This window comes from Streptococcus sp. FSL R7-0212 (assembly GCF_038007985.1).
In the GTDB taxonomy this organism is placed as follows: domain Bacteria; phylum Bacillota; class Bacilli; order Lactobacillales; family Streptococcaceae; genus Streptococcus; species Streptococcus parauberis.
On the sequence record NZ_JBBOYF010000001.1, the window covers coordinates 320,686 to 378,356 of the forward strand.

The following is a 57,671-nucleotide window of genomic DNA, read 5'->3' on the forward strand; positions in this document are numbered from 1 at the left end:
AAGATGCTTTGAATATTGTTTTACCAGCTACTTATGAAGCTGCTGTAACTGAATTAGGACTTGAAGTTGTAGCTCAACCAAAAATTGACGTTGTTTCTATGGAAAAAGGTCAAGATTGGAAAATTAACGCTGAAGTAGTTACAAAACCAGAAGTTAAACTTGGTGATTATAAAAATCTTGCAGTAGAAGTTGAAGCTTCAAAAGAAGTTAGTGACGAAGAAATCGACGAAAAAATCGAACGCGAACGTAAAAACCTTGCTGAACTTGTTGTTAAAGAAGACGCAGCAGCAGAAGGCGATACAGTTGTAATTGACTTCTTAGGTTCAGTTGATGGCGTTGAATTTGACGGTGGTAAAGGTGATAACTTCTCACTTGAACTTGGTTCAGGTCAATTCATCCCAGGCTTTGAAGAACAATTAGTTGGTGTTAAAGCTGGTGAAACTGTTGACGTTAATGTTACTTTCCCTGAAGAATATCAAGCAGAAGATTTAGCTGGTAAAGATGCTAAATTCGTAACAACTGTTCATGAAGTAAAAACTAAAGAAGTTCCAGAATTAGATGATGAATTAGCTAAAGACATCGATGAAGAAGTTGAAACACTAGATGAATTAAAAGCTAAATATCGTAAAGAACTTGAAGCAGCTAAAGAAATTGCTTATGATGATGCCGTTGAAGGGGCTGCAATTGAATTAGCAGTTGAAAATGCTGAAATCGTTGAATTACCAGAAGAAATGGTTCATGATGAAGTACATCGTGCTATGAATGAATTTATGGGTAACATGCAACGTCAAGGTATTTCTCCAGAAATGTACTACCAATTAACTGGAACTTCTGAAGATGACCTTCATAAACAATATGAGTCTGAAGCTGACAAACGTGTTAAAACTAACCTTGTTATTGAAGCAATTGCTAAAGCAGAAGGATTTGAAGCAAGCGACGAAGAAATTGAAAAAGAAATCAATGATCTTGCAACTGAGTACAATATGCCAGTTGAGCAAGTTCGCACTCTTCTTTCAGCTGATATGCTTAAACATGATATTGCAATGAAAAAAGCAGTTGAAGTTATCACAGAATCAGCAAAAGTAAAATAATAAGTATTGGATTGTAAAACAATCAAATTGACAATTGGACTGAAATTTATTTCAGTCCTTTTTTATAGGAGGAAAGTTATATGATATCTGCAATTGTGTTTGATATGGATGGTGTCATCGTTGATACTGAGTATCTTGATTACCAACTGCAAAGTGAATATATTTTATCAATTTCTAAAAACTCCACACCTTTGACTAAGGAAGACTTTTCGTCACTCGTTGGTCGTTCAGGATTTGACTTGCAAAAGAGGATAAATCAGCTTGCCTGCACAAATCTTAGTAGTGAAGATTTTGAAGTGGCCTTCCAACAAATTGAACGGCATAAATATCATCCAGAGACTGTGGTGCCAATCTTTAGAAAAGATATGGTCGCCATTCTGGAATGGGCTAAAAGTCAAGATATCAAATTAGCAGTAGCTTCTTCCAGTCCACTTGATGCCATTCTAACAGTTCTTGATGTCTGCCAGATTCGTCACTATTTCGACCGTGTCACCTCAGGTGAGTCCTTTAAGGAGAGCAAGCCTAATCCTGAGATCTATTTACATACCCTGCAAAGCCTTTCCGTAGAGGCAAATGAGGCAATAGCTATCGAAGACTCCCCTTCGGGAATTGCTGCCGCTAAAGCAGCCGGTATGAGGGTCTTAGCTTATAAAGAAGAGCGGATGCTGATTGACCAGTCTGGTGCTGACCACATTTTGGATGGAATGTCAGAAATTTATAGTTGGTTAAAAAAAGAGGTCAATAAAGCTGGGATTAACTGATAAAAGCTTTGACGAATGGGGAAATTTAGCGTAAAATAGTAAGGAATGATAAAATAAGGAGAATTGCCTTGAAATTAGACGTATTTGCGGGACAAGAAAAAAGCGAACTCTCAATGATTGAGGTTGCACGCGCCATTTTAGAAGAACGTGGCCGCGATAATGGAATGTATTTTAGTGATCTTGTAAATGATATCCAAATATACTTAGGAAAATCAGATGCCGATATCCGTGAAGCTTTACCATTTTTCTATACAGATTTAAACATCGATGGATCTTTTATTCCATTAGGTGAAAACAAATGGGGACTTCGCTCATGGTATGGTATCGACGAAATTGATGAAGAAATCATCACTCTTGAAGATGAGGAAGACGGCGCTCCAAAACGTAAGAAAAAACGTGTTAACGCCTTTATGGATGGTGATGAAGACGCTATTGATTATAGTGATGATGATCCAGAAGATGAAGACTTCGAAGAAGAAACTGAAGATGCTGAATACGATGAAGAAGACCCAGAAGACGAAAAATCGGAAGTGGAATCTTATGATTCAGAATTGAACGAAATCATCCCAGAAGATGAGATTGAAGAAGTTGAAATCAATGAAGAAGATGAAGACGAAGAAGACGAAGAGTAATCTTTTGAAATTTCTCCTTTGAAAATTTTCAAGAAAATCTATTTGACAAATGAGATGATATAGTTTATATTATTATTCGGGCACCTCTTTATGAGGTCGATAAAAGCTCCCTATTTATTAGGGGGCTATTTTTATTTTTTAAAAATGGTGTATTTAGTTGTTAATGAGGTAATAACTACTCTCGAACCCCAAGATTATAGATAGCAAAGCTGTCGCGAAAAGGAGTTTTTAAAATTATGACAAAGTATATTTTTGTTACAGGTGGAGTTGTTTCTTCAATTGGTAAAGGTATCGTTGCAGCTAGCCTAGGCCGTTTGTTAAAAAACCGTGGCTTGAAAGTAACGATTCAAAAATTTGATCCTTATATTAATATTGACCCAGGAACAATGAGTCCTTATCAACATGGTGAAGTTTATGTTACAGATGATGGTGCCGAAACTGACTTAGACCTTGGGCACTATGAACGTTTCATTGATATCAATCTTAATAAATTTTCGAACGTAACAACGGGTAAAATTTATAGTGAAGTTCTGCGTAAAGAACGTAAAGGTGAATACCTTGGAGCAACTGTACAGGTCATTCCTCATATTACTGATGCGCTTAAGGATAAAATTAAGCGTGCTGCTGTGACCACTGACTCAGATGTGATTATTACAGAAGTTGGCGGAACTGTTGGGGATATTGAAAGTCTGCCATTCTTAGAAGCCCTTCGACAAATGAAGGCTGATGTTGGTTCAGATAATGTTATGTATATCCATACAACATTATTACCATATTTAAAAGCAGCTGGTGAGATGAAAACAAAACCAACCCAGCATTCTGTAAAAGAATTACGTGGTTTAGGGATTCAACCGAATATGCTTGTTATCCGTACGGAAGAACCAGTTGAACAAGGGATAAAAAATAAATTGGCTCAATTCTGTGATGTCGAACCGGAAGCTGTTATTGAATCTATGGATGTTGATCATCTTTACCAAATTCCATTAAATCTTCAAGCTCAAAATATGGACCAGATTGTTTGTGATCATTTGAAATTAGATGCACCGCAAGCTGATATGGCAGAATGGTCTGAGATGGTTGATAAGGTAATGAACCTTAAGAAAATAACTAAAATTGCCCTAGTTGGTAAATATGTTGAATTACCTGATGCTTACCTATCAGTTGTTGAAGCATTAAAACACTCAGGATTTGTTAATGATACAGCTATTGATTTAAATTGGGTTAATGCTAATGATTTAACTGCCGAAAATGCTCAAGAATTATTAGGTCGTGCTGACGGAATCATCGTTCCTGGAGGCTTTGGTCAACGTGGTACTGAAGGTAAAATTGAAGCTATTCGTTTTGCTCGTGAAAATGATGTTCCAATGCTTGGTATTTGTCTTGGTATGCAATTAACCTGTGTTGAGTTTGCCAGAAATGTTCTTAATATGGAAGGTGCAAATTCAGCTGAATTAAATCCAGATACAGAGTTCCCAATCATTGATATTATGCGTGATCAAATTGATGTGGAAGATATGGGGGGAACACTACGTCTTGGACTTTACCCATGTAAATTAAAAACCGGTTCACGCGCAGCTGCGGCTTATAACAACCAAGAAGTTGTTCAACGTCGTCATCGTCACCGGTATGAATTCAATACCAAATTCCGTAAGGATTTTGAAAATGCTGGATTTGTTTTCTCGGGTGTGTCGCCTGATAACCGTTTGATGGAAATTGTTGAACTGCCAGACAAAAAATTCTTTGTAGCAGCCCAATATCATCCAGAATACCAAAGTCGTCCAAATAAAGCAGAAGAACTCTATACTGCCTTTATTACTGCTGCAGTAGAAAACAGTCTCTAAGGCTTGTGCCCGATTGTCCAAAAGGCAGATGCTTTTCCAAGTAATTTAGTACGTGATATAATAAACCAATGAGGTTACCATATGCTATCACTATTTTTACCACTCCTAGAGCGAGTTGGTCTAATTATATTGTTGGCTAATCTATTAATGATTAGCCCTTTTTATAAGAAAATGATGTATGAAAGAGATAAACCGCAGGTTCGCTGGGTTTTGATTATCACTTTCAGCATCTTCGCTATTATTAGTAATTTTACGGGTGTCTTAGTCTCATCTTCTGCTAACAGTGGAATTGGTGGCTTAGTGGCTTTGCCTGCCCATAATTCAATTGCTAATACCAGAACCTTAACAATTGGGATGTCCGGTCTGATTGGAGGTCCTTTTGTTGGGATTTTTGTCGGACTTATCTCAGGTACTGTTCGACTCCTACAAGGAGGTACAGCTCCGTATACCTATTTCATTTCCTCACTTCTTATTGGTCTGTTTTCCGGCTTAGTTGGTCAGGTTTCTCTCAAGAAAAAGACCTATCCAGAAATTTGGCAAGGTAGTTTATGTGGTGCCCTGATGGAAGTAATTCAGATGCTTTGTATCTTTATCTTCCATCCTGATAAAGCACAAGCATTGGCCTTGATTCATACAATCACTTTGCCTATGTTAGTGGTTAATGCCTTAGGAACGGGGATATTCCTCTCGATTATCCTGGGAACACTCAAACAAGAAGAAAGCATGAAAGCCATCCAAACTCATGATGTTTTGGAACTTGCCAACACCACTCTACCTTTTTTTCGTCAAGGTTTGACTTTAGAATCGGCCGAGCAGGCAGCTAAAGTGATTATGAAATACATGCGCGTGTCAGCTGTCAGTATTACCAATCGGCAGTCGATTTTAGCCCATGTTGGATTAGCTAGTGATCATCATATTCCCACAAAAAAAATTATCACTGACCTCTCTAAAGAAGTGATAGAAACTGGGAAAATCCATATTGTCCGCAGTAAGAATGAAATTGGTTGTCATTACCCAGACTGCCCCTTAGCGGCAGCCATTGTTGTACCCTTATATGTAAAAGGTAAAGTGGCAGGGACTTTTAAATTATACTTTTCAGACCCTGATGACTTAACTTACGTTGAAGAACAACTAGCAAATGGTTTAGGAGATATCTTCTCTTCTCAACTGGAACTTGGCCAAATGGCCTTGGAACAAGGTTTACTCAAGGATGCTGAAATCAAGTCCTTACAAGCTCAAGTTAACCCCCATTTCCTCTTTAATGCTATTAATACTATTTCGGCCTTGATGCGGATTGATAGTGAAAAGGCTCGTTATCTGTTGCTTCAATTAGGTCAGTATTTCAGGTCTAATATTACCTCTACACGTAAGAATGTTATTACGGTTGAAGAAGAACTGAATCACTTGAATGCTTATTTAACGATTGAACAAGCCCGCTTTCCAAATCGTTATCAAGTTGATATAAATATGCCAGATTCACTCAAGAAAGCTAGCATTCCTCCATTTATTATTCAAATCTTAGTCGAAAATGCTTTGAAACACGCTTTTCCAGGCCGCAAAGCCAATAATAAAGTTTGGGTAAAATTGACCCAAATGACTGCTAATATCTTGGAACTAGAAGTTAAAGATAATGGTGAAGGGATTGCAAAAGAATTATTAAGTAGGCTTGGTCGTGAGATTGTTCCTTCAAATCGCGGAACAGGTTCAGCACTTGAAAATCTGAATCGACGATTAATCAGTCTTTATGGGACTAGTGCCCACTTACAAATTGACTCAAGTAAAGAGGGAGCATCTTTTAAAGTTCTCATCCCACTAAAACTAATAGAAGAGGAGCAATAATGAAAGTAGCAATAATTGATGATGAGCCTTTGGCGCGGATGGAACTTACTTATCTTTTGGAACAAACCAATGAAGTAGCTAGTATCGTTCAAGGTGAATCGATTGAAGAAGCTTTTCAAATTCTTTTAACTGATCAACCTGACCTTTTGTTTTTAGATATTCATTTGACAGATGAAAGCGGGATTGATTTAGCCAGAAAGTTAACAATGGTGGCCAATCCGCCACTAATTATCTTTGCGACAGCTTATGATAATCATGCTTTAGAGGCTTTCGAAGTTAATGCCTTAGACTATATTTTAAAGCCCTTCGAAGAAGAGCGTGTCCGCAAAGCGATTGCCAAAGCAAAAGATGCCTTAATGGCTAAGGAAATTAAGGTTAATGGAATTAGTCATGAAAAGAACGTGTCTCGTTTGACTATTGAGACGGATGAACGGATTTACCTGGTTGACTTTGAGGATGTCTACTACTGTGAGGTTCAGGGTAAGGAAACGACTATTTACACACGTAAGGGGACTTATACCAGTCATACAACACTTGCTGCTATTGAACGGACTTTGTCGCCTGAGCAATTTATTAAAGTTCATCGGAGTTATATTATCAATCTTGAGGCAATCAAGGAAATACAACCTTGGTTTAATCAAACTTACCAGATAACAATGGCTAATGGTGGGAAAGTCCCGGTTAGTCGTTCTTACATCAAGAGCTTCAAGCAACAAGTTGGACTATAATTTAGCATTTCATAACTGATAAAATGCATTTCATACCAAGAAGAAAGCGTTTTATTCCAAAAAGAACCCAAGGGTTCTTTTTTTATTTATAATAAAACCATAAAACAAGTCGAAAAAATCAATAACATAACTAAAAAGGAGTGACTATCATGAAAAAAACATATACTACTATTTATCAAAGCGTACTTATTGGAACAATAGTATTGATTTCAAAATTAATTGAACATGCTCTTCCTTTTGGTATGCCTGCCTCAGTTATTGGATTGGTCTTAATGTTTTTAGCTTTAAGCTTAAATGTTATCAAGTTAGAACAAGTTGAAAAAGTCGGCGACGGATTAGTCAATAATATTGGTTTATTCTTCGTTCCAGCCGGTGTCTCAGTAATTAATTCTCTCGGCTTATTACAAAAACACTTTCTTTCAGATATTTTCTTAATTTTTGCTTCAACATTAATTTTACTTGTATCAACTGGTTGGATGACACAACTTGTCATGCAACTTGAACCAAGTCATTTCTTTAAATCATCAAAAAAGACTACAGATGCCACTTCAATGGCTAGTCAAAAATCCTACGCTAAATAAGAAGGAGTTCAATCATGTTAGAAATCATTAATTTATTTAAAACTAGCCCGATCTTCGGTGTCTTATTATCAGTTGGAACTTTCTTTTTAGGTCAAATTTTATTTAAAAAATCAAAAGGATTCTTCTTATTTGCACCTTTGTTCGTGGCAATGATTCTAGGAATTGCAACTTTAAAAGCCACTGGCATTACCTTTGAGGAATATAACAAAGGTGGACAAATTATCAGTTTCTTCCTTGAACCAGCAACAATCTGCTTTGCGATTCCACTTTACAAGAAACGCGATGTTTTGAAAAAATACTGGTTACAAATTCTTGGTGGTTTATCTCTAGGTAGTATCGTGGCAGTTTACGGCATTTACTTTATTTCTAGTCTCCTACAATTAGGTAAAGTCGTAACCGCATCAATGCTTCCACAAGCTGCAACAACAGCTATTGCTATGCCAACATCTGTGGCACTTGGTGGTTCAGCAGAGTTAACTTCACTTGCTTGCATTCTAAATGGTGTCATTATCTATGCCCTAGCCAAACCACTTATCAATTTATTTAAGATTGATGACCCAATTGCTCGTGGTTTAGCCCTAGGTACAGCGGGACATGCACTTGGTGTTTCAGCTTCAAAAGACTTTGGTCAAGTTGAAGAATCAATGGGGTCAATTGCATTGGTAGTTGTCGGTGTGATTGTTTCAGTAGTTGTTCCTCTATTAAGTACAGTACTTCTCTAAAAACAAAAAAGAAAGAAAATAGTCTTTCTTTTTTTGTTGTTTTAGTGTAAACTGTTTGATATGAGAATGATTCGACTATCAAAGTATTTTGCAGTATTATTAGTACTTGCAACGCTCATTTCAGTAGGAGCAAGTTTTTATTTTTTCCATGTTGCACAAGTTAGAGAAGATAAGTCATTCATCAATGACGGACCTCGGCCAAAGTTAAATCCCCTTCATCAATCAGAAATAGCTTTTGATAAATTAAAAGTTGAAAAACGTTGGATGACTAATCGTGGGAAGAGACAAGTTGCTTTTTATTTACCGGCTAATCAGAAAACAAATAAGACAGTTATTGTTGTTCATGGGTTTACAACCAATAAAGAAAACATGAAGCCTTATGCCATGCTTTTTCATGATTTAGGCTATAATGTCTTGGTACCAGACAACGAGTCTCATGGTGAAAGTCAAGGCAAATTAATTGGTTTTGGTTGGAATGATCGTAAAAATGTGATTGCTTGGTCCAATATGCTAATTAAAGATAATCAGGAAAGTCAAATTACTCTTTTTGGTCTCTCGATGGGAGCAGCAACAGTCATGATGGCAAGTGGTGAGCAATTACCAACTCAAATTCACCAAATTATTGAAGACTGCGGCTACTCTAGTGTTTGGGATGAGTTGAAATTTCAAGCTAAAGATATGTATGGATTACCCGCTTTTCCAATTCTCTATGAGGTCTCAGCCATATCAAAAGTGAGGGCTGGCTTTACTTATGGAGAAGCAAGTGCTGTGAAACAGTTAGAGAAGAATAAGTTACCTGTTCTCTTTATTCACGGGTCTAAAGATGATTTCGTACCTACTAATATGGTCTATGATTTATACAAGGCAACAAGGGGACCTAAAGAACTCTTAATCATCAATGGGGCTAAACATGCTCAAGCCTATGAAACGGATATGAAAAAATATAAGGAAAGCGTCAGCAATTTTTTGAAAGAAAATCAGTAAAGACAGTTGACACAGAAACTCATAGTTGATATAATAATTAATGTTGCTAATGAGTAGCGGAAATGGCGGAATTGGCAGACGCGCAGGACTAAGGATCCTGTGACCGCTTTAGGTCGTGAGGGTTCAAGTCCCTCTTTCCGCATTATGTAAAGAGCTTTTGTGGCTCTTTTTTTGTGTTTCAAAAGATTTTCAAGAAATGTGAAAAGTATAACATAAAGAAAACGCTTTACATTAGCCAACTAGTGGAAATTTGTTCATAATTATGCTAAAATGTACTTTGTAAACGGGTCAAAAGACTCGAAAAATAAGAGGAGGCCTAACAAATGGCAATCGTTTCAGCAGAAAAATTTGTACAAGCAGCTCGTGAAAACGGCTACGCTGTTGGTGGATTTAACACTAACAACTTAGAATGGACTCAAGCTATCTTGCGTGCAGCAGAAGCTAAAAAAGCTCCAGTTCTTATCCAAACATCAATGGGTGCTGCGAAATACATGGGTGGTTACAAAGTATGTCAATCACTTATTTCTAACCTTGTAGAATCAATGGGGATCACTGTTCCTGTAGCTATTCACCTTGACCACGGTCATTATGAAGACGCTTTGGAATGTATCGAAGTTGGCTACTCTTCAATCATGTTTGACGGTTCACACCTTCCAGTTGAAGAAAACCTTGCTAAAACTAAAGAAGTTGTTGCTTTAGCTCATGCTAAAGGTATTTCTGTAGAAGCTGAAGTTGGTACTATCGGTGGTGAAGAAGATGGTATCATCGGTAAAGGTGAACTTGCTCCAATCGAAGACGCTAAAGCTATGGTTGAAACTGGAATTGATTTCCTTGCTGCTGGTATTGGTAACATCCATGGTCCATACCCTGCAAACTGGGAAGGTCTTGCTCTTGACCACTTAGAAAAATTAGCAGCAGCAGTACCAGGATTCCCAATCGTATTACACGGTGGATCAGGTATTCCTGACGATCAAATTCGTGCAGCTATCAAACTTGGCGTTGCTAAAATCAACGTTAACACTGAAAGCCAAATCGCATTTACTGAAGCTACTCGTGAATTTGCTCGTAACTACGAAGCAAACGAAGCTGAGTACACTGCTAAAAAATTATTTGACCCACGTAAATTCTTGGCTCCAGGTATGAAAGCAGTTCAAGCAGCAGTTGAAGAACGTATCGATGTATTCGGTTCAGCTAATAAAGCATAATAAATTAAAAATTGCATAACAATAAGGTCTATCCGAAAGGATTGATCTTTTTTTAATTTTTGGGTTTCGATTAATATTTCCTAGGCTTCGTGTAAGACGAAGCCTAGGAAATATTAAGGAACAAAAAGTTATCTACCGTCAAAAAAGTTATTTTTAGTGGAAAAGGGCCAGGTGGTGGGGTTTCAACTTGTGCTGATTTAATGATTTTCATTAAGGTATTCTTCGAAGAAGAGTTCATCAATAGTCATCATTGGTCTGAAATAAAAGATAATTACTTTCTACGATGTAATTATACCTCTGTTATGTATGGCGGGGACACATGATGGTTTTAATTGGTAATGATGATAAAGTTAATCGTCCAAAATTTTATGGTAATTCTGGAACATCTGGTACTTTTGCCTTCTATTGTCCTCACCAATTGATGGCGCGTAAAAAGAGCCTCTAACGATTTTATTCACACATAATCCTGCTTTAATAATGGGCGTTTAAAATCCTTCTGGATTGACTTATACCTTTGAGTTTATTAATGAAATTGAAGATAATATTACGGAAGTTACTTATGATGGAACTCAAAAAAACTTATTTAACCTTATTTATGAGCATCTTAATCAACAATGAAATGTTCAGAAAAAAGCCTTGCCAAACCTATGTCCTTATGATAAAATAGTTAAGTATGTGGTGCTAGCACATCCGTAAACATATTCTACGTAGGAGGAAACAAACAAAATGGCTAAAGTATGTTATTTTACAGGTCGTAAAACTGTATCTGGTAACAACCGTTCACACGCTATGAACCAAACTAAACGTACTGTAAAACCAAATCTTCAAAAAGTTACTGTTCTTATTGATGGTAAACCAAAGAAAGTTTGGGTTTCAGCTCGTGCGCTTAAATCTGGCAAAGTAGAACGCGTTTAATAGAGGCTCTTTGTCAACTGTAGTGGGTAGATGAAAAGCTAACACCTAGAGAGGACGAACTTCGTCCTCTCTTTCTTTATGTTCAATGCAATCAAAATCCGTTTTTTAAAGTTTTCAAAGTTCCTGAAACCAAAGGCATTTCTCTTAATGACTTTGATGAGATTATTGGTAGCTTCCAGTTTGGCGTTGGAATAAGGCAATTCCATGGCGTTTACAACCTTGTCTTTATCCTTTAAAAATGTCTTCAATACCGTCTGGAAAATAGGATTAACGATGGCTATTTCCTGTTCGATGAGGTCAAAGAAATGGTCTGAGTTCTTCTCTTGGAAATGAAATAAGAGAAGCTGATAGAGTACATAGTGTTGTCGTAGTTCCTCGGAGAAAGACAGGAGTTTTTCTAGGATTTCCTTGTTAGTCAAATGCATTCGAAACATAGGACGATAAAATCGTTTATCGCTGAGTTTACGGCTATCTTGTTGTATCAATTTCCAGTAACGTTTCAAGGCTCGGTATTCCTGCGATTTTCTGTCGAATTGATTCATAATTTGAATACGGACACGGTTCATAGCACGACTAAGGTGTTGCACGATATGAAAGCGATCGAGTACAATTTTTGCATTCGGAAAAAGTTGTTTAGCAAGTTGATAATAGGGACTAAACATATCCATGGTAATCACTTTGACCCGATTTCTAACCTTTCTAGGATAGCGAAGAAAGTGGTTTCGGATGGTTGCTTGAGTTCTTCCGTCGAGAATGGCGATGACATTTAGGGAGTCGAAATCTTGAGCGATGAAGCTCATTTTCCCCTTCTTGAAGGCATACTCGTCCCAACTCATCACCTCAGGTAGGGTATTCCAATCCGTTTCAAACTTGAACTCATTGAGCTTTCTCATAACTGACGATGTTGAAATTGATAGCCTGTGTGCAATATGTTTCATTGCTTGATTTTCGATGAGTAATTGTGCGATTTTCTGGTTAACAGCGACAGAGATTTGGTGGTTCTTCTTGACAAGAGGAGTTTCAGCGACCGCCATTTTTCCGCAATCTTTACACTTGAAACGACGCTTTCTAAGGCGGATAAGTAAAGGGTAGCCAGCAGTTTCTAAGTAGGGGATTTTAGAAGTTTTCTGGTAGTCGTACTTAGCCATTTGTCCCTTGCATTTTGGGCATTTAGGGGCTGTGTAGTCCAAGTGACCGTGGAGTTCTAAGTGAGTTCCCATATCATATTCATCAGTGATAGTGATATTTTTGTCTTTAATTCTGAGAAAATTTGTGATAAGATTTAGTTGTTCCATATGAGTCTTTCTAAAATGATAGTTTGAGCACTTTTCATTATAGGTCATATGGGACTTTTTGTATATACTCAAAAAGTCTCCATAATCTCTACAGTGGATTTACCCACTACAGAAATTATAGAGCCTTAATAGAAATGAGCCTTAGGGCTTTTTTTCTTGTTCATTTTAGGGGATAAAGGGTCTTTGAAATCCCTTATCACCTACATCTTTTACATTGCTTCCATTTTATGGTAAAATAAACTGGTTTTTTATTTGCAATCAATACATGTAAATGCTATCATTAAGAAAAATATAGGAGAACATTAACATGTCAGAAAAAAATTTCGAAGCAAAATTAGATCAAGTTAAAGGTAGCGTTAAAGAAAGCGCTGGAAAATTAACTGGCGATAAAGAATTAGAGGCTGAAGGTAAAGCTGATAAAGTTATCGGAAAAGGTAAAGAGTTAGTTGATGCTGCTAAAGATGCAGTAAAAGGCGCTATCAATTCTCTAAAAAATAAGTAAGCGAAAACAATTCCCTTAATTGAGAGTTGTTTTTTAATAGTTATAATTTGAAAATTATGATACAGTTATTAAAAAAGTGATTGATTTTCTCTTGTTCCCTCTCTCTCCTAAGAATTGTGGGTCACTTTCCAGCTTTTCTCCCCGATTGCTGGTTTTTTTATGTCCAATATAACGGAAATAGAAAAAGTTGCCGAAAAAGTCCCAAAAACAATGCAAAACTACGTAATTTCACGTAAATTATATATTTTTACTACTAGATAAAAAGCGTATTTCGTGCGCATTCGGTGGATTACGTGACAAAACGGATAATGTTTAGTATAATAAACTGATAAAAACTTTTTGAGGTAGTAAATATGACTGTAAAAATTAATACAAATGATGGTCTCATTGAACTATCCGATGACGTTATTGCAACTGTCGTTGGTGGTTCAGCAACAGAAATCTTTGGCGTTGTTGGTATGGCTAGTAAAAGTGCTCTAAAAGACAATTTTCAATCACTACTTCGCAAAGAAAACTACGCAAAAGGTGTCGTAGTTAAATCAACAGATGCAGGTATTACTGTTGATGTTTATACTGTAATGAGTTACGGTGTAAAAATTAGTGAAGTATCAAAGAATATCCAAGAGCGTGTGAAATTTAACTTAGAAAGTCAATTGGGTCTTTCTGCTGATAAGGTAAATGTCTACGTTACAAATATTAAGGTTGTGGGAGAAAATTAGTGTCTAAAATAACAACAAGCTTATTCCAAGAAATGGTCCAAGCAGCAGCAACTCGTTTAGGAAATCAAGCAGAATATGTCAATTCTTTAAATGTCTTTCCTGTACCAGATGGTGATACAGGTACTAATATGGGCATGACTATGGATAATGGCGCAAAAGAAGTAGCTGATAAACCTGCTTCAACAGTAGGTGAAGTAGGTCAAATTTTGTCTAAGGGTCTACTTATGGGTGCACGTGGTAACTCAGGAGTTATTACATCGCAATTATTCCGTGGTTTTGGTCAAAGTATCAAAGGTAAAGTAGAACTAGATGGTAAAGATTTAGCACTCGCTTTTCAATCTGGTGTTGAAGTTGCCTATAAAGCTGTAATGAAACCCGTAGAAGGAACGATTCTTACTGTTTCTCGTGGTGCAGCCTCTGCCGCATTGAAAAAATCAGAATCAACTGATGATGTTGTTGAAGTCATGGCTTCAGCTTTAAAAGGAGCTAAACGTGCTTTAGCTAAAACACCGGACATGCTTCCTGTTCTTAAAGAAGTTGGTGTTGTTGATTCAGGTGGTCAAGGTTTGGTCTATATTTATGAAGGCTTTATGTCAGCCCTAAATGGTGACTATGTTGCTTCTGAGGACTATGTTGCAACTCCAGCAAACATGTCTGAAATGATTAATACAGAGCATCATAAAGCAGTAATCGGTCATGTTGCCACTGAAGATATCACTTATGGCTACTGTACTGAAATTATGGTTGCTCTTAAACAAGGCCCAACTTATGTAAAAGAATTTAACTATGAAGAATTCCAAGGTTATTTAAGCCAATTGGGTGATTCGTTATTAGTTGTTAACGATGATGAGATTGTTAAAGTCCATGTTCATACAGAAGATCCTGGTTTAGTAATGCAAGAAGGATTGAAGTATGGTGCCCTTGTGAAAATTAAAGTTGATAACATGCGTAGTCAACATGATGCACAGGTTGTCAAAACGGATCAAGAAAGCAAAAAAGCTGAAGCTAAAGAGTTAGCAATTATCTCAGTAGTAGCAGGTGATGGTTTAGCTGACATTTTTAAAGCGCAAGGCGTAGACTATATTATCTCAGGTGGTCAAACTATGAACCCGTCTACTGAGGATATAGTTAAAGCAATTGAAGCTGTAAATGCTAAGCAAGTTATTATCTTACCAAATAACAAAAATATCTTTATGGCTGCTCAATCTGCTGCAGAAGTTGTTGATATACCAGCTGCTGTCGTTGAAACAAAAACTGTTCCTCAAGGCTTTACAAGTCTATTAGCTTTTGACCCTAGTCAATCCTTAGACGAGAATGTAGCAGCTATGACAGCAAGTCTTTCAGAAGTTGTTTCAGGCAGTCTAACTTTAGCAGTTCGTGACACAAGTATTGATGGCTTAGAAATTCATGAAAATGACTTCCTGGGTATGGTTGACGGTAAAATTGTAGTTTCTGTTAATGATATGGAAGAAGCAATGAAAGCTACTTTTGAACATATGATTGATGAAGATAGCGAAATTGTAACTATTTTTGTTGGTGAAGATGGAAAACAAGAGTTAGCTGAGGAACTTGCCAGTTACCTAGAAGATAAGCATGAAGATGTAGAAGTTGAAATCCATCGAGGGGATCAACCAGTATACCCGTACCTGATGAGTGCCGAATAAAAGAAGCAAAAGAGTAAAATATTTATTTTACTCTTTTTTTAAAATATTAAAATAATATGTTGACTTTACTAAAGAAATGATTATAATATGTATCATAACAATAAGTCAATATACTTCTTGTTATGAAATTGTCCAGATATAATCTGGCAGAGGAGGAGATTTTATGTTGTTCACTTTGATATTTACTATTATTTTAGTAATCATTATATTGTCAGTTATTGTTAGTACTCTTTATGTGGTCAAGCAACAAACAGTTGCTATTGTTGAACGGTTTGGGAAGTATCAAAAAACATCAACAAGTGGTATTCATATTCGCTTACCTTTTGGGATTGATAAAATTGCTGCGCGTGTCCAATTACGTCTCCTACAAACAGAAATTATTGTTGAAACTAAGACTAAGGATAACGTGTTCGTTACCTTGAATATTGCAACACAATACCGTGTTAATGAACATAATGTAACTGATGCCTACTATAAATTGATGAAACCTGAAGCACAGATTAAGTCTTATATAGAAGATGCCCTTCGTTCATCAGTTCCCAAATTAACTTTGGATGAATTGTTCGAGAAAAAAGATGAAATTGCCTTAGAAGTTCAACACCAAGTGGCAGAAGAAATGTCAACTTACGGTTATATTATTGTTAAAACGTTGATTACTAAAGTTGAACCAGATGCTGAAGTTAAACAATCAATGAATGAAATCAATGCTGCTCAACGTAAACGTGTTGCAGCACAAGAATTAGCTGAAGCAGATAAAATTAAAATTGTTACAGCAGCCTCTGCAGAGGCTGAAAAAGATCGCTTGCACGGTGTTGGTATTGCCCAACAACGTAAAGCGATTGTTGATGGGCTAGCTGAGTCTATCCAAGAATTAAAAGAAGCAAATATTAGTCTAAATGAAGAACAAATCATGTCAATTCTGTTGACTAACCAATATTTAGACACATTAAATACCTTTGCTGCAAAAGGTAACCAAACCTTGTTCTTACCAAATACTCCAAATGGTGTAGATGATATTCGTACACAAATTTTATCAGCACTTAAAACAAAATAAAAAAAAACAAGTAAGACGGAGGGATTTGTCTTACTTGTTTTTTTGTCTGACTAAATGATCTGCTTATTTTTTACCAGATCGTTTGTGCTCATGAATGATTTTAAGAGCACGTTTTTTAGTTTTAATATTTGGACTTTTTAGCCTACGATATGCAGACGCCAAGTCAGTTTTTTCTGCCATTGAAACCTCCTATAATATAGTTTATTAACGTTAATAGTAATAGTTTAACACAATATACTTAACCAGTAAAGTATATTGTGAAGAAAAAGAGAATCGTAATGATTCTCTTATTTTAAGAAGCGTTGTAAAAACTCTTTTGTTCGGCCTTGTTGAGGATTTTCAAAGATCTGTTCTGGTGTCCCTTCTTCAGCAATGACACCTTTATCCATGAAGATAACACGGTCAGAAACATCTCTGGCAAAATCCATTTCATGTGTTACAATTATCATTGTTAAACCAGATTTTGCTAACTCTTGCATGGTTACTAAAACTTCACCAACCATTTCAGGGTCGAGTGCTGAAGTTGGTTCATCAAATAGCATAGCTTCAGGATCAACAGATAGTGCACGAGCAATCGCAACACGCTGCTTTTGACCACCAGATAACTGCTTTGGTTTTGCTTTCCAGTATTGTTCAGTTAAACCAACAGTGATTAAATTTTCTTTAGCAATTTTTTCAGCTTCACTACGGCTACGTTTTAATACAGTAGTTTGAGCGATAATAGCATTCTCAAGGACATTAAGATTTTCAAAAAGGTTAAATGATTGAAAAACCATTCCCAATTTTTCACGGTAATGCGTAAGATTATAATTATCAGATAGAACATTTTTTCCATGATAGAGTACTTCTCCGTCAGTTGGTTCTTCTAATAGATTGATTGAACGTAATAAAGTAGATTTACCCGAACCAGATGAACCGATGATAGAAATTACTTCACCTTTGTTAACAGTTAGGGAGATATCTTTGAGGACTTCATTGTTACCATAAGATTTCTTTAAATGTTTAATTTCAATAATTGGATCTGACATCTTAGGCCTCCTCTACGTGGATTTGATTAGCAGCTGTCGTATAAGTATCTTCATCAAATCGACGTTCAATATAACGTAAAATACGTGTTACAGTGAATGTTAAGATAAAGTAAATGACTGCGATAACTGAGAATGTTTGGAAGTATTGATAATTTTGTGTAGCAACTGTGTTACCAGAGAAGTAAAGTTCAACTACTGAGATAACATTCAATACAGAAGTATCCTTGATGTTGATGACAAACTCATTCCCTGTGGCTGGTAAGATATTACGCATGACTTGCGGAATGACAATTTTACGCATTGTTTGACCATGTGTGAATCCAAGAGCTGTCGCGGCTTCGAATTGTCCATTATCAACAGATAAGATACCACCACGAACGATTTCGGTCATATAAGCACCAGTATTGATAGAAACGATAAAAATAGCGGCTAGGGTCCGGTCAAGTGATATACCAAATGCTTGAGCCGTACCATAATAGATAACCATTGCTTGTACAATCATTGGCGTACCACGGAAAATTTCAATGTAGATATTCAAGAGGACTGAGAAAATCTTTTGGAGAATAGCTAGTGCTTTATTTTTCGCAATAGGAGCCGTCCGATAGATACCAATTAAAAGTCCAATGATTAGACCAACAACAGTACCAATAGTTGAAATGAGTATAGTTAAACCAGTCCCACGGAGAAATTGTTTCCAATTTTTCTGAGTAATAGCCCACATTTGTTCGAAGAAATTAGGTTTAGCATTGTCAGTTGATTTCTTTTCTTTTGGTTGAAGTGTAACCATTCTATCCATCAAGCCAATACGTTCTTTTTCGTTCATTCCTGCTAAAACAGTATTTACTTCATTAATGCGTGCATCATCTTTACGCATACCAACAGCGATAGCAGCATCTGATTCTGACACGGTAAAGCCATTTCCTTTTTTAAGTGTAATCATTTTAAAGGAAGCGTTAGCGTTTTCGGCGGTCATTGCTTCAGGACGCTCGGAAATGTAGCCATCAATTACGCCTGATGATAAGGCCTGCCTCATTTGTGAAAAGTCTCCCATGGGCGTTTGAGCTTTAACCCCTTTAATTTGAGGGATCAAGTTTACGTGCCAAACCCCTTGTTGGGCAGTGATTTTTGCTCCAGAGAAATCTGATAATGATTTTGCTTTTGCGAATTTACTGTTTGACTTAACCACTAGAACGGGCTCACTTGTATAGTAGCTGTTTGAGAATGAAATTTCTTTTTTACGTTCTTCAGTTGGGCTCATCCCCGCTGCAATCATGTCAATTTTACCAGATGTCAATGCAGGAATTAAACCTGTCCATGATGTCTTAACAACTAGTAATTTTTTATTCATTTGCTTGGCAACTTTTTGTGCAACTTGCACATCATAGCCATTTGCATACTGATTTGTTCCTTCAATTGGAGCAGCACCTTTTGCATTTGTATCTTGTGTCCAGTTGAATGGCGCATAGGCGGCTTCCATTCCGACCCGTAGATATTGGTCTGCCTGTGCACTATTAACTCCTCCTAATAGAAGAAATAAGGTAAACAAGCAACTATATAGTAGCTTTTTCATAAAAAAGACTCCTGTCTTATAAATTGTAATACCCATTATTTTACAGCAAATACCTTTGCTTTTCAATCTAAAAATGTCACATTTTTGGAAAATTATACGTATAATTTAACTTTTTTTGAGTAAAAATAAGGGAGCACCCCTTAGGGTTAAAGCTTATCTTTTATGAGAATATGTGGTAAAATAATTTCAGAAAGCAGGATATAAAGTGAAAAAATTAATTTTTGTTTTTTGTTTCATTGTCTCATTTCTTTCCATTCAAGTTAGTGCAAACGATATTCGCTATCGAATTCCATCATATAAAGGTGAATTAACAATAAATGAGGATAATTCTGCCCAATTTAAAGAAGAAGTAGACTTTATCTTTAGTTCGGAATTTGGAGGACAATATGTCAGTTTAGGAAGTTCAGGAAGAGTTCCTAATGGTTTCATAATTGATAATAACCCCAAAGTAAATGTCTATAAAAATGGTAAACCAGTTCAAGTAAATACACAAATGTTTGAATTGGGTGATGGACTAAAGCTTAAAGTTTATAATCCTGGTCAAGAGACAGATCGGGTAAAAATAATAATCGTTTGGCATTTAAATCAGATTCTATATAAATATGATGACGTTGCTGTTTTAAATTGGATACCAATCTCGGATTGGGACCAACCAATAAAAAAAGCAACTTTCACAGTAAAAACACAAAAAGATAGTAAATTTCATCAATTAAATGTTCATCGCGGATATTTTGATTCAAATACTGTTGAACAAGAAGGAGATGTTTTTAAAACTGTTTCTTATGATGTCAAAAATCAGTTAGAGTTGCATGGTGCATGGGATTCTTCAATTGTTAATGCGCCTGTCATTCATCAAAATTATAAGGATAACTTTCTCAAAATAGAAGATAATATCAGTGCTTACACCAGAAAAGTACAAAATTTCTTCCGCTATCAGTTATTCTTGATTATTTCAGGATTATTAGCACTATCTCTTCTCATCAGATCATTGATTAATCGTTCCTTGTTTCGTTACAAAACGGATAGTGATGCACAATTCTATGGTTTACCTGGAGATATGACTCCTTTAATGGTTGCTGACAGTATTTACAATTTGAATTTAAATAAGTTGAGTCCTCTCAACAGAGAGCGTTTTACAGATGATGTTAGTTTTGAGAATTTACTTCAAGCTACTTTACTAGACTTAGTAGATCGAAAAGTACTTAAGATTAAAGAGGAAGGTGCAAATCCGACAATTAGTATCTCATCAAGAAATAACGTGTCTGATTATGAAGAAAAATTTTTACAGATGGCTTTTGGTACTGAAACTAAATTAAAGATTCAGGATTTGTTTAGCCGTTACCTCTTTGATACAAATATCTCTGAAAAGCTCAAAGGAACATATTCAGGGAAAGAGTTAGAAAATCAGGTAAGAAATAGAGGAAACAGACAGGTTCAATTACTAAAAAATGCCCTAAATGACATAACTGAATCAGTCAAAAAAAGTTCTGGACCCTTAGCTAAAGAGCATTATAGAGATATGTCGACTACAGAATCTTTCTGGTTAGTGATTAGTAAAACAATCTTATTTGTTAGTATTTTTATTTTACTGCTCAGTATTTATTATTTAATGAATTTAACCCAGTACAATTTAGCAATGTTTTATTTGATTGCAATTCTTGTCTTGGTTGTAGTAGCTTACTTTTTCCACAAAAAGGATCGCCATTTTAAACTTCAGGGAATTTTAACTGAAAAAGGAAAGATGGACCGTGAGGTTTGGGATGATTTCAGAAGAATGTTAAAAGATATCAATCGTTTTGATCAAGCTGAAGTTGAAAGTCTAATTGTATGGAATCGGATTTTAGTTTATGCTACTTTGTTTGGCTATGCTGATCAAGTCGAAAAATACATGAACTTACATGATATTAATATTCAAAATACTGAATTAGGTCAACATTATTATACTTTTGCTCCATACAGTTTTGGCGCCATAAATAATATTGGTAGTTCTGGTTTAGCTGCAACGCAAGCAAGCAATTTCAGCGTTTCAAATGGCACAAGTAATGGTGGTGGATTTTCAAGTGGTGGCTTCTCTGGCGGCGGAGGCGGCGGAGGCGGCGGAGCTTTCTAATAAGTGAAACTATTTTAAGCTAATCTTAAGAAAATTTGTTACAATGGATAATAGCAAAAAGGCAAGGAGAAAGCATGTTGTTTGTTGAATTATTAAAAGCCATTTTCTATGGTATTGTAGAAGGTATCACAGAATGGTTACCAATTTCTAGTACAGGTCATTTAATTTTAGTTGAAGAGTTTGTCAAACTAAATCAAAGTGCTGCCTTTATGGAAATGTTTAATGTTGTTATCCAATTGGGAGCAATTTTAGCCGTTATTGTTATATACTTTAATCGCCTTAATCCTTTCCAACCAGGAAAAAGTAAACAAGAAGTTCAGTTAACTTGGCAATTGTGGGCAAAAGTAATAGTTGCTATTTTGCCAGTTGTGATTATTGGTTTGCCTTTTGATAATTGGTTTAATGCTCATTTTTATAATTTTATTACTGTAGCTTTAATGTTAATTGTTTATGGGGTAGCCTTTATTTGGGTTGAAAAACAACATAAAAATGTTGAACCTGAAGTAACAAGTTTGGCTAAAATGTCATATAAAACAGCACTCTTCATTGGCCTCTTTCAAGTCTTGAGTATAATCCCAGGAACAAGTCGATCAGGGGCAACTATTCTTGGTGGTATAATAATGGGGACGAGTCGTACTGTTGCCACAGAATTTACCTTTTTCTTAGGAATCCCGGTAATGTTTGGTGCTAGTTTATTAAAAGTCTTGAAGTTTTTCTTAAAAGGGAATGTCCTTGGATTCGGTTCAATTTTAATCCTTTTAGTTGCTAGTCTAACAGCTTTTCTAGTCAGTCTCCTTGCTATTAAATTTTTGACTGACTATGTTAAGAAACATGACTTTACAGCCTTTGGAAAATACCGAATTGGTTTAGGTATCATACTAGTTATTTATTTTATTTTTACATTAATTTTTTAATTAAGACCAGTTAAGCTGGTCTTTTCTTTTATTTGGGATGAAAAATTGCTTAATAGTACCATTTCTAGTATAATAGAATGACTACGCGTGCGAGGTATATACTATGGAAATGAAACAAATCAGCGAAACAACGCTAAAAATAACGATCAGCATGGATGATTTAGAAGAAAGAGGTATGGAATTAAAAGATTTCTTGATTCCACAAGAAAAGACCGAAGAATTTTTCTATTCAGTTATGGATGAACTTGATTTACCAGAAAACTTTAAAGATAGTGGTATGCTTAGTTTCAGAGTGACACCTCGAAAAGACCGATTAGATGTCTTTGTTACAAAATCAGAATTAAGTAAAGACATCAATTTTGAAGATTTAGCTGAACTAGGTGATATTTCACAAATGACGCCTGAAGATTTTTTCAAAACGATTGAAAAAAACATGATGGAAAAAGGTGATGTCGATGCTCACCAAAAATTAGAGAAAATTGAAGAAATGCTTGAGGATGCCTCTGCTCAGGCGCAGGAGCAAGCAAAAGTTGCTGAACAAGAAGAGTATGAAGCAGAAGTTCTTGATTATGTTCACTTCGTATTGAGTTTTGCTTCTATTGAAGATGCAATTAATTTTTCAAAAACAATTGATTTCCCAATTGAAGCATCTGAGTTATATAAGGAAAGCAAAAGTTATCACATGACTATTTTATTAGATGTTCAAAATCAACCTTCATATTATGCAAATGTTAGCTATGCACGTTTAATTGAACATGCTAATCCTGGGATTAGGACCAGAGCTTATTTACAAGAGCATGGCATTCAATTAATTGAAGATAATGCTGTTGAAGAATTGAAAAAAATTGAGATGGTGTAATGTTGTATGTTTCCTTTTACTTTTAATCATATACTTGTCCTGATTGGTGCCCTATTAATATCTTTACTTATTACTCCAATTTTCCGCTTAGTAGCTTTCAAAATTGGGACAGTCGACAATCCTAATGCTAGGCGAATCAATAAAATTCCAATGCCTAGTGGGGGTGGAATTGCAATCTTTATTTCATTTATGATTGTAACTTTGGTGTTTATGCCTAAGGTTACACCGGATTTATCCAAAGAGCAAATAAGTTATTTTAGTTATATTTTTCCAGTCGTCATGGGGTCCTTGATGGTTACAGTGACTGGCTTTATTGATGATTTATTTGAAATTGCACCCCGAGTAAAAATGCTTGGTATAATTTTTGGTGCATCAATTATTTGGGCTTTTACAACCTTTCGATTCGATTCTTTTAAGATTCCATTTGGTGGCCCACTTTTAGAATTTGGTCCCATTGTAACTTATATCCTTACTGTTCTATGGATTGCATCAATTACTAATGCTATCAATTTAATTGATGGTTTGGATGGTTTGGTTTCTGGTGTGTCGATAATTAGTTTGTTGACAATGGCTGTTGTGTCATTTTTCTTCTTACCACAAGCAGATTTTTATTTGACCTTAACCATTCTTATATTAGTTGCTGCAATTGTGGGCTTTTTCCCTTACAATTACTATCCCGCAATTATTTATTTAGGGGACACAGGAGCCTTATTCATCGGCTTTATGATTGGTGTTCTATCTTTGCAAGGATTAAAGAATGCTACAGCTGTCGTAGTGGTGACACCAGTTATAATCCTTGGTGTACCAATTATGGATACTGCGGTAGCGATTATCCGAAGAAGTCTATCGGGCAAGAAATTCTACGAGCCGGATAAAATGCATTTGCACCACCGTCTTTTGTCGATGGGTTTCACCCATCGCGGAGCAGTCTTGGTTGTTTATGCTATAGCCATGTTGTTTTCACTGGTTTCTTTGCTACTCAATGTCTCTAGTAGAATTGGTGGGGTTCTGTTAATGTTTGGTCTTTTGTTTGGACTGGAAGTTTTAATTGAAGGACTAGAAATTTGGGGTGAGAAAAGGACACCACTTTTTGATCTCTTAAAATTCATTGGGAACAGTGACTATCGACAAAAGGTATTGGAAAAACGAAAAGAAAAACACTGATTTTATAATCTATTGAAAAGCCTTTCAAGGCTTTTTTTGCTATAATAAAAGTATTGGTTTAAAAATGATTAGAATCCTTAAATTTTTAGAAAAAAGGATTACTATAGAATATATGAGGTAAATAATGTCTACTCTAGAAATTAAAAACTTGCACGTCTCAATTGAAGACAAAGAGATTCTTAAAGGTGTGAATTTGACATTAAAAACAGGTGAAATTGCGGCAATTATGGGTCCAAATGGTACTGGTAAATCAACTTTATCGGCAGCCATTATGGGTAATCCGAATTATGAGGTTACTGAAGGACAAATTCTCTTAGATGGTCAAGATATCTTAGAACTTGAAGTAGATGAAAGAGCCCGTCTAGGACTATTTCTAGCTATGCAATACCCATCTGAAATTCCAGGTATTACTAATGCTGAATTTATTCGTGCAGCAATGAATGCTGGTAAAGCAGATGAGGATAAAATTTCAGTCAGAAACTTTATTACTAAGTTAGACCAAAAAATGGAATTACTTGGAATGAAAGAAGAAATGGCTGAACGTTACCTCAACGAAGGTTTCTCAGGTGGTGAAAAAAAACGTAATGAGATTTTACAATTGTTGATGTTAGAACCTAGGTTTGCCTTATTAGATGAAATTGACTCTGGTCTTGATATTGATGCATTGAAAGTTGTTTCCAAAGGGGTTAATGAAATGCGAGGAAACAACTTTGGCGCAATGATTATTACTCATTACCAACGCCTTTTGAATTACATTACTCCTGATCGTGTTCACGTGATGATGGAAGGTCGCATTGTCCTATCAGGCGGAGCAGAATTAGCAGAGCGTCTTGAAAAAGAAGGTTATATGACAATCGCTCAAGAACTTGGAATTGAATATAAAGAAGAAATTTAATGATGTTTTTTGATTTGTGAGTGATTAGTGACATACTAAAACGAACAAGATTTAAGACAAGAAAAACAAAAGAAAAGGAAACATCATTATGACAATAGAAACAATTAAAGCATTTTCACAGTCAAAAGCTGAGCCTAATTGGTTACAAGAGCTACGTCTAGCAGCTTTTGATAAAATTGAAGAATTACCTTTGCCTTCTATTGAAAGGGTAAAATTTCACAGATGGAATTTTGGGGATGGTACTATTTCTGAAAGTACAGAAATAGCTGCAGTACCAGATTTTATGGCAATTGGAGACAATCCTAAATTGGTTCAAGTTGGGACACAAACGGTTGTTGAACAAGTACCCTATGAATTAGTTGAAAAAGGCCTTATTTTTACTGATTTTTATTCGGCTTTGGAAGAAATTCCAGAGGTAATAGAAAAACATTTTGGATCAGCTGTTCAGTTTGACCAAGATAAATTATCTGCCTACCACACAGCATACTTTAATAGTGCGGCTGTCCTTTATGTTCCAGATTTTATGGAAATTGCGGAGCCAATCGAAGGTGTATTCTTACAGGATAGCGATAGCGATGTGCCACTTAACAAGCATATCTTGATTATTGCAGGGAAAGAAAGTAAGTTTTCTTACCTGGAACAATTGGAAAGCATTGGTGGACAGACTGCTAAAGCGACAGCTAATATTACCGTCGAAGTCATCGCCCAAGCAGGCAGCCAAGTTAAGTTCTCAGCAATCGACAAACTAGGTGCAAATGTCACAACTTACATTAGTCGACGAGGAAAATTAGAGTCCAACGCTACAATCAATTGGTCACTAAGTATCATGAATGACGGGAATGTTATTGCGGATTTTGATAGTGATTTGTTAGGTGAAGGCAGTCACGCTGACTTGAAAGTAGTTGCTGTCTCTGCAGGTCGTCAAGTTCAAGGGATTGATACCCGTGTGACTAACTATGGTCGAAATTCTGTGGGGCACATTTTACAACATGGAGTTATTTTAGACCGTGGGACATTAACTTTTAATGGGATTGGCCATATTATTAAGGGTGCAAAAGGGGCTGATGCCCAACAAGAAAGTCGTGTCCTTATGCTTTCAGATAAGGCAAGAAGTGACGCTAATCCAATTTTGCTAATTGATGAGAATGAAGTTACTGCAGGACATGCAGCGTCTATTGGGCAAGTGGATCCAGAGGATATGTATTACCTAATGAGTCGCGGACTTGATAAGGATACGGCTGAGAAATTGGTTATCCGTGGCTTCTTGGGGACTGTTATCACAGAAATCCCGGTCAAAGAAGTACGAGACCGTATTATCAAAGTATTAGATGAAAAATTACAAACTAACTAACCATGTCAGAGAAAAGGAGTTTTAATGTTTGACCCAGTTGAAATAAAAAAAGATTTTCCAATCTTAAATCAGGTCGTTAATGATGAAGCCCTTGTATATCTTGACAATGCTGCAACAACCCAAAAGCCACAACAAGTTTTAGACAAATTGCAGGCTTACTATCTTGAAGATAATGCTAATGTCCATCGTGGTGTGCATACCCTTGCCGAACGAGCAACACGTTCATATGAAGCTAGTCGTGAAAAAGTGACTTGCTTTATTAATGCCAACTCAAGCAAAGAAGTTCTCTTTACGAGAGGCACAACAACTAGTCTAAACTGGGTTGCACAGTTTGCAAAATCGATTTTACAGCCTGAGGATCAGGTGCTTATTTCTGTCATGGAGCACCATTCAAACATCATTCCTTGGCAGCAAGCCTGTCAGGCAACTGGTGCAGAACTAGTTTATGTCTATTTAAAAGATGGTCAACTAGATATGGATGACCTAAAAAGTAATTTGACTGAGAGGACTAAATTTGTCTCTTTAGCACATGCGTCAAATATTCTTGGAACGGTTAATCCTATAAAAGAAATTGCCCAATTAGTCCACCAGGTCGATGCATTTTTAGTAGTCGATGGCGCACAATCTGTGCCACACATGGCAATTGATGTCCAAGATTTGGATTGTGATTTCTTTGCCTTTTCAGGACATAAGATGCTTGGACCAACGGGGATAGGTGTTCTTTACGGAAAAGAAGTTCTTTTAAACCAAATGGAACCAGTTGAGTTTGGGGGAGAGATGATTGATTTTGTCTTAGAGCAAGATGCTTCCTGGAAAGAATTACCCTGGAAATTTGAAGCCGGCACACCAAATATAGCAGGTGCTATTGGCCTTAGTGCAGCAATTGATTACCTGGAACATTTAGGCATGGACCAGATTGAAAAACATGAAGCAGAGCTTGTTGCCTATATCATGCCAAAACTTTCTGCTATTGAGGGTTTAACCATTTACGGTCCAGCCAATCCAGCAGACCACACGGGAGTAATTGCCTTTAATATTGATGGCTTACACCCTCATGATGTCGCAACAGCTTTGGATTATGAAGGCATTGCAGTTAGGGCTGGACATCATTGTGCACAGCCACTTTTGAGACACCTCCAAGTGTCTTCAACAGCTCGGGCAAGTTTTTATATCTATAATACAAAAGAGGATTGTGACAAGTTAGTTGAAGCAATCATTAAAACAAAGGAGTTCTTTAATGGCACTCTCTAAACTAAATAGTTTATATATGGCAGTCGTTGCTGATCACTCAAAAAGTCCACATCACCGAGGAATATTGGAAGGTGTTGAAGCTGTTTTACTAAATAACCCAACCTGTGGTGATGTGATTAGTTTAACTGTCGATTTCGATGGTGAAATAATTAAGAATATTGCCTTCGCAGGGGATGGCTGTACTATTTCAACAGCGTCATCAAGTATGATGACGGATGCCGTGATTGGCAAGACTAAGGACCAAGCCTTGGAGTTAGCTCAGCTATTCTCCGAAATGGTCCAAGGAAAAGAAAATCCTAAGCAAGAATTGCTGGGAGAGGCTGAATTGTTAGCAGGTGTTGCAAAATTTCCGCAACGCATTAAATGCTCAACTTTGGCATGGCATGCACTTGAAAAAGCGATTGAGCGTAGTCGCCAAAATTAGAAGCCGCAATTAGAAAAAGGAAAGTATATATGTCTGAAATCAATGAAAAAATAGAACCCAAACCTATTGATTTGGGAGACTATCAATTTGGCTTTCACGATGACTTCGAGCCGATTTATTCTACCGGAAAAGGTTTGAGTGAGGCAGTAGTTAGAGAATTATCGAAAGCTAAAGATGAACCTGAGTGGATGTTAGATTTTCGTCTCAAATCTTTAGAGACTTTTAATAAAATGCCCATGCAAACTTGGGGAGCTGATTTATCTGATATTAACTTTGATGATATTATTTATTACCAAAAAGCATCAGACAAACCGGCTAGATCTTGGGATGATGTTCCAGAAAAAATCAAAGATACCTTTGAAAAAATTGGGATCCCGCAGGCTGAACGCGCTTATTTAGCAGGAGCATCAGCCCAGTATGAATCTGAAGTTGTTTATCATAATATGAAAGATGAGTATGACAAACTAGGTATTGTCTTTACAGATACTGACACAGCCTTAAAAGAATACCCAGATCTTTTTAAACAATACTTTGCAAAATTAGTACCACCAACTGATAATAAATTAGCTGCTCTAAATTCAGCAGTGTGGTCAGGAGGGACATTCATCTATGTACCAAAAGGTGTAAAAGTTGATATTCCACTCCAAACTTATTTCCGAATTAATAATGAAAATACAGGTCAGTTTGAACGAACTTTAATTATTGTTGATGAAGGAGCAAGTGTTCATTACGTTGAAGGCTGTACAGCACCAACCTATTCAAGTAATAGCTTGCATGCTGCCATTGTTGAGATTTACGCTCTTGATGGCGCCTATATGCGTTACACAACCATTCAAAACTGGTCTGATAATGTTTACAACTTAGTTACAAAACGAGCTAAAGCGCAAAAAGATGCGACAGTAGAATGGATCGATGGAAACCTTGGTGCAAAAACAACCATGAAATATCCATCAGTTTATCTCGATGGACCTGGTGCGCGTGGAACCATGTTGTCAATAGCTTTTGCTAACGCAGGACAACACCAAGACACCGGTGCAAAAATGATACATAATGCACCACACACTTCGTCTTCAATTGTTTCTAAGTCAATCGCCAAAGGCGGAGGCAAAGTTGACTACAGAGGACAAGTTACCTTTAATAAAAATTCTAAGAAATCAGTTTCCCATATTGAATGTGATACGATTTTAATGGATGATTTATCAAAATCAGATACCATCCCATTTAATGAAATTCATAATTCGCAAGTAGCTCTAGAACATGAAGCCAAAGTCTCAAAAATCTCAGAAGAACAACTTTATTACCTAATGAGCCGAGGCTTATCTGAAAACGAAGCAACCGAAATGATTGTCATGGGCTTCGTCGAACCATTCACTAAAGAACTACCAATGGAATACGCAGTCGAACTGAATAGATTGATATCGTATGAAATGGAGGGTTCAGTTGGTTAAAACGACTAGAGTAAAATAGCCGATAGCTATTTTACACAATCGTTTATCAACTGAAGTTGTGGATAAGGAAAATGCAGTTTTGTACATTCTTAAGGCAGATAAATCTAAAATGGAGTAGCTTTTTGGCTACTCCATTTTAGATTTTAATCGTTGCTTGTAGAAATTGATGTTTGTCTCGTTTTTGCTACTAGCTTCACTATGTTTAAACCTGACTATAATTTTTTAGCCAAGAGTATACATTATGACTTTGTCACTTTTACCTGTTTTTATACAGTCTAATTTTGTTTTTTCGCAATGGTTTTTTTTTGTCTTATTTATAAATTGCTATGAGACTGGTGATTAAAACAGATATAATAAAAAGACTTAAACAAAGAAAAACAAAATGATGGTGTCGGTCTACAAATTTTTCGAATTTATCATAAAATGTTTTTGGTTCATTCTTGTTTTTATAATGCCGGCTATGATTCTCATTAGTTTTATGGGTATCTGCAAGGATAATATTTGGATGATTATTTTGATGCAATGCATCATCGGTAAACCCATATTCAGTAATAGCATTAATAAATGGGTGTCTATGAAACTCTCCTTCTTGATCTGACCAATCACCGACACCCATGACAATCGAAATGAGTCGCGTATCATCTCTTTTTGCAGTAATAACAGCATTAAAAGCAGCGCTAGGGCTAGATCCTGTTTTTAAGCCATCCACACCTTTTATTCCGAATTTATCTCCAGGAAGGGAGTAGTTGTAGGAATGGAATTCTTCTTCGTAAGGTGTCCGATCCATAGTTTTGACTGAAGACTTACACGTAAATTCCAGAATTTCGGGGTAATTTTTTAAAAAATGATAACACAGAATGGCTAGATCACGAGCAGACGTTTTATTAGGTTGGTTGCTATCATAACCTTCCGGGGAATAGTGACCTTCAAAGGCGCTGGCTACAGCTCCGCTAGCGTTTGTAAAAAAGGTGTTTTTCATGCCTAGTTTCTGAGCTGTCGCGTTAATCCGATTGATAAATGCACCGGCATCATTATCAGACATATAATTAGCTAACATTAGAGTAGCAGCATTAGAAGAAGGAACGGCAGTCATGGTTATCAGGTCCCTAATCGGATAGTCGACCCCGGCAACAATTTTATTATTGCTAATGGCATAAATCTGACTAATATCCTGATCGGTCTGGCTACCTCTTATATGATCAGAAAGAGAAAGTTTACCAGCTTTAATATCTTCAAATAGAAGATAAAGGGTGAAAAGTTTACTCATGCTTGCTGGATCACGACTAGCATCAATATTATCTTGCCAAATAATGTCCCCATTCTTTGCATTAACAACAATAGAAGAAACAGGTTTGTCGGCTGGTTTAACTGAATAACCATAACGTCGCGTCAGAGATAAGATATCATCTTGTTCTTCTCCCTTAACAGAAAATAATGGAATGAGAGCAACGAAAAAACACAATAACAACATTATTTTTTTAATCAAACGACAACTCCTTATCATAAATGATAGGATAATTATATCATTAGACTAATACAATTACAAAGTGTTTTTTTAGATTTAATAATAAAGAATAATATTAGAAATTTTTAAATAATCGGTAGATTTTATCAAAAACTGTTAATTTATCAACAGTGGTGCTTGCGTAGACTTTTGTTTTAGTCTTACCAAAGAGGTATCCCTCCCCAATTGTATCCTGATCATTAAATTCATAAGTTCCAATAAATTGATTTTTCTTAATAGGTGCAACTAGTTTATTTTTTGACTTGAAAGATAATTTAGGAGCAGTATTTATTTTATGAATAGCATAGATATTGGTTTTAGTTTTGATACTAATTTTGTCTTTTTTTCCGTTTTCTACAGCAATTCGGTTAGGCAAAGGTTGATCCTTTTTTACCATCAATTTCTTCTGATAGTTCTGAAAGCAATAATCTAAGAGTTGATTGGTTTGAGTGAAACGAGCATAGTGATCTTCTTTTGTATGATTAGCATGAAGCAGAACCGTTATCAAACGCATATTGTTTTCAGTGGCTGTAGCAATATAAGTTTGTCCTGCTAAATTGGTCGTACCAGTTTTTAAACCATCTACGCCAGCTCGGCCCATTTCTTGACCAGGAAGAAGGTAATTTGAGCTATAAAGTGTTTCATAACCCCATATCATCTGCGGCTGTGATGTGATTTGAAGAACTTCCGGAAAATCATGAATCAGATGATAAGCTATTATAGCTAATGATTTGGCGCTGAGCATGTTTTCGTCTTTTGGGGATGAACCGGGATAGGTATGACCTTTAAGGAGACTGTTTGGAAGACCAGAGGAATCGACTAGTAAATAATCTGTGATCCCCCATTGTTCGACTTGCTTTTTCATCATGTCGACAAATTTTGGCTCACTTCCAGCAATATATTCAGCCAATGCGATAGCTGAGCTATTAGCCGAGACAATTAAACTTGAGTCAACCAATTCTTTAACAGAATAGGTATCACTGGTAAGCGGAGGGTTACTTATTTCAGGATCAGTCGCAAGGCTTTGTGCATATTCTGAAAGCTTAACTTGATCATTCCAAGAAATCTTTCCAGCTTTTATTTCCTTTAAAGTGATATAGATTGTTAAAAGCTTGGTGAGAGAAGCAATCGGTGCTTTTTTATTACCACTTTTTTCATAAAGAATTTTACCAGTGTCAGATTCAACAGCAATAGCATGGCGACTATCCGCTGAAAAGTCAGCCGCGAAAACTGTTTGAGCAGAAAACGTAACTAATAATGACATGGTTAATATGAGTATTACAATAAACTTTTTCATACTTTAATTTTATCAGGCTTTCCACTCTAGGTCAAAGAAGTTAAATAGAGAGTTGCACATATATCACTGCGTATCGATTATAAGACTAAAAAAGCTGAAAATTTTCTTCCCAGCTTTTTGGTTTTATAAATTAGTATTAACATAATCAACGAAGTGATTCCACCAAACTTTTAAGAAGAAACTGCGCTTAACTTCTTGATTGGCTTGAATAGTGACAACTGGTGATTTACCAATGTACCCCATTCCAATGATGTTTGGATCCTTATATTTTGCAGTCGCCAGTGTGTCACCATTGGCTAGTGGAGCATAGAAAGGATTTTCGTTCTTGTTATAAATGATTTCATTTTGATGTGTTGTACCAATTTTTTTGATAATCGTCATGTCTTCTTTTGGAGAAATTGAAACAGACTGATCCGGACTATCTTTAATAGCGAAGGATTTATCTTTGATGACTTGATTTTTCTTAAGTAAAGTGACGCGTTCAAAATTTTGGTAGAGGTAATCTAACAAGAGAGAAGTTGTCTTAAATGGCTCAGTCACATCGTTATCTTCTTGATGCGCTCCAATAACAATAGAGATGACTTTCATTTTATTAATTTTGCTACTGGCGATGAAAGTCGGACCACTTTTTTCCGGGCTTCCTAAGAAGAGTCCATTGATGCCAACTCTTTCATAAGGGTAGCCTTCTAACATATAATTATAAGAGTAGATATCTTGACCATCAAAAGTTGCCTTTGGCAGACTAGTATACTTAAGGACCTCGGGATATTCCGTCAATAAGTGATGGGTAATGATGGCTAAATCTTTAGCACTCAGTTTATTTTCTGCGGATTGCTTAGACTTGGGATAGATGTTATCACCAAGAATAGAGTTGGGTAAACCAGTTGCATTATAGAGCTTTGCATCATTGATGCCCCATACCTCCAGTTGCTTTTTCATCTTATCGACAAAAATGGGTTCTGTTCCGCCAATTTTTTCAGCTAAAGCAATGGCTGCGCTGTTAGCATTAGTCACTAACATGGCCTTCATCAATTGCTTTACAGTATATTTCCTTGCATCAAGTGGCACGTTACTAATTGTGTAGTTTGTAGTTAATTGAAAAGGATAGTCAGAAATAGTGACCGGTGAAGACCATTCTAGTTTACCTTGTTCGATTTCTTTATAGACCATATAAGTTGTCAAAACTTTGGTGGCAGATGCGACTGGTAAAATCTTTTTTGCATTTTTTTCATAGAGGACTTTCCCTGATTCTATATCAAAGGCAATTGCACTGTCTGTTTTTAACTCTATATCTTCAGCGGAGGTAGTCGTAATAGTTATCGTTGATACTAGCAATGATAGTATCATTATTATTTTTTTCATTATTTAGTCCCGTTCTTGTCGTATGTTACCATTATATCATAGTATGACATCTCATTTTGGTCAAGATTTGTGTTTTATTCTAAGTTAGTAAAGCGTTAACATGAGAATAAAACTAAAATCATTAAAAGTACACAAAATCGCACTAAATAGGAGAAAAAAACGTTTCCAATATGATAAACAGTCACTAATGTTATTTGTAGATATAAAATATTCAGATAACTTTGTCTTCAATATTCTTTTTAAATAAAAATTATGATATAATATTTTTAATTAACACATAACTTTTGTGTTTTGTGTATAGAAATGAAGAAAAATTTTAGGAGTGTCTCTTATGAAAAATGGGAAATGGTTAGCGGCAGCGGGGATTGCTGTTTTGTCAGTTTCAGCTTTGACTGCCTGTGGTAATGGTTCAAGTAAAGATAGCAAAAGTAAAACCTATAGCTATGTTTATACAACTGATCCTGATACCTTGGATTACTTAGTTTCAGGGCGTTCAACAACCAGTGAAATCACCCAAAATGGTGTTGATGGCTTGATGGAATATGACAACGAAGGGAATTTGGTTCCTTCTGTAGCTAAAAGCTGGACAGTATCAAAAGACGGTTTAACTTATACCTATAAAATACGTAAAGATTCAAAATGGTATACAGCTGATGGTGAAGAATACGCTAAGGTAACAGCGGAAGACTTTGTGACTGGCATGAAACATGCTGCAGATAGCAATTCTGATGCCCTTTACCTAGTTCAAGATTCAATTAAAGGTTTAAGTGATTATATCGATGGGAAAACAAAAGATTTCTCAACTGTTGGTGTTAAAGCCATTGACAAAAACACAGTTCAATATACATTGAAACAACCAGAAAGTTTCTGGAATTCTAAATTAACTTATGGTATCTTATCTCCAGTTAATGCAGATTTTCTAAAATCACAAGGTAAAGATTTTGGTAAAGCATCTGATGCTTCATCGATTCTTTATAACGGACCATTCCTTATCTCCGCATTAACAAGTAAATCATCAATTGAATTTACAAAAAATGAAAACTATTGGGATAAAGAAGATGTTCACTTAGATGCTGTTCAATTAACTTACTATGATGGACAAGATCAAGAGTCTCTATTTAGAAACTTTGATAAAGGTGCTTATTCGGCTGCACGTTTATTCCCAACAACTCCATCTTACAAGACAGCTAAGAAAAAATATGGCGAAAACATCACTTATGCACCTCAAAAATCAAATATTTATTATGCAACATTTAATTTAAACCGTACGGCTTATGACCATACTAAAAAGACAGACGATAAACAAAAAGAGGATACTCGTAAAGCAGTTCTAAATAAAGATTTCCGTCAAGCTTTAACATTTGGTTTTAACCGTAAATCCTATACAGCTCAATCAGCTGGTGAAGAAGCAGCAAGCAAATCACTTCGTAATATGCTAATTCCACCAGCATTTGTTCAAATTAAGGGTGAAGACTTTGGCAAGACTGTTGAAAAAGATTTAGCGACATACGGAGATCAATGGAAAGATGTTAGCCTAGCTGATGCCCAAGATGGTCTTTACAATAAAGACAAAGCTAAGGCTCAAATGGATAAAGCTAAAGAAGCCTTGGAAGCTGAAGGTGTTCAATTCCCAATTCACATTGATATGCCTCAAGATCAGACTGCTACCGTAAATATGCAACAAGCCCAATCCATGAAGCAATCAATGGAAGACTCACTTGGTAAAGAAAATGTTGTAATTGACATTATTGAGCTCAATGCTGATACCTATAACAATGTTACTTATATGGCAGAAACACCAACTCAACAAGATTGGGATATTTCTACAGCTTCTGGATGGAGTCCTGACTACTTAGACCCAAGCTCATATCTTGATATCTTTAATCCAAGCTTGGCTAATGCACAAACTAAATTTATTGGACTTGAACCAATTAAAGATAATACTATAGCATCTGAAGCTGGTTTAGATGAATTTACTAAATTAGCAAATGAAGCAAGTAAGATTACTGATGACAAGGATGCTCGTTATGAAAAATATGCAAAAGCACAAGCTGCTCTTGCGGATTCAGCAGTCTACATTCCAACATACTCACTTGGAGGAACGCCTGCAGTAACAAAAGTTGTTCCATTCTCAGCTGCATTTGGTTGGGCAGGTAACAAATCAGATAATACATATTTCAAATATGTACAATTACAAGATAAACCTGTAACGGCTAAACAATTCAACAAAGCAATGAAGGATTGGAAAAAGTCAAAAGAAAAATCAAATAAAAAATATGAAGAGTCATTAGAAAAGCATATTGAAAAATAAGGCTAGTTCAATTAAGAACTTTCTCTAAATCTGAGAAAGTTCTTTTGAACTTATTATGAGGATTGGAATGAAAAAGTATATATTCGAGCGCATTTTGAGGTCTTTGATTTCAATTTTGTTGGTAACGACATTAACTTATGTCATTGTTTTTACATTGGTACCAACAAACTTGATTTTTAAACAGGACCCCAACTATAATAAGATGGTGACTACACCAGATAAGAAAGATAACTACCGTAATACCATTTTTGAACGCATGGGTTATGTTAATTACTATAATAGTAAAGAACTTCAAAGCAAAGCTGAAAAAATGGATAAGACCGTGACGATTGAACCAACTGCTAAAAATAAAGCGGTCTACAAAAAATTCATCAAGCAACAAGGTAAAGGTTGGACGCTGAAAGAATTCGAAGAAAGCAAAGAATTTTATGCGGTTAGAAATATTCCAATCTATGAACGTGTTTGGAACTTCTTTAGTCATATCCTTGTTATTGATCATCCTTGGACGATACAAGATCCAAAGAATCCTAATTTGGAACGCTATATTAGACCCGAAATGGATCCAGCAGTCGGACCTGCCTTAGTTGGTTCTGGAACTAAGCATAAATACTTGCTCTTCTTTGATGGGAATTTCCCATTCATTCACCAAAACTTTGTTTCCTTTGACTTAGGAACTTCTTATCCAACCTATGCTAATATTCCTGTAATTCAGGTTATCACACAAGGACAAGGTAGAAGTCTATCAGAACAAACTAAATTCCCGTCTGGAGTTACTAAGTTTTCACCAATTGATATCACAAGTAGAACTTATAAATCACCTAAAGCTGCAGATGCTCGTGACCGAGCTAATTTCGGCCCGAAAGATCCTTATACAGCAACTAAGAATAAACATGCTGAGCCATCAATGATTGCAAATTCATTTAAAATTGGAATCATTGGTGTTGCCTTGTCATATATTATTGGGCTACCTATTGGTATGCTTATGGCCTATTATAAAGATGGAATTTTTGATCGATTTTCTACAGCAGCTACAACATTTATGTTGGCTTTGCCAAGTATTGCCTTGATTTATATTGTTCGCTTCTTGGGTTCGAAAATTGGTTTACCAGATACTTTTCCATTGTTAGGAGCCAGTGATCCAAGATCTTATGTATTGCCTGCATTAATTTTAGGTATTTTAGGAACGCCAGGAACCGTTGTATGGTTCCGTCGTTATATCGTTGACTTACAAGGAAGCGATTTTGTTCGATTTGCGCGTGCAAAAGGATTAACAGAAGCTGAAATTTCAAAAAATCACCTATTTAAGCAAGCGATGGTACCAATTGTTAATGGTATTCCCCAAGCAATTGTTGCAACTATCGCAGGTGCGACACTGACTGAAACAGTCTTTGCCTTCCCAGGTATGGGTAAAATGTTAATTGATGCTATTAAAGCAGCAAATAACTCAATGGTCGTTGGACTAGTCTTTATCTTTGCAGTCTTATCAATTCTTGCTTTATTAGCAGGGGACATTTTAATGACTATCTTAGATCCACGGATTAAATTATCAAGTAAAGGAGGGAAATAATGGCATCTATAGATAAAAGCAAGTTCGAATTTGTCGAACTAGATAGTTATGCATCAGAAGTCATTGATGCCCCTTCCTATTCATACTGGAAATCAGTATTTAGACAATTCTTTTCACGTAAATCTACTATTGTAATGTTAGTTATTTTAATTGCAATCATCCTAATGAGTTTTGTATATCCGATGTTTGCTAACTATGACTTTGGTGATGTGTCAAACATTAATGATTTCTCTAAACGCTATATCTCTCCAAATGGGGAATATTGGTTTGGTACAGACAAAAATGGTCAGTCACTCTTTGATGGTGTTTGGTATGGTGCTAGAAACTCGATCCTAATTTCCGTTATTGCTACAGCAATCAATATGATTGTTGGGGTAGTTGTTGGTGGCCTTTGGGGAGTTTCAAAAGCAGTTGATAAGGTAATGATTGAAGTCTACAATGTTATTTCTAACTTACCTCAAATGCTTATCATTATTGTCTTAACTTATTCAATTGGTGCTGGTTTCTGGAACCTTATCTTTGCCTTCTGTGTAACTGGATGGATAGGGATTGCTTATGCTGTCCGTGTCCAAGTACTCCGTTACCGTGATTTAGAGTATAACTTAGCCAGTCAAACACTAGGAACACCAACTTACAAAATTGTATCCAAAAATTTATTACCACAGTTAGTTTCTGTTATTGTATCAATGGTTTCTCTTTTGTTACCAGCCTACATTTCATCAGAAGCCTTCTTATCATTTTTTGGTTTAGGATTACCATTGTCAGAACCAAGTTTAGGCCGTTTGATTTCAAATTATTCATCATATTTGACAACAAACGCTTACCTATTCTGGATTCCATTAACTACTCTTATTCTAGTATCTCTTCCACTTTATATAGTTGGACAAAACTTAGCAGATGCTAGTGACCCAAGAACACATAGATAGGAGTAGTCATGACTGAAAATAAAGAAGTAATTTTAAGTGCAAAGAATGTTGTTGTTGAATTTGACGTACGTGACCGTGTTTTGACTGCCATCCGTGATATCTCTATCGATTTACATGAAGGAGAAGTCCTTGCGGTTGTTGGCGAGTCAGGTAGTGGTAAGTCAGTACTAACAAAAACATTTACCGGAATGTTAGAATCTAATGGTCGCGTTGCCTCAGGGTCGATTGATTACCGCGGACAAGAACTAACAAAACTAAAAAATCATAAAGATTGGGAAGGAATACGTGGTGCAAAAATTGCGACCATCTTCCAAGACCCGATGACCAGTTTAGACCCAATTCAAACCATTGGGAAACAAATTACGGAAGTAATAGTTAAACATCAGAAAAAACCTAGATCAGAAGCTAAAAAACTTGCGATTGATTATATGAATAAAGTTGGTATTCCAGAAGCTGAAAAACGTTTTGATGAATATCCTTTCCAATACTCTGGTGGGATGAGACAACGTATCGTTATTGCCATTGCTCTTGCATGTCGTCCAGATATCCTTATCTGTGATGAGCCAACAACAGCTTTAGACGTTACTATCCAAGCTCAAATTATTGACTTATTAAAAACACTTCAAAAAGAATACGAATTTACAATCATCTTCATCACTCATGATTTGGGCGTTGTTGCAAGTATTGCAACCAACGTTGCAGTAATGTATGCTGGCGAAGTTGTTGAGTATGGAACGGTTGAGGATGTTTTCTATGATCCTCGTCATCCATATACATGGAGTTTATTATCAAGTCTACCTCAATTAGCAGATGACAAGGGGATTCTCTTTTCAATTCCCGGAACGCCTCCATCTTTATACAAACCAATTATTGGCGACGCCTTTGCTCCAAGATCTCAGTATGCTATGAAGATTGATTTTGAAGAAGCTGTTCCAAAATTTGATATTAGCGACAGCCATTGGGCTAAAACATGGTTACTCCATCCGGAGGCACCAAAAGTTCAAAAACCAGTAGTTATACAAAATTTACATGAGAAAATCTCAAGTAAGCAAATTTATCGGGAGGAAGGAAATGTCTGAGAAGCTAGTTGAAGTCAAAGACTTAGAAATTTCCTTCGGTGAAGGAAAGAAAAAATTTGTTGCTGTTAAAAATGCCAATTTCTTTATTAATCGAGGGGAAACTTTTTCTTTGGTTGGTGAGTCAGGAAGTGGGAAAACAACAATTGGGCGTGCTATCATTGGTTTAAATGATACGAGTTCAGGTGAAATCATTTATGATGGTAAACAAATCAATAAGAAAAAAAGTAATTCAGAACGTGAAGAATTAATTAAAAAGATTCAAATGATCTTTCAAGATCCAGCAGCAAGTTTGAATGAACGTGCAACTGTTGACTATATTATTTCTGAAGGACTATACAATCATAAACTGTTCAAAAGTGAAGAAGACCGTAAAGATAAAATCAAAAACATGATGACAGAAGTTGGACTTTTGTCTGAACATTTAACACGTTATCCTCATGAATTTTCAGGTGGACAACGTCAGCGTATCGGGATTGCGCGTGCTTTAGTTATGGATCCAGAATTTATTATTGCTGATGAGCCTATCTCGGCTCTAGACGTTTCGGTTCGAGCTCAAGTGCTAAATCTTCTAAAACGGATGCAAAGAGAAAAAGGTTTAACTTATCTCTTTATTGCCCATGATTTATCAGTAGTTCGGTTCATATCTGATCGAATCGCAGTTATTCATAAAGGTGTTATTGTAGAAGTAGCTGAAACTGAAGAATTATTTATCAATCCAGTTCATCCATATACTAAATCTCTATTATCCGCTGTACCGATTCCGGATCCAATTTTGGAAAGACAGAAAAAACTTCTTGTCTATAACGTTGATCAGCATGACTATACAGTTGACAAACCAGAAATGGTAGAAATCCAACCAGGTCACTTCGTTTGGGCGAATAAATTAGAAACAGAGAAATATAAAAAGGAAATTGCTGATAGACAGCAGTCCAACTAAAAAAACTCCTTAAAGGCACTGCACCCAATAAATGAGACACAAGAAAAACACTCCTGTTGGAAAGTCAACGAAAAACTAGACACGGAGTTAAGAGAATTTAAGAATTATATTTTTCAAAGTCTTTTGGAGACTTGTAATCAAGACCTGAATGCATCCTTTTTGTATTGTAATAGGTCTCAATGTATTTAAATATTTCTTGAGTAGCCTCAGCTCTTGTCTCAAAATGAGCATCATTAATAAGCTCCCTCTTTAGCGTCTTATAAAAAGACTCCATCATTGCATTGTCATAGGGATTTCCTTTACGACTCATGCTAGATTGAGCACCGACTTGACGAAGAGTAGATTGATAACGAGAGCTTGTATATTGACTCCCTTGATCAGTATGGACAATCAAGCCAGGCTGAGGATGTTCTTTCCCACAAGCTTGTAATAAGCAATCCCTCACCAGTTTATCTTGCATCCGTGAAGACATTGACCAGCCTACAATCTTACGTGAAAAAACGTCGATATTCACGGCTAAGTATAAGGTGCCTTCTTTGGTAGGGATATAGGTCATGTCTCCCAGCCATACTTTATTAGGAGCTGTTGCTTTAAAGATCTGATTAATTAAATTGGGTCTTGAAAGCGAAGCTCCTTTTCTGTTGTAATGTTTATATTTATAACGGCTTCCCTTGGCATAAAGTCCCATCAAGTGCATCAGTTTCCCAACACGTTTCGTGTTGGTCATAATACCAGTATTATGAAGTACCTTGGTAATTCTAACCGCACCATAGCGTCCCTTATGCTCATGAAAGACAGCTTTTATCTTCTCTGAGAGAATTTCTCTCTCCACTTGTTGTTTTGAAGGACGACGATGCATGTATTCATAGAAACCTGAGCGAGAAACCTTAAGAACTTTTACTGCATGCTTAATTTTTATCTTCCCATGATGTTTCAAGAGAAATTCAAAACGTTTTACTTGCTTCGCTTCAAGAAGACCCGGAACTTTTTTAGAAGTTCAAGTTCCTCCTGAAGATAACGATTTTCTTTCTCTAACAATTTAATCTTATGTTGGGCATCAGCCAGGGCTGTCCCATTGCCTGGAAAAGCACTTTCTCCATATTCTTCAACTTCTTGAACCCAGCGATAAAGACTATTGGCATGAACCTCAAGCTCTTGGCTGACTTCTTTAACAGAGTAACCCTCTTCAAGAATGAGTTTTACTGCAGAATTTTTAAATTGTTTATCGAATTTTCTTCTTGCCATAATAAACCTTTCCACGATTTCTCTTAACTTTGTGTCTAGTTTATTATAACCTTTCCATGTAGAATTCTAGTAAAATAGAATCAGGAGTGTTTTATTATGGTCAAAAAAGCTTACTCGTTAGAAACCAAATTAGCCTGTATTGAAATGAAGAAATCAGGTAAGCCCGAAAAAGTTATTATGGATAGACTTGGTATTAAAAATAAAAGCCAGATATATACATGGTGGCGCTGGTATCAAAAAGGAGAAACGTATCGTTTTCATCAACCTGTAGGTAAGCAATATACTTACGGTCAAGGAATGGAACAGTTATCAGAAGTTGAGCAATTAAAACTACAAGTTGAACTTTTAAAAAAGTATCAAAGCTTGATGAGAAAATCGATAAAGTAACACTCATCAAGCTTGTTGATTACTACAGATATCAGTATCCATTAGGTTTTATTCTGGACTGTTTTAAGGTCTCACGCTCAACCTATTATCGGTGGAAATCTAATATCAAGCCTCCTATTCATGATAGTCTTATCGAAAAAGTTGAAGAGCTCTGCTTAAAATATAAGTTTATATATGGTTATAGAACCATTACAAGTCTTCTAAAGAAAGAGTTTGGGATTAATGCCAATGTAAAGAAAGTCTATCGTATCATGAAGAGCAGAGGGTGGCTATGTCGCACTAGAATAAAGAAGTCCCCTAAATTAGGTAGGCCATACTACGTCACAGACAATAAGCTAGACCGTGACTTTAAGGCAACCAGACCATTACAAAAACTAGTTACAGATATTACTTATCTCAACTTTGGAAAAACTACCTTATACTTGTCATCTATTATGGACCTTTATAATCGTGAAATTGTGGCCTATACTATTTCAGATACACAGGACAATGATCTTGTACTTGATACCCTTAATCAACTTGATTTAGAATCAGGAGTCCTATTACACAGTGATCAAGGATCTGTCTATACATCACATGCTTACTATCTCGCTTGTATTGAAAAAGGCATTACCCGCTCAATGTCTCGAAAAGGGACACCTGCAGATAACGCCTGTATTGAATGGTTTCACTCCGCTTTAAAGACTGAAACCTTTTATCTCCAAGATAGGAGAAAACACAACAAAGTTAGTATAACAAATATTGTTAAAAATTACATAACATTTTATAATGAAACTAGAATTCAACGTCATTTAAAAAACCAATCTCCTGTTCAATTCAGAAAATTGGTTTCATAAGAGTGTTTTTCTTCTGTCCCACTATTGGGGTGCAGTGCCAAAAGGAGTTTTTTTAGTTGGAATTGAAGGTATTGTTTGAATATATTAGATGTTATATTTTTGAAGAAAACACTCAACTTAATATAAAATAATATTATATAAGATAATATTGTTTTGGATATTGAAAAAAGTTGGATAATAATGGGAATATTGTTGATTTATTATGAATCAATCACACCTTCCGATATTAAGATCAGCCCCATTGCTATGACAGAAGTTATTTTACAGTAATTCAACAAACGATCTAAAAAAACATTCCATTTTTGACAAAGCCAAATAATGTAACTTTCGGAATGTCAAATAAACGACTACTAGCTTTCAATGACGGTTGATACTATTTGATGAACTTCGGATATGACAGTGTGGGCCGGAATTTAAATAGCTTAGCTGTGGTTTTAGATTAAGGCATACTAAATTTTAGTATTATTTTTACTGATGATACTTTTACTGTAGAAGAGGTCGATGATCGTGAAGTACTTGCATTTAAACAATTAGGTTTTGAACCACCCATATTAATATTAACTAAAGATCAAGAAAAACATCCATGAGTTAATGGATGAGGATGGGTAAGTAGCAAATCAAAGATAAAGATGTGAAGTCTAAAAATGTTATTGGAAATCCTGAAATAATTTAGAAACTCTATTGACAATCCCTTCAAAAGCATATATACTAATAAAGTTGTCAGAAAGCGAGCTAGTAGTCGAAAACAAAAAACGAAAAAGTTTAAAAAAGTTATTGACAAAGGCGTTGTGACCTGATAGAATATAATAGTTGTCTCGTAAGAGATAAGAAGACCTTTGAGAACTGAATAAGACAAAAACCAAACGTGCAGGGTGATATGTTTATGCATATTACCTGTCAATTAAGTAACAAAAAAACAATAAATCTGTCAGCGACAGATAAGAATGAGTTAAACATCAAATTAACATATAAATGAGAGTTTGATCCTGGCTCAGGACGAACGCTGGCGGCGTGCCTAATACATGCAAGTAGAACGCTGAAGACTGGTGCTTGCACTAGTCAGATGAGTTGCGAACGGGTGAGTAACGCGTAGGTAACCTACCTCATAGCGGGGGATAACTATTGGAAACGATAGCTAATACCGCATGACAATTAAGTACTCATGTACTAAATTTAAAAGGAGCAATTGCTTCACTATGAGATGGACCTGCGTTGTATTAGCTAGTTGGTGAGGTAACGGCTCACCAAGGCCACGATACATAGCCGACCTGAGAGGGTGATCGGCCACACTGGGACTGAGACACGGCCCAGACTCCTACGGGAGGCAGCAGTAGGGAATCTTCGGCAATGGGGGCAACCCTGACCGAGCAACGCCGCGTGAGTGAAGAAGGTTTTCGGATCGTAAAGCTCTGTTGTTAGAGAAGAACGGTAATGGGAGTGGAAAATCCATTACGTGACGGTAACTAACCAGAAAGGGACGGCTAACTACGTGCCAGCAGCCGCGGTAATACGTAGGTCTCGAGCGTTGTCCGGATTTATTGGGCGTAAAGCGAGCGCAGGCGGTTATTTAAGTCTGAAGTTAAAGGCCGTGGCTCAACCATGGTTCGCTTTGGAAACTGGATAACTTGAGTGCAGAAGGGGAGAGTGGAATTCCATGTGTAGCGGTGAAATGCGTAGATATATGGAGGAACACCGGTGGCGAAAGCGGCTCTCTGGTCTGTAACTGACGCTGAGGCTCGAAAGCGTGGGGAGCAAACAGGATTAGATACCCTGGTAGTCCACGCCGTAAACGATGAGTGCTAGGTGTTAGGCCCTTTCCGGGGCTTAGTGCCGCAGCTAACGCATTAAGCACTCCGCCTGGGGAGTACGACCGCAAGGTTGAAACTCAAAGGAATTGACGGGGGCCCGCACAAGCGGTGGAGCATGTGGTTTAATTCGAAGCAACGCGAAGAACCTTACCAGGTCTTGACATCCCTCTGACCGTCCTAGAGATAGGACTTTCCTTCGGGACAGAGGTGACAGGTGGTGCATGGTTGTCGTCAGCTCGTGTCGTGAGATGTTGGGTTAAGTCCCGCAACGAGCGCAACCCCTATTGTTAGTTGCCATCATTAAGTTGGGCACTCTAGCGAGACTGCCGGTAATAAACCGGAGGAAGGTGGGGATGACGTCAAATCATCATGCCCCTTATGACCTGGGCTACACACGTGCTACAATGGTTGGTACAACGAGTCGCAAGCCGGTGACGGCAAGCTAATCTCTTAAAGCCAATCTCAGTTCGGATTGTAGGCTGCAACTCGCCTACATGAAGTCGGAATCGCTAGTAATCGCGGATCAGCACGCCGCGGTGAATACGTTCCCGGGCCTTGTACACACCGCCCGTCACACCACGAGAGTTTGTAACACCCGAAGTCGGTGAGGTAACCTAATAGGAGCCAGCCGCCTAAGGTGGGATAGATGATTGGGGTGAAGTCGTAACAAGGTAGCCGTATCGGAAGGTGCGGCTGGATCACCTCCTTTCTAAGGAAATGGAAGCACGTTAGGAAAAGTCTTATTTAGTTTTGAGAGGTCTTATTAAAGTAATGAGATAGAAACACCACTAATAATGTAACAACCAGTTTATTAGTCGGGGCCTTAGCTCAGCTGGGAGAGCGCCTGCTTTGCACGCAGGAGGTCAGCGGTTCGATCCCGCTAGGCTCCATTATCTAGGATACAAAGAGATGTTCGGCTTGCCGAAATTTCTTAAGAAATTAATCTCGTGTTCAACTAGATAAGTAGGATAAAAATCCTAACATAGTCCATTGAAAATTGAATATCTATATCAAATTCCACAATTAAGAAATTAATTGTAGAAAAAAGTAACAAGAAATAAACCGAAAAAAAGATAAACGCGAACATATTAAAAAAAATTAAAAGAAGGTCGAAAGACTGGAAATAAGGTTAAGTTAATAAGGGCGCACGGTGGATGCCTTGGCACTAGAAGCCGATGAAGGACGTGACTAACGACGAAATGCTTTGGGGAGCTGTAAGTAAGCTTTGATCCAGAGATGTCCGAATGGGGGAACCCGGCATGTAATGCATGTCATCCATGACTGTTAAGGTCATGAGAAGGAAGACGCAGTGAACTGAAACATCTAAGTAGCTGCAGGAAGAGAAAGCAAACGCGATTGCCTTAGTAGCGGCGAGCGAAACGGCAGAAGGGCAAACCGAGGAGTTTACTCCTCGGGGTTGTAGGACTGCGACGTGGGATCAAATACTATAGAAGAATTACCTGGGAAGGTAAGCCAAAGAGAGTAATAGCCTCGTATTTAAAATAGTAAATGACTCTAGCAGTATCCTGAGTACGGCGAGACACGCGAAATCTCGTCGGAATCTGGGAGGACCATCTCCCAACCCTAAATACTCTCTAGTGACCGATAGTGAACCAGTACCGTGAGGGAAAGGTGAAAAGCACCCCGGAAGGGGAGTGAAATAGAACCTGAAACCGTGTGCCTACAACAAGTTCGAGCCCGTTAATGGGTGAGAGCGTGCCTTTTGTAGAATGAACCGGCGAGTTACGATATGATGCGAGGTTAAGTTGAAGAGACGGAGCCGTAGGGAAACCGAGTCTTAATAGGGCGACTTAGTATCATGTTGTAGACCCGAAACCATGTGACCTACCCATGAGCAGGTTGAAGGTGAGGTAAAACTCACTGGAGGACCGAACCAGGGCACGTTGAAAAGTGCTTGGATGACTTGTGGGTAGCGGAGAAATTCCAAACGAACTTGGAGATAGCTGGTTCTCTCCGAAATAGCTTTAGGGCTAGCGTCGATGTTAAGTCTCTTGGAGGTAGAGCACTGTTTGGGTGAGGGGTCCATCCCGGATTACCAATCTCAGATAAACTCCGAATGCCAACGAGATATAATCGGCAGTCAGACTGCGAGTGCTAAGATCCGTAGTCGAAAGGGAAACAGCCCAGACCACCAGCTAAGGTCCCAAAATAATTGTTAAGTGGAAAAGGATGTGGGGTTGCACAGACAACTAGGATGTTAGCTTAGAAGCAGCTATTCATTCAAAGAGTGCGTAATAGCTCACTAGTCGAGTGACCCTGCGCCGAAAATGTACCGGGGCTAAAACAATTTACCGAAGCTGTGGATTACCTTTAGAGGTAATGGTAGGAGAGCGTTCTATGTGTGAAGAAGGTATACCGTGAGGAGTGCTGGAACGCATAGAAGTGAGAATGCCGGTATGAGTAGCGAAAGACAGGTGAGAATCCTGTCCACCGTAAGACTAAGGTTTCCAGGGGAAGGCTCGTCCGCCCTGGGTTAGTCGGGACCTAAGGAGAGACCGAAAGGTGTATTCGATGGCCAACAGGTTGATATTCCTGTACTAGTATGTAAAGTGATGGAGGGACGCAGTAGGCTAACTAAAGCGTGCGAATGGAAGAGCACGTTCAAGCAGTGAGGTGTGGTATGAGTCAAATGCTTATACCTAATACATTGAGCTGTGATGAGGAGCGAAATTAAGTAGCGAAGTTAGTGATGTCACACTGCCAAGAAAAGCTTCTAGCGTTTAATTACATACTACCCGTACCGCAAACCGACACAGGTAGTCGAGGCGAGTAGCCTCAGGTGATCGAGAGAACTCTCGTTAAGGAACTCGGCAAAATGACCCCGTAACTTCGGGAGAAGGGGTGCTGGCGTTAGCGTCAGCCGCAGTGAATAGGCCCAAGCAACTGTTTATCAAAAACACAGCTCTCTGCTAAATCGTAAGATGATGTATAGGGGGTGACGCCTGCCCGGTGCTGGAAGGTTAAGAGGAGTGCTTAGCGTAAGCGAAGGTATGAATTGAAGCCCCAGTAAACGGCGGCCGTAACTATAACGGTCCTAAGGTAGCGAAATTCCTTGTCGGGTAAGTTCCGACCCGCACGAAAGGCGTAATGATTTGGGCACTGTCTCAACGAGAGACTCGGTGAAATTTTAGTACCTGTGAAGATGCAGGTTACCCGCGACAGGACGGAAAGACCCCATGGAGCTTTACTGCAGTTTGATATTGAGTATCTGTACCACATGTACAGGATAGGTAGGAGCCATTGAAGACGGGACGCCAGTTTCGTCTGAGGCAATGTTGGGATACTACCCTTGTGTTATGGCTACTCTAACCCAGATAGGTTAACCCTATCGGAGACAGTGTCTGACGGGCAGTTTGACTGGGGCGGTCGCCTCCTAAAAGGTAACGGAGGCGCCCAAAGGTTCCCTCAGATTGGTTGGAAATCAATCGTAGAGTGTAAAGGTATAAGGGAGCTTGACTGCGAGAGTTACAACTCGAGCAGGGACGAAAGTCGGGCTTAGTGATCCGGTGGTTCCGCATGGAAGGGCCATCGCTCAACGGATAAAAGCTACCCTGGGGATAACAGGCTTATCTCCCCCAAGAGTTCACATCGACGGGGAGGTTTGGCACCTCGATGTCGGCTCGTCGCATCCTGGGGCTGTAGTCGGTCCCAAGGGTTGGGCTGTTCGCCCATTAAAGCGGCACGCGAGCTGGGTTCAGAACGTCGTGAGACAGTTCGGTCCCTATCCGTCGCGGGCGTAGGAAATTTGAGAGGATCTGCTCCTAGTACGAGAGGACCAGAGTGGACTTACCGCTGGTGTACCAGTTGTCTTGCCAAAGGCATCGCTGGGTAGCTATGTAGGGAAGGGATAAGCGCTGAAAGCATCTAAGTGCGAAGCCCCCCTCAAGATGAGATTTCCCATGATTTTATATCAGTAAGAGCCCTGAGAGATGATCAGGTAGATAGGTTAGAAGTGGAAGTATAGCGATATATGAAGCGGACTAATACTAATAGCTCGAGGACTTATCCTAAGATAAGTATGAACAAATAGTTTATTGACAGTTTTGGTCAAACTTGTTAGAATATAGATATTCAATTTTGAGTGGACTCAAAGTTAAGTGACGATAGCCTAGGAGATACACCTGTACCCATGCCGAACACAGTAGTTAAGCCCTAGAACGCCTGAAGTAGTTGGGGGTTGCCCCCTGTTAGATACGGAAGTCGCTTAGCATTGATCCGCCATAGCTCAGTTGGTAGTAGCGCATGACTGTTAATCATGATGTCGTAGGTTCGAGTCCTACTGGCGGAGTAAATTGAGATAGGCTAGCCTATTTTTTTTTATTGATTGGCTTGCATTTTTAGCGATAAAGGTGTAAGATATTTCTAGATAATTAAGTAGCACCCTTAGCTCAACTGGATAGAGTACCTGACTACGAATCAGGCGGTTAGAGGTTCGACTCCTCTAGGGTGCATCATAATTTAAACAACATGACATGGATGTCATGTTGTTTTTGTTTTGGTTCTTTTATAATAATGGCTCTTTGTCAACTGTAGTGGGTAGATGAAAAGCTAACACCTAGAGAGGACGAACTTCGTCCTCTCTTTCTTTATGTTCAATGCAATCAAAATCCGTTTTTTAAAGTTTTCAAAGTTCCTGAAACCAAAGGCATTTCTCTTAATGACTTTGATGAGATTATTGGTAGCTTCCAGTTTGGCGTTGGAATAAGGCAATTCCATGGCGTTTACAACCTTGTCTTTATCCTTTAAAAATGTCTTCAATACCGTCTGGAAAATAGGATTAACGATGGCTATTTCCTGTTCGATGAGGTCAAAGAAATGGTCTGAGTTCTTCTCTTGGAAATGAAATAAGAGAAGCTGATAGAGTACATAGTGTTGTCGTAGTTCCTCGGAGAAAGACAGGAGTTTTTCTAGGATTTCCTTGTTAGTCAAATGCATTCGAAACATAGGACGATAAAATCGTTTATCGCTGAGTTTACGGCTATCTTGTTGTATCAATTTCCAGTAACGTTTCAAGGCTCGGTATTCCTGCGATTTTCTGTCGAATTGATTCATAATTTGAATACGGACACGGTTCATAGCACGACTAAGGTGTTGCACGATATGAAAGCGATCGAGTACAATTTTTGCATTCGGAAAAAGTTGTTTAGCAAGTTGATAATAGGGACTAAACATATCCATGGTAATCACTTTGACCCGATTTCTAACCTTTCTAGGATAGCGAAGAAAGTGGTTTCGGATGGTTGCTTGAGTTCTTCCGTCGAGAATGGCGATGACATTTAGGGAGTCGAAATCTTGAGCGATGAAGCTCATTTTCCCCTTCTTGAAGGCATACTCGTCCCAACTCATCACCTCAGGTAGGGTATTCCAATCCGTTTCAAACTTGAACTCATTGAGCTTTCTCATAACTGACGATGTTGAAATTGATAGCCTGTGTGCAATATGTTTCATTGCTTGATTTTCGATGAGTAATTGTGCGATTTTCTGGTTAACAGCGACAGAGATTTGGTGGTTCTTCTTGACAAGAGGAGTTTCAGCGACCGCCATTTTTCCGCAATCTTTACACTTGAAACGACGCTTTCTAAGGCGGATAAGTAAAGGGTAGCCAGCAGTTTCTAAGTAGGGGATTTTAGAAGTTTTCTGGTAGTCGTACTTAGCCATTTGTCCCTTGCATTTTGGGCATTTAGGGGCTGTGTAGTCCAAGTGACCGTGGAGTTCTAAGTGAGTTCCCATATCATATTCATCAGTGATAGTGATATTTTTGTCTTTAATTCTGAGAAAATTTGTGATAAGATTTAGTTGTTCCATATGAGTCTTTCTAAAATGATAGTTTGAGCACTTTTCATTATAGGTCATATGGGACTTTTTGTATATACTCAAAAAGGCTCCATAATCTCTACAGTGGATTTACCCACTACAGAAATTATAGAGCCATAATAATTTCAATACTATTATAAGGAGTAAGAATGGATCAATTTGATAAATGTTTTAAAACTGTCAAACCAACTATTTATAAATTTATGCGGTCTTATTATATTCACTTATGGGAAAAGGATGATTGGTTTCAAGAAGGTCGACTCATTTTGCATGATTTACTTCATCGAAATCCAGACTTGTATAAGAATGAGCAACAACTATTAGTATATTTTAAAACTAAATTTTCTTCACACTTAAAGGATGTTATCCGTTTCCAAGAGAGTCAGAAGAGACGATTTAATAGAATGCCATATGAAGAAATTGGAGAAATAGCTCATAAAATTCCAAGTCAAGGATTGGTATTGGATGAGTTTATTGCATACCAATCAATTATTGAACAGATTTCTGGTATCTTAACAAAAGAAGAGCAGTCTCAATTATATGCATTGATGAGAGGCGAGAGGTTTATTGGTAGAAGAGCACTATTAAGAAAAATTAAACCATTTTTTATCGATTTCTTGGATGAATAATATAAATTTTAAAATTTACATTGTTATAACTTAGCCTACGTATAAGCGATAGTTTGATTACTTTTCATTTTAAATATGGTATAATTAAGGTACTAACGACTTTTGGAGAAAAAATGAGTATAGACGATTATAGGCCGACCTATATGGTTGGAGCTGTTTACGATTTAAGAGCAAATGATTTATTAAGAAATGGCATAACTGCTGTATTAGTTGATTTAGATAATACTTTAATTGCATGGAATAATCCAGATGGTACGCCTGAAGTTAGAGCATGGTTGGATGAAATGACGATTGCTGATATAACTGTAGTTGTTGTTTCAAATAATAATTATAAACGTGTTGAACGAGCTGTATCACGCTTTGGTGTTGATTTTATTAGTAGAGCAATGAAACCTTTTGCAAGGGGAATTAACATTGCCATTAAACGTTATGGTTTTGACCGCGATGAAGTTATTATGGTTGGTGATCAGTTAATGACAGATATTCGAGCGAGCCATAGAGCTGGAATTAAGTCAGTTTTAGTTAAACCATTAGTAGCTTCTGATGCATGGAATACTAAAATCAACCGTGCACGCGAGAAACGAGTTTTTGCAAAATTAGAAGATAAATATGGAAAATTAACATATAAAAAAGGAATTTAATGGAAGAATTAATTTGTATTGGATGTGGTATAAACATTCAAACTGAAAATAAAGAACAAGCTGGTTATACACCAACTGGAGCACTTAAAAAAGGACTTGAAACTGGTGAATTGTATTGTCAGCGTTGCTTTAGATTACGACACTATAATGAAATAACAGATGTCAATATTTCTGACGAAGAGTTTTTGAAATTACTTCATGAAGTTGGAGATAGTGATGCTTTAGTCATTAACGTTATTGATATTTTTGATTTTAATGGGTCAGTTATTCCAGGCTTATCACGCTTTGTTTCTGGTAACGATGTTCTTTTGGTTGGTAACAAAATGGATATTTTGCCTAAATCTGTAAAAGAAGGCAAAGTTACCCAATGGCTGACTGAGAGAGCACATGAAGAGGGGCTAAGACCACTCGATGTAATTTTAACTAGTGCTCAAAATAATAATGCAATAAAAGAATTAATTGAAAAAATTAATCAACTTCGCAAAGGGCGAGATGTCTATGTTGTTGGCGTTACCAATGTTGGTAAATCAACCTTAATTAATGCTATTATTCAGGAAATTACTGGTGACAAGGATATAATTACAACATCTCGATTTCCTGGAACAACCCTTGATAAAATTGAAATTCCACTTGATGATGGGACTTTCATCTTTGATACACCTGGGATTATTCATCGCCATCAAATGGCCCACTTTTTGACTGCTAAAGATCTTAAATATATCAGTCCTAAAAAAGAAATTAAACCAAAGACTTATCAGCTTAATTCCGAACAGACACTATTTTTAGGTGGATTAGGACGTTTTGATTTTATCTCTGGTGATAAGCAGGGCTTTACAGCGTATTTTGATAATAATTTAACGGTTCATAGAACCAAGTTAGAGGGTGCAAGCGAATTTTATCAGAAGCACCTAGGTTTATTATTGACGCCACCAGGACCTGCTGATAAGGAAGATTTTCCTAAGCTAGTGCCATATGAATTCACTATTTCTGACAAGACAGATTTAGTCTTTTCAGGACTAGGCTGGCTAAGAATTAATGGCAGCAAAGATGCTCCTGTAAGAATTGCAGGATGGGCTCCTAAAGGAGTTAGCGTTCTAACCCGCAAAGCGATTATCTAAAGATAATCTAAGAAAAAGGATATTACATGTTAACAAGTAAACAACGTGCTTTTTTGAAATCAGAAGCACATAGTCTTAAACCAATTGTTCAGATTGGTAAAAATGGCTTAAATAATCAAATTAAAACAAGCATTAGACAAGCACTCGATGCCCGTGAATTAATCAAAGTAACATTGTTACAAAATACTGATGAAGACATTCATGACGTTGCTGAAACTTTAGAAGAAGAAATTGGTTGTGATTCAGTTTTAAAAATTGGTCGCATTATTATCTTGTACAAAGTTTCTGCAAAAAAAGAAAATCGCAAATTGTCAGTCAAAGTTAAAGCAATTCAATAATAGTAAAATATACAGCTGGAGAAGGTATGTCTTTAGAACTCGTTACACCATTTACAAAAGTAGAATTAAAAACAGAAGAAAAAGATACAAATCGCAAACAAGTTGGAATTTTGGGTGGAAATTTCAACCCTATTCATAATGCCCATTTAGTGGTTGCAGATCAAGTTAGACAACAACTAGGTCTTGACCATGTCTTTTTGATGCCTGAATTTAAACCGCCGCATGTTGATACTAAGGAAACGATTGAGGAATCACATCGTCTTAACATGCTTAAATTAGCTATTGAAGAAGTTGATGGACTAGAGATTGAGACCTGTGAACTTGAGCGTAAAGGGAAATCTTATACTTTTGATACGATGAAAGCCTTAACTGAGCAAAATCCAAATGTTGATTATTACTTTATTATTGGTGCAGATATGGTTGCTTATTTACCAAAATGGTATCGTATTGACGAGCTTGTGGAAATGGTTCAGTTTGTTGGAGTTCAAAGACCAAAATTTAAAGCAGGTACTTCTTATCCAGTTATTTGGGTAGATATTCCGTTAATGGATATTTCTTCAAGTATGATTCGTGACTTTATCAAAAAGGGCCGCAAACCAAATTACTTGCTTCCACAATCAGTATTAACTTATATTGAAAACGAAGGTCTTTACAAATGACATATCAAGCTTATCTTCCCTATAAACGTAAGGAATTACTTGAAAAAATTGCTACGCAGATGAGTCCACGGAGATATCAACATGTCCTAGGTGTCGAAAAAGCTGCAAAAGCCTTAGCTAAAAAGAATCAATATGATCCTGAAAAAGCTGGTCTCGCTGCTTTATTACATGATTATGCTAAAGAATGTGATAATCAGGTTTTTATTGATTTAATCAAAAAGTATCAATTAGATCCCGATTTGTTAAATTGGAATAATAATGTATGGCATGGTAAAGTGGGTATCTATAAGATACAAGAAGATTTAGGTTTAAAAGACCCAGAAATCTTACGTGCAATTGAGATTCACACTGTCGGTGCAGCAGAAATGACGCTCTTAGATAAAATTTTATACGTTGCTGATTACATTGAAGAAGGTAGGATTTTCCCATTAGTGAATGATGCACGAATAATTGCAAATGAGAGTCTAGATAAAGCAGTTGCATTTGAAACAGTAAATACTGTTGCTTACTTAGCTAAGAAGTCGGTACCTATTTATCCGCAAACGATTGAAACTTATAATGCATTTTGTCACTATTTGAGGGATTGAAAATGAAAGAAGCATTACTAGTAGTTGATATGCAAAATCAATTGATTGAGGAAGGACCTTATCAATTGATACAAATGGTTGAAGGTATTCAAAAATTAATTGCTAATTTTCGAGAAACAAAGCAACCAGTTATTTTTGTTAGGCATAATGGTTTAGGATACCACTTGGTAGTCGAGATTGGGAAATTTACCCAAGCTTGTCTCCACAAAAGGGTGAAAAAATTATTGATAAAACCTTTAATAGTGCCTTTAAAAAGACTGACTTGAAAGAGTACATCGATAACCAAGCAATCACACAATTGGTAATTGTTGGCATGCAAACTGAGTATTGTATAGATGCAACTGTTAAGTCTGCATTTGATTTGGATATACCTGTTATCCTACCAATTGGCTTAACCTCAACTTTTGATAATTTACTAATGTCGGCTCAAACACTGATTGCCTATTATTCTGATATATGGCAAGGTCGCTTTGCTCAACTACTGTCTCTTGAAGACCTTATAAAATAGAAAGAAATAAACATTTAATGAAAAAAGAAGAACTTTTAGAACTTGCTGCTAAGGCAGCTGACGAAAAACGGGCTGAAGATATTTTAGCATTAGACCTTGAAGGCTTAACTAGCTTAACTGACTATTTCCTAATTGCTAGTGCAACAAACACTCGTCAACTGGAAGCACTTGCTGAAAATATTCGTGAGAAAGTTAAAGAAGCTGGCGGAGAGGCAAGTCATGTTGAAGGTGACAGTGCAACTGGCTGGGTATTGTTAGACTTAAATGATGTTGTTGTTCATATTTTTACAGAAGATCAACGTTTCCATTATAATATTGAAAAACTCTGGCATGAAGCGCCATCAGTTAACTTAGAAAATTTATTAGCATAAAAAAAACAGTCAATTCGACTGTTTTTTCAGAATAGAGGATATATGACAATTTATGAAACATTTGCATCAGTTTATGATGCTGTTATGGATGATAGTTTATATGACTTGTGGACCGATTTTACTCTTCGTCACTTGCCGAAGAGTAAAGACCACAAAAAATTATTGGAATTAGCTTGTGGAACAGGTATTCAGTCAATTCGTTTTGCTCAAGCGGGGTTTGATGTCACTGGTTTAGATCTTAGTCAAGATATGTTGGATATTGCAGAAAAAAGATCTAAGACAGCTAAACAAAACATAAAATTCTTACAAGGGAATATGCTTTACTTAAAGCAAGCTGGTAAGTATGATTTTGTAACTTGTTATTCAGATTCAATTTGTTATATGCAAGATGAAGTAGAAGTTGGAGATGTCTTCAAAGAAGTTTATAATGCTTTAAATGAAGGTGGTGTCTTTATCTTTGATGTCCACTCAACATACCAAACGGATACAGTTTTCCCAGGCTATTCTTACCATGAAAATGCTGATGAGTTTGCTATGATATGGGACACCTATGAGGATGATGCTCCCCACTCGGTCGTTCATGAATTAACATTCTTTATTCAGGAAGAGGATGGCACCTTCACTCGTCATGATGAAGTTCATGAAGAACGAACTTATGAAATTTTAACCTATGATATCTTACTTGAACAAGCAGGCTTTAAATCATTTAAAATCTATGCTGATTTTGTAGATAAGGAACCAAATGAAACTAGTAAACGATGGTTTTTTGTAGCACAAAAATAAAGAAAGAAATGTTATGACAATTACTGGTATTGTAGCTGAGTTCAATCCTTTTCATAATGGACATGCCTATCTTCTCAACCAGCTTGGGGGACTAAAAATAGTTGTGATGTCTGGAAACTTTGTACAAAGAGGAGAACCAGCTATTGTTGATAAATGGACACGAACTCAAATGGCACTTAATCAAGGAGCAGACTTAGTTGTTGAAATGCCATTTTTGGTCTCTGTTCAATCAGCAGATTACTTCGCTCAAGGTGCGCTTGAAATTTTATCAAAATTGGGCATTGAAAAGCTGGTCTTTGGATCAGAAGAAATAATTGATTATCAAAGAGTTTCTGATATTTATGGAAAAAAAGCTGAGCTGATGGAAGCTTATATAAGGCAACTTGATGATTCCCTCACTTATCCTCAAAAAACACAGAAAATGTGGCAAGCCTTTGCCGGTTTAGACTTTGCAGGAGATACTCCCAATCATATTTTGGGACTTGCCTACGCCAAAGCTTGCGCTGCAAAAAACATTCAACTTGAAGCCATCAAGCGTGAGGGGGCTAATTATCATTCCACTGATAAGACTGGTCAGATGGCCTCTGCAACAGCTATTCGTCGCCATTTAGATGATAAGGAATTTCTGGAACGCGTTATGCCTGATTCTGATTTATTCTTACAGGCTAGTCATGTGTCTTGGGCTGACTATTTTCCTCTATTGAGATACCAGATTATGACCCATCGGGACTTGACCAGTATTTTTCAAGTTAATGAGGAGTTAGCAAGTCGTATTCGCACAGCTATTAGGAGCGTTGCGACTATTGACCAATTAGTGGAAAAAGTTGCAACCAAACGATACACGAAAGCTCGAGTTCGTAGAGTACTAACTTACATCTTGGTTAATGCTAGTGAAGCACCATTGCCAGACGCTGTTCATATTTTGGGCTTTTCAGCAGCTGGTCAAGCACACTTGAAGTCGATTAAGACACAAGTTGACATGATTAGTCGAATTGGTGCCAAGGCATGGGACCTAATGTCACAACAGGCTGATAAAGTTTATCAAATGGGTAACCCTAAGCTAATTGAACAGAACTATGGCCGTGTACCTGTGAGAGAGAAAAAATAAAAAACACTTGACTCTAACATTAGGTAATAGTTTATACTTTGTTTAAAGAGGTTATGATGAGAACAGTAAATGAAATGAGTAAGTTGACAGGTATCAGTGTGCGTACCCTACATTATTATGATGCAATTGGTTTGCTGAATCCGACTTATGTGGGTGCTAATGGTTATCGTTATTATGATGAAGCTTGTCTATCTAGGTTGCAAACTATTTTATTGTATAGAGAACTTGAATTTCCTCTTAAAAAAATTAATGAAATATTGGATAGCCCAGCATTTGTCAGAGATGAGG

Annotated in this window: 52 protein-coding genes, 4 tRNA genes and 3 rRNA genes (2 of these 59 only partly in view); 50 read left to right on the top strand and 9 right to left on the bottom strand. The window is 37.0% G+C overall.

Annotated features, from left to right (window positions below):
* The 13 genes from tig to rpmB form a co-directional block, all read left to right on the top strand.
* On the top strand, positions 1–1,091 hold the 3' portion of the coding sequence (tig, locus tag MKY69_RS01765; protein WP_003104766.1) for a trigger factor. Its footprint begins 193 nt before the window's first position; only the last 1,091 of its 1,284 coding nucleotides appear in the window; its start codon lies beyond the left edge, outside the window; the stop codon is at positions 1,089–1,091.
* Positions 1,092–1,171: 80 nt separating this feature from the next.
* Entirely contained in the window at positions 1,172–1,852 is a 681-nt protein-coding gene (locus tag MKY69_RS01770; RefSeq protein ID WP_003108593.1) for an HAD family hydrolase, read from the top strand.
* 68 nt (positions 1,853–1,920) lie between these two features.
* Complete coding sequence (rpoE, locus tag MKY69_RS01775; RefSeq protein WP_003102462.1) at positions 1,921–2,484, top strand: DNA-directed RNA polymerase subunit delta; 564 nt, start codon at positions 1,921–1,923, stop codon at positions 2,482–2,484.
* 236 nt (positions 2,485–2,720) lie between these two features.
* Entirely contained in the window at positions 2,721–4,325 is a 1,605-nt protein-coding gene (locus MKY69_RS01780) for a CTP synthase (RefSeq protein WP_062806382.1), read from the top strand.
* A gap of 81 nt (positions 4,326–4,406) precedes the next feature.
* Positions 4,407–6,164, top strand: a complete 1,758-nt coding sequence (locus tag MKY69_RS01785) for a sensor histidine kinase (RefSeq protein ID WP_062806383.1) — start codon at positions 4,407–4,409, stop codon at positions 6,162–6,164.
* Positions 6,164–6,892, top strand: a complete 729-nt coding sequence (locus MKY69_RS01790) for a LytR/AlgR family response regulator transcription factor (protein ID WP_003102614.1) — start codon at positions 6,164–6,166, stop codon at positions 6,890–6,892. Before MKY69_RS01785 ends, MKY69_RS01790 begins: the two co-directional genes overlap by 1 nt.
* Before the next feature lie 149 nt (positions 6,893–7,041).
* Positions 7,042–7,473, top strand: a complete 432-nt coding sequence (gene lrgA / locus MKY69_RS01795; RefSeq protein ID WP_340790861.1) for an antiholin-like murein hydrolase modulator LrgA — start codon at positions 7,042–7,044, stop codon at positions 7,471–7,473.
* Positions 7,474–7,487: 14 nt separating this feature from the next.
* Entirely contained in the window at positions 7,488–8,195 is a 708-nt protein-coding gene (lrgB, locus tag MKY69_RS01800) for an antiholin-like protein LrgB (protein ID WP_003102753.1), read from the top strand.
* Between the two features lie 60 nt (positions 8,196–8,255).
* Positions 8,256–9,179, top strand: a complete 924-nt coding sequence (locus MKY69_RS01805) for an alpha/beta hydrolase (protein ID WP_340790863.1) — start codon at positions 8,256–8,258, stop codon at positions 9,177–9,179.
* Between the two features lie 56 nt (positions 9,180–9,235).
* Positions 9,236–9,321: transfer RNA gene (locus MKY69_RS01810), tRNA-Leu, on the top strand.
* A 181-nt stretch (positions 9,322–9,502) separates the two neighbouring features.
* The gene (locus MKY69_RS01815; protein ID WP_003104481.1) at positions 9,503–10,384 is read left to right on the top strand and encodes a class II fructose-bisphosphate aldolase; all 882 of its coding nucleotides are present in this window, start codon (positions 9,503–9,505) and stop codon (positions 10,382–10,384) included.
* 319 nt (positions 10,385–10,703) lie between these two features.
* A complete protein-coding gene (locus tag MKY69_RS01820) occupies positions 10,704–10,829 on the top strand; it encodes a hypothetical protein (protein ID WP_003102783.1) in 126 nt (41 codons plus the stop codon).
* Positions 10,830–11,110: 281 nt separating this feature from the next.
* Positions 11,111–11,299, top strand: coding sequence for a 50S ribosomal protein L28 (gene rpmB / locus MKY69_RS01825; RefSeq protein ID WP_001140949.1), 189 nt, complete (start codon positions 11,111–11,113; stop codon positions 11,297–11,299).
* Between the two features lie 38 nt (positions 11,300–11,337).
* Here rpmB and MKY69_RS01830 read toward each other — a convergent pair whose 3' ends face one another.
* On the bottom strand, positions 11,338–12,594 hold the full coding sequence (locus MKY69_RS01830) for an ISL3 family transposase (protein WP_017768237.1): 1,257 nt from the start codon (positions 12,592–12,594) through the stop codon (positions 11,338–11,340).
* Between the two features lie 307 nt (positions 12,595–12,901).
* Here MKY69_RS01830 and MKY69_RS01835 point away from each other — a divergent pair, with 307 nt between their 5' ends.
* From MKY69_RS01835 to MKY69_RS01850, 4 genes are all read left to right on the top strand, one after another.
* Complete coding sequence (locus tag MKY69_RS01835; protein WP_311981618.1) at positions 12,902–13,096, top strand: CsbD family protein; 195 nt, start codon at positions 12,902–12,904, stop codon at positions 13,094–13,096.
* A 353-nt stretch (positions 13,097–13,449) separates the two neighbouring features.
* Entirely contained in the window at positions 13,450–13,815 is a 366-nt protein-coding gene (locus tag MKY69_RS01840) for an Asp23/Gls24 family envelope stress response protein (RefSeq protein WP_003103618.1), read from the top strand.
* Entirely contained in the window at positions 13,815–15,479 is a 1,665-nt protein-coding gene (locus MKY69_RS01845) for a DAK2 domain-containing protein (RefSeq protein WP_003108575.1), read from the top strand. The genes MKY69_RS01840 and MKY69_RS01845 overlap by 1 nt, the downstream gene beginning before the upstream one ends.
* 163 nt (positions 15,480–15,642) lie before the next feature.
* Positions 15,643–16,533: an SPFH domain-containing protein gene (locus MKY69_RS01850; protein ID WP_003108574.1), complete on the top strand. Its 891-nt coding sequence runs from the start codon at positions 15,643–15,645 to the stop codon at positions 16,531–16,533.
* Between the two features lie 63 nt (positions 16,534–16,596).
* Here MKY69_RS01850 and MKY69_RS01855 read toward each other — a convergent pair whose 3' ends face one another.
* From MKY69_RS01855 to MKY69_RS01865, 3 genes are all read right to left on the bottom strand, one after another.
* Positions 16,597–16,713: a putative metal homeostasis protein gene (locus MKY69_RS01855; RefSeq protein ID WP_003105912.1), complete on the bottom strand. Its 117-nt coding sequence runs from the start codon at positions 16,711–16,713 to the stop codon at positions 16,597–16,599.
* Positions 16,714–16,820: 107 nt separating this feature from the next.
* Complete coding sequence (locus tag MKY69_RS01860; protein ID WP_340790884.1) at positions 16,821–17,561, bottom strand: amino acid ABC transporter ATP-binding protein; 741 nt, start codon at positions 17,559–17,561, stop codon at positions 16,821–16,823.
* A gap of 1 nt (position 17,562) precedes the next feature.
* The gene (locus tag MKY69_RS01865) at positions 17,563–19,131 is read right to left on the bottom strand and encodes an ABC transporter substrate-binding protein/permease (RefSeq protein WP_004234187.1); all 1,569 of its coding nucleotides are present in this window, start codon (positions 19,129–19,131) and stop codon (positions 17,563–17,565) included.
* A 205-nt stretch (positions 19,132–19,336) separates the two neighbouring features.
* Here MKY69_RS01865 and MKY69_RS01870 point away from each other — a divergent pair, with 205 nt between their 5' ends.
* From MKY69_RS01870 to sufB, 9 genes are all read left to right on the top strand, one after another.
* Positions 19,337–21,241 carry a DUF2207 domain-containing protein gene (locus MKY69_RS01870; protein ID WP_004234186.1) on the top strand — a complete coding sequence of 635 codons (1,905 nt, stop codon included), beginning with the start codon at positions 19,337–19,339 and terminating at the stop codon, positions 21,239–21,241.
* Positions 21,242–21,315: 74 nt separating this feature from the next.
* Positions 21,316–22,155: an undecaprenyl-diphosphate phosphatase gene (locus MKY69_RS01875; protein ID WP_003108565.1), complete on the top strand. Its 840-nt coding sequence runs from the start codon at positions 21,316–21,318 to the stop codon at positions 22,153–22,155.
* 103 nt (positions 22,156–22,258) lie between these two features.
* Complete coding sequence (gene mecA, locus MKY69_RS01880; RefSeq protein ID WP_004234185.1) at positions 22,259–23,014, top strand: adaptor protein MecA; 756 nt, start codon at positions 22,259–22,261, stop codon at positions 23,012–23,014.
* Positions 23,015–23,020: 6 nt separating this feature from the next.
* The gene (locus MKY69_RS01885; protein WP_062806387.1) at positions 23,021–24,178 is read left to right on the top strand and encodes a glycosyltransferase family 4 protein; all 1,158 of its coding nucleotides are present in this window, start codon (positions 23,021–23,023) and stop codon (positions 24,176–24,178) included.
* A gap of 124 nt (positions 24,179–24,302) precedes the next feature.
* The gene (gene sufC, locus MKY69_RS01890; RefSeq protein ID WP_004234182.1) at positions 24,303–25,073 is read left to right on the top strand and encodes a Fe-S cluster assembly ATPase SufC; all 771 of its coding nucleotides are present in this window, start codon (positions 24,303–24,305) and stop codon (positions 25,071–25,073) included.
* Positions 25,074–25,161: 88 nt separating this feature from the next.
* Positions 25,162–26,424 carry a Fe-S cluster assembly protein SufD gene (gene sufD, locus MKY69_RS01895; RefSeq protein ID WP_340790886.1) on the top strand — a complete coding sequence of 421 codons (1,263 nt, stop codon included), beginning with the start codon at positions 25,162–25,164 and terminating at the stop codon, positions 26,422–26,424.
* A gap of 24 nt (positions 26,425–26,448) precedes the next feature.
* Entirely contained in the window at positions 26,449–27,675 is a 1,227-nt protein-coding gene (locus MKY69_RS01900; protein ID WP_311981616.1) for a cysteine desulfurase, read from the top strand.
* On the top strand, positions 27,662–28,099 hold the full coding sequence (sufU, locus tag MKY69_RS01905) for a Fe-S cluster assembly sulfur transfer protein SufU (RefSeq protein ID WP_003105140.1): 438 nt from the start codon (positions 27,662–27,664) through the stop codon (positions 28,097–28,099). Before MKY69_RS01900 ends, sufU begins: the two co-directional genes overlap by 14 nt.
* A gap of 29 nt (positions 28,100–28,128) precedes the next feature.
* Complete coding sequence (gene sufB, locus MKY69_RS01910) at positions 28,129–29,547, top strand: Fe-S cluster assembly protein SufB (protein WP_003104098.1); 1,419 nt, start codon at positions 28,129–28,131, stop codon at positions 29,545–29,547.
* 310 nt (positions 29,548–29,857) lie between these two features.
* Here the strand turns inward: sufB and MKY69_RS01915 are convergent, their stop codons facing one another.
* From MKY69_RS01915 to pbp3 (MKY69_RS01925), 3 genes are all read right to left on the bottom strand, one after another.
* Complete coding sequence (locus MKY69_RS01915) at positions 29,858–31,018, bottom strand: D-alanyl-D-alanine carboxypeptidase family protein (protein ID WP_340790887.1); 1,161 nt, start codon at positions 31,016–31,018, stop codon at positions 29,858–29,860.
* Between the two features lie 109 nt (positions 31,019–31,127).
* Positions 31,128–32,348 (bottom strand): D-alanyl-D-alanine carboxypeptidase PBP3, encoded by a 1,221-nt coding sequence (gene pbp3, locus MKY69_RS01920; RefSeq protein ID WP_062806389.1) that lies wholly within the window; start codon positions 32,346–32,348, stop codon positions 31,128–31,130.
* A 123-nt stretch (positions 32,349–32,471) separates the two neighbouring features.
* Entirely contained in the window at positions 32,472–33,710 is a 1,239-nt protein-coding gene (gene pbp3, locus MKY69_RS01925) for a D-alanyl-D-alanine carboxypeptidase PBP3 (protein ID WP_003108557.1), read from the bottom strand.
* A gap of 331 nt (positions 33,711–34,041) precedes the next feature.
* On the opposite strand from pbp3 (MKY69_RS01925), the gene MKY69_RS01930 reads away from it, so the two are divergent.
* The 5 genes from MKY69_RS01930 to MKY69_RS01950 all read left to right on the top strand — a co-directional run bounded on the left by MKY69_RS01930 (position 34,042) and on the right by MKY69_RS01950 (position 40,530).
* Positions 34,042–36,021, top strand: coding sequence for a peptide ABC transporter substrate-binding protein (locus tag MKY69_RS01930; RefSeq protein WP_004234177.1), 1,980 nt, complete (start codon positions 34,042–34,044; stop codon positions 36,019–36,021).
* 67 nt (positions 36,022–36,088) lie between these two features.
* The gene (locus MKY69_RS01935; protein ID WP_340790890.1) at positions 36,089–37,588 is read left to right on the top strand and encodes an ABC transporter permease; all 1,500 of its coding nucleotides are present in this window, start codon (positions 36,089–36,091) and stop codon (positions 37,586–37,588) included.
* Positions 37,588–38,514 carry an oligopeptide ABC transporter permease OppC gene (oppC, locus tag MKY69_RS01940; RefSeq protein ID WP_003104826.1) on the top strand — a complete coding sequence of 309 codons (927 nt, stop codon included), beginning with the start codon at positions 37,588–37,590 and terminating at the stop codon, positions 38,512–38,514. Before MKY69_RS01935 ends, oppC begins: the two co-directional genes overlap by 1 nt.
* 8 nt (positions 38,515–38,522) lie before the next feature.
* Positions 38,523–39,593 carry an ABC transporter ATP-binding protein gene (locus MKY69_RS01945; RefSeq protein WP_003107438.1) on the top strand — a complete coding sequence of 357 codons (1,071 nt, stop codon included), beginning with the start codon at positions 38,523–38,525 and terminating at the stop codon, positions 39,591–39,593.
* The gene (locus MKY69_RS01950) at positions 39,586–40,530 is read left to right on the top strand and encodes an ATP-binding cassette domain-containing protein (RefSeq protein WP_003108548.1); all 945 of its coding nucleotides are present in this window, start codon (positions 39,586–39,588) and stop codon (positions 40,528–40,530) included. Before MKY69_RS01945 ends, MKY69_RS01950 begins: the two co-directional genes overlap by 8 nt.
* 97 nt (positions 40,531–40,627) lie before the next feature.
* On the opposite strand, the gene MKY69_RS01955 is transcribed toward MKY69_RS01950, so the two are convergent.
* Positions 40,628–41,775 (bottom strand): IS3 family transposase gene (locus MKY69_RS01955; protein ID WP_096368445.1). Its coding sequence is split into 2 segments (ribosomal slippage): positions 40,628–41,523 and positions 41,523–41,775, totalling 1,149 coding nucleotides; the frame shifts between segments, so codons are not numbered across the junction.
* A gap of 96 nt (positions 41,776–41,871) precedes the next feature.
* Here MKY69_RS01955 and MKY69_RS01960 point away from each other — a divergent pair.
* The 7 genes from MKY69_RS01960 to MKY69_RS01990 all read left to right on the top strand — a co-directional run bounded on the left by MKY69_RS01960 (position 41,872) and on the right by MKY69_RS01990 (position 49,278).
* A protein-coding gene (locus MKY69_RS01960) for an IS3 family transposase (protein ID WP_233847614.1) occupies positions 41,872–42,998 on the top strand; the annotation gives its coding sequence in 2 pieces (ribosomal slippage) (positions 41,872–42,142 and positions 42,142–42,998; 1,128 coding nt in all).
* Between the two features lie 968 nt (positions 42,999–43,966).
* Positions 43,967–45,515: ribosomal RNA gene (locus MKY69_RS01965) — 16S ribosomal RNA — on the top strand.
* 108 nt (positions 45,516–45,623) lie between these two features.
* Positions 45,624–45,696: transfer RNA gene (locus MKY69_RS01970), tRNA-Ala, on the top strand.
* Between the two features lie 237 nt (positions 45,697–45,933).
* Positions 45,934–48,837 (top strand): 23S ribosomal RNA (locus MKY69_RS01975).
* Between the two features lie 83 nt (positions 48,838–48,920).
* Positions 48,921–49,036, top strand: a 5S ribosomal RNA gene (gene rrf / locus MKY69_RS01980).
* Together the 16S, 23S and 5S rRNA genes with 3 tRNA genes alongside form the textbook arrangement of a ribosomal RNA operon.
* A 5-nt stretch (positions 49,037–49,041) precedes the next feature.
* Positions 49,042–49,115 (top strand) — tRNA-Asn (locus MKY69_RS01985).
* Positions 49,116–49,204: 89 nt separating this feature from the next.
* Positions 49,205–49,278, top strand: a tRNA-Arg gene (locus MKY69_RS01990).
* A 97-nt stretch (positions 49,279–49,375) separates the two neighbouring features.
* On the opposite strand, the gene MKY69_RS01995 is transcribed toward MKY69_RS01990, so the two are convergent.
* The gene (locus MKY69_RS01995; protein ID WP_017768237.1) at positions 49,376–50,632 is read right to left on the bottom strand and encodes an ISL3 family transposase; all 1,257 of its coding nucleotides are present in this window, start codon (positions 50,630–50,632) and stop codon (positions 49,376–49,378) included.
* Positions 50,633–50,790: 158 nt separating this feature from the next.
* On the opposite strand from MKY69_RS01995, the gene MKY69_RS02000 reads away from it, so the two are divergent.
* From MKY69_RS02000 to MKY69_RS02055, 12 genes are all read left to right on the top strand, one after another.
* Positions 50,791–51,270, top strand: a complete 480-nt coding sequence (locus MKY69_RS02000; protein ID WP_003106108.1) for a sigma-70 family RNA polymerase sigma factor — start codon at positions 50,791–50,793, stop codon at positions 51,268–51,270.
* A 113-nt stretch (positions 51,271–51,383) separates the two neighbouring features.
* Entirely contained in the window at positions 51,384–51,911 is a 528-nt protein-coding gene (locus MKY69_RS02005; protein WP_013794302.1) for a YqeG family HAD IIIA-type phosphatase, read from the top strand.
* The gene (yqeH, locus tag MKY69_RS02010) at positions 51,911–53,029 is read left to right on the top strand and encodes a ribosome biogenesis GTPase YqeH (RefSeq protein ID WP_340790895.1); all 1,119 of its coding nucleotides are present in this window, start codon (positions 51,911–51,913) and stop codon (positions 53,027–53,029) included. The genes MKY69_RS02005 and yqeH overlap by 1 nt, the downstream gene beginning before the upstream one ends.
* 26 nt (positions 53,030–53,055) lie before the next feature.
* Entirely contained in the window at positions 53,056–53,367 is a 312-nt protein-coding gene (gene yhbY, locus MKY69_RS02015; protein WP_003105311.1) for a ribosome assembly RNA-binding protein YhbY, read from the top strand.
* A gap of 26 nt (positions 53,368–53,393) precedes the next feature.
* Complete coding sequence (locus tag MKY69_RS02020; protein WP_003104077.1) at positions 53,394–54,026, top strand: nicotinate-nucleotide adenylyltransferase; 633 nt, start codon at positions 53,394–53,396, stop codon at positions 54,024–54,026.
* The gene (gene yqeK, locus MKY69_RS02025; protein WP_004234841.1) at positions 54,023–54,613 is read left to right on the top strand and encodes a bis(5'-nucleosyl)-tetraphosphatase (symmetrical) YqeK; all 591 of its coding nucleotides are present in this window, start codon (positions 54,023–54,025) and stop codon (positions 54,611–54,613) included. The genes MKY69_RS02020 and yqeK overlap by 4 nt, the downstream gene beginning before the upstream one ends.
* A 2-nt stretch (positions 54,614–54,615) precedes the next feature.
* The gene (locus MKY69_RS02030) at positions 54,616–54,879 is read left to right on the top strand and encodes an isochorismatase family protein (protein WP_311981488.1); all 264 of its coding nucleotides are present in this window, start codon (positions 54,616–54,618) and stop codon (positions 54,877–54,879) included.
* A complete protein-coding gene (locus MKY69_RS02035) occupies positions 54,810–55,121 on the top strand; it encodes an isochorismatase family protein (RefSeq protein ID WP_259976641.1) in 312 nt (103 codons plus the stop codon). Before MKY69_RS02030 ends, MKY69_RS02035 begins: the two co-directional genes overlap by 70 nt.
* 17 nt (positions 55,122–55,138) lie before the next feature.
* A complete protein-coding gene (gene rsfS / locus MKY69_RS02040; RefSeq protein ID WP_340790903.1) occupies positions 55,139–55,492 on the top strand; it encodes a ribosome silencing factor in 354 nt (117 codons plus the stop codon).
* A gap of 42 nt (positions 55,493–55,534) precedes the next feature.
* The gene (locus MKY69_RS02045; protein WP_003106191.1) at positions 55,535–56,275 is read left to right on the top strand and encodes a class I SAM-dependent DNA methyltransferase; all 741 of its coding nucleotides are present in this window, start codon (positions 55,535–55,537) and stop codon (positions 56,273–56,275) included.
* A gap of 13 nt (positions 56,276–56,288) precedes the next feature.
* Entirely contained in the window at positions 56,289–57,383 is a 1,095-nt protein-coding gene (locus MKY69_RS02050) for a nucleotidyltransferase (RefSeq protein ID WP_311981489.1), read from the top strand.
* A gap of 56 nt (positions 57,384–57,439) precedes the next feature.
* Positions 57,440–57,671 carry the start of a MerR family transcriptional regulator gene (locus MKY69_RS02055; RefSeq protein ID WP_003106193.1) on the top strand. The gene runs 461 nt beyond the window's last position, so 232 of the gene's 693 nt are visible here — the first part of the coding sequence; the start codon lies at positions 57,440–57,442; its stop codon lies off the right edge, out of view.

Bases quoted from the DNA above. Each gene is read 5' to 3' on its own strand.
- pbp3 (WP_062806389.1), bottom strand. From the start codon at position 32,348: ATGAAAAAGTTTATTGTAATACTCATATTAACCATGTCATTATTAGTT.
- MKY69_RS01835 (WP_311981618.1), top strand. From the start codon at position 12,902: ATGTCAGAAAAAAATTTCGAAGCAAAATTAGATCAAGTTAAAGGTAGC.
- MKY69_RS01935 (WP_340790890.1), top strand. From the start codon at position 36,089: ATGAAAAAGTATATATTCGAGCGCATTTTGAGGTCTTTGATTTCAATT.
- oppC (WP_003104826.1), top strand. From the start codon at position 37,588: ATGGCATCTATAGATAAAAGCAAGTTCGAATTTGTCGAACTAGATAGT.
- MKY69_RS01860 (WP_340790884.1), bottom strand. From the start codon at position 17,561: ATGTCAGATCCAATTATTGAAATTAAACATTTAAAGAAATCTTATGGT.
- yhbY (WP_003105311.1), top strand. From the start codon at position 53,056: ATGTTAACAAGTAAACAACGTGCTTTTTTGAAATCAGAAGCACATAGT.
- MKY69_RS02000 (WP_003106108.1), top strand. From the start codon at position 50,791: ATGGATCAATTTGATAAATGTTTTAAAACTGTCAAACCAACTATTTAT.
- MKY69_RS02045 (WP_003106191.1), top strand. From the start codon at position 55,535: ATGACAATTTATGAAACATTTGCATCAGTTTATGATGCTGTTATGGAT.
- yqeK (WP_004234841.1), top strand. From the start codon at position 54,023: ATGACATATCAAGCTTATCTTCCCTATAAACGTAAGGAATTACTTGAA.
- mecA (WP_004234185.1), top strand. From the start codon at position 22,259: ATGGAAATGAAACAAATCAGCGAAACAACGCTAAAAATAACGATCAGC.
- pbp3 (WP_003108557.1), bottom strand. From the start codon at position 33,710: ATGAAAAAAATAATAATGATACTATCATTGCTAGTATCAACGATAACT.
- MKY69_RS01855 (WP_003105912.1), bottom strand. From the start codon at position 16,713: ATGGCAGAAAAAACTGACTTGGCGTCTGCATATCGTAGGCTAAAAAGT.
- MKY69_RS01930 (WP_004234177.1), top strand. From the start codon at position 34,042: ATGAAAAATGGGAAATGGTTAGCGGCAGCGGGGATTGCTGTTTTGTCA.
- MKY69_RS01850 (WP_003108574.1), top strand. From the start codon at position 15,643: ATGTTGTTCACTTTGATATTTACTATTATTTTAGTAATCATTATATTG.
- sufU (WP_003105140.1), top strand. From the start codon at position 27,662: ATGGCACTCTCTAAACTAAATAGTTTATATATGGCAGTCGTTGCTGAT.
- MKY69_RS01815 (WP_003104481.1), top strand. From the start codon at position 9,503: ATGGCAATCGTTTCAGCAGAAAAATTTGTACAAGCAGCTCGTGAAAAC.
- MKY69_RS01840 (WP_003103618.1), top strand. From the start codon at position 13,450: ATGACTGTAAAAATTAATACAAATGATGGTCTCATTGAACTATCCGAT.
- MKY69_RS02050 (WP_311981489.1), top strand. From the start codon at position 56,289: ATGACAATTACTGGTATTGTAGCTGAGTTCAATCCTTTTCATAATGGA.
- yqeH (WP_340790895.1), top strand. From the start codon at position 51,911: ATGGAAGAATTAATTTGTATTGGATGTGGTATAAACATTCAAACTGAA.
- MKY69_RS01785 (WP_062806383.1), top strand. From the start codon at position 4,407: ATGCTATCACTATTTTTACCACTCCTAGAGCGAGTTGGTCTAATTATA.
- MKY69_RS02020 (WP_003104077.1), top strand. From the start codon at position 53,394: ATGTCTTTAGAACTCGTTACACCATTTACAAAAGTAGAATTAAAAACA.
- MKY69_RS01900 (WP_311981616.1), top strand. From the start codon at position 26,449: ATGTTTGACCCAGTTGAAATAAAAAAAGATTTTCCAATCTTAAATCAG.
- MKY69_RS01950 (WP_003108548.1), top strand. From the start codon at position 39,586: ATGTCTGAGAAGCTAGTTGAAGTCAAAGACTTAGAAATTTCCTTCGGT.
- MKY69_RS02030 (WP_311981488.1), top strand. From the start codon at position 54,616: ATGAAAGAAGCATTACTAGTAGTTGATATGCAAAATCAATTGATTGAG.
- lrgA (WP_340790861.1), top strand. From the start codon at position 7,042: ATGAAAAAAACATATACTACTATTTATCAAAGCGTACTTATTGGAACA.
- MKY69_RS02005 (WP_013794302.1), top strand. From the start codon at position 51,384: ATGAGTATAGACGATTATAGGCCGACCTATATGGTTGGAGCTGTTTAC.
- sufC (WP_004234182.1), top strand. From the start codon at position 24,303: ATGTCTACTCTAGAAATTAAAAACTTGCACGTCTCAATTGAAGACAAA.
- rsfS (WP_340790903.1), top strand. From the start codon at position 55,139: ATGAAAAAAGAAGAACTTTTAGAACTTGCTGCTAAGGCAGCTGACGAA.
- MKY69_RS01830 (WP_017768237.1), bottom strand. From the start codon at position 12,594: ATGGAACAACTAAATCTTATCACAAATTTTCTCAGAATTAAAGACAAA.
- sufB (WP_003104098.1), top strand. From the start codon at position 28,129: ATGTCTGAAATCAATGAAAAAATAGAACCCAAACCTATTGATTTGGGA.
- MKY69_RS01915 (WP_340790887.1), bottom strand. From the start codon at position 31,018: ATGTTGTTATTGTGTTTTTTCGTTGCTCTCATTCCATTATTTTCTGTT.
- MKY69_RS01875 (WP_003108565.1), top strand. From the start codon at position 21,316: ATGTTGTTTGTTGAATTATTAAAAGCCATTTTCTATGGTATTGTAGAA.
- MKY69_RS01820 (WP_003102783.1), top strand. From the start codon at position 10,704: ATGATGGTTTTAATTGGTAATGATGATAAAGTTAATCGTCCAAAATTT.
- MKY69_RS01805 (WP_340790863.1), top strand. From the start codon at position 8,256: ATGAGAATGATTCGACTATCAAAGTATTTTGCAGTATTATTAGTACTT.
- MKY69_RS01780 (WP_062806382.1), top strand. From the start codon at position 2,721: ATGACAAAGTATATTTTTGTTACAGGTGGAGTTGTTTCTTCAATTGGT.
- sufD (WP_340790886.1), top strand. From the start codon at position 25,162: ATGACAATAGAAACAATTAAAGCATTTTCACAGTCAAAAGCTGAGCCT.
- MKY69_RS01790 (WP_003102614.1), top strand. From the start codon at position 6,164: ATGAAAGTAGCAATAATTGATGATGAGCCTTTGGCGCGGATGGAACTT.
- MKY69_RS01995 (WP_017768237.1), bottom strand. From the start codon at position 50,632: ATGGAACAACTAAATCTTATCACAAATTTTCTCAGAATTAAAGACAAA.
- MKY69_RS01885 (WP_062806387.1), top strand. From the start codon at position 23,021: ATGTTTCCTTTTACTTTTAATCATATACTTGTCCTGATTGGTGCCCTA.
- MKY69_RS01770 (WP_003108593.1), top strand. From the start codon at position 1,172: ATGATATCTGCAATTGTGTTTGATATGGATGGTGTCATCGTTGATACT.
- rpmB (WP_001140949.1), top strand. From the start codon at position 11,111: ATGGCTAAAGTATGTTATTTTACAGGTCGTAAAACTGTATCTGGTAAC.
- lrgB (WP_003102753.1), top strand. From the start codon at position 7,488: ATGTTAGAAATCATTAATTTATTTAAAACTAGCCCGATCTTCGGTGTC.
- MKY69_RS01945 (WP_003107438.1), top strand. From the start codon at position 38,523: ATGACTGAAAATAAAGAAGTAATTTTAAGTGCAAAGAATGTTGTTGTT.
- MKY69_RS01865 (WP_004234187.1), bottom strand. From the start codon at position 19,131: ATGAAAAAGCTACTATATAGTTGCTTGTTTACCTTATTTCTTCTATTA.